This window comes from Streptomyces sp. NPDC007157 (genome assembly GCF_040634235.1).
Taxonomy (GTDB): domain Bacteria; phylum Actinomycetota; class Actinomycetes; order Streptomycetales; family Streptomycetaceae; genus Streptomyces.
In genome coordinates, this window is the sequence record NZ_JBEYFE010000030.1 from 55,694 (window position 1) to 112,401 (window position 56,708).

At 70.5% G+C, this 56,708-nt stretch carries 49 protein-coding genes and 1 pseudogene (1 of these 50 cut by a window edge); 18 read left to right on the plus strand and 32 right to left on the minus strand.

Annotation, left to right across the window (positions count from 1 at the left end; translation table 11 throughout):
* From ABZ642_RS38435 to ABZ642_RS38445, 3 genes are all read right to left on the minus strand, one after another.
* On the minus strand, positions 1-718 hold the start of the coding sequence (locus ABZ642_RS38435) for a S53 family peptidase (protein WP_360493723.1). Its footprint begins 1,202 nt before the window's first position; only the first 718 of its 1,920 coding nucleotides appear in the window; it begins with the start codon at positions 716-718; the stop codon falls past the left edge of the window.
* A gap of 324 nt (positions 719-1,042) precedes the next feature.
* Positions 1,043-1,669: a DUF305 domain-containing protein gene (locus ABZ642_RS38440; protein WP_360493562.1), complete on the minus strand. Its 627-nt coding sequence runs from the start codon at positions 1,667-1,669 to the stop codon at positions 1,043-1,045.
* Positions 1,669-2,331 carry a DUF3105 domain-containing protein gene (locus ABZ642_RS38445; protein ID WP_360493565.1) on the minus strand — a complete coding sequence of 221 codons (663 nt, stop codon included), beginning with the start codon at positions 2,329-2,331 and terminating at the stop codon, positions 1,669-1,671. The genes ABZ642_RS38440 and ABZ642_RS38445 overlap by 1 nt, the downstream gene beginning before the upstream one ends.
* Before the next feature lie 384 nt (positions 2,332-2,715).
* Between ABZ642_RS38445 and ABZ642_RS38450 the strand changes: the two genes are divergently transcribed.
* The 3 genes from ABZ642_RS38450 (at position 2,716) to ABZ642_RS38460 (ending at position 5,173) form a co-directional block, all read left to right on the plus strand.
* Positions 2,716-2,838 (plus strand): hypothetical protein, encoded by a 123-nt coding sequence (locus ABZ642_RS38450; protein ID WP_360493568.1) that lies wholly within the window; start codon positions 2,716-2,718, stop codon positions 2,836-2,838.
* 24 nt (positions 2,839-2,862) lie between these two features.
* On the plus strand, positions 2,863-4,224 hold the full coding sequence (locus ABZ642_RS38455) for a glutamine synthetase family protein (protein WP_360493570.1): 1,362 nt from the start codon (positions 2,863-2,865) through the stop codon (positions 4,222-4,224).
* Between the two features lie 181 nt (positions 4,225-4,405).
* Positions 4,406-5,173: a calcium-binding protein gene (locus ABZ642_RS38460; protein WP_360493573.1), complete on the plus strand. Its 768-nt coding sequence runs from the start codon at positions 4,406-4,408 to the stop codon at positions 5,171-5,173.
* A gap of 65 nt (positions 5,174-5,238) precedes the next feature.
* On the opposite strand, the gene ABZ642_RS38465 is transcribed toward ABZ642_RS38460, so the two are convergent.
* From ABZ642_RS38465 to ABZ642_RS38480, 4 genes are all read right to left on the minus strand, one after another.
* Positions 5,239-6,258: a TolB-like translocation protein gene (locus ABZ642_RS38465; RefSeq protein ID WP_360493726.1), complete on the minus strand. Its 1,020-nt coding sequence runs from the start codon at positions 6,256-6,258 to the stop codon at positions 5,239-5,241.
* A 32-nt stretch (positions 6,259-6,290) separates the two neighbouring features.
* Positions 6,291-7,565 carry an MFS transporter gene (locus tag ABZ642_RS38470; RefSeq protein WP_360493576.1) on the minus strand — a complete coding sequence of 425 codons (1,275 nt, stop codon included), beginning with the start codon at positions 7,563-7,565 and terminating at the stop codon, positions 6,291-6,293.
* Between the two features lies 1 nt (position 7,566).
* Positions 7,567-8,439 carry an alkaline phosphatase family protein gene (locus ABZ642_RS38475; protein ID WP_360493729.1) on the minus strand — a complete coding sequence of 291 codons (873 nt, stop codon included), beginning with the start codon at positions 8,437-8,439 and terminating at the stop codon, positions 7,567-7,569.
* Positions 8,440-8,626: 187 nt separating this feature from the next.
* The gene (locus ABZ642_RS38480; RefSeq protein WP_360493579.1) at positions 8,627-9,157 is read right to left on the minus strand and encodes a pyridoxamine 5'-phosphate oxidase family protein; all 531 of its coding nucleotides are present in this window, start codon (positions 9,155-9,157) and stop codon (positions 8,627-8,629) included.
* Positions 9,158-9,303: 146 nt separating this feature from the next.
* Between ABZ642_RS38480 and ABZ642_RS38485 the strand changes: the two genes are divergently transcribed.
* Complete coding sequence (locus tag ABZ642_RS38485; RefSeq protein ID WP_360493582.1) at positions 9,304-12,318, plus strand: bifunctional [glutamine synthetase] adenylyltransferase/[glutamine synthetase]-adenylyl-L-tyrosine phosphorylase; 3,015 nt, start codon at positions 9,304-9,306, stop codon at positions 12,316-12,318.
* Here the strand turns inward: ABZ642_RS38485 and ABZ642_RS38490 are convergent.
* Positions 12,306-13,286 (minus strand): DMT family transporter, encoded by a 981-nt coding sequence (locus ABZ642_RS38490; RefSeq protein ID WP_360493585.1) that lies wholly within the window; start codon positions 13,284-13,286, stop codon positions 12,306-12,308. The two genes, ABZ642_RS38485 and ABZ642_RS38490, sit on opposite strands and share 13 nt — an antisense overlap.
* A gap of 71 nt (positions 13,287-13,357) precedes the next feature.
* Between ABZ642_RS38490 and ABZ642_RS38495 the strand changes: the two genes are divergently transcribed.
* Entirely contained in the window at positions 13,358-14,251 is an 894-nt protein-coding gene (locus tag ABZ642_RS38495; RefSeq protein WP_360493588.1) for a LysR family transcriptional regulator, read from the plus strand.
* A gap of 211 nt (positions 14,252-14,462) precedes the next feature.
* Here the strand turns inward: ABZ642_RS38495 and ABZ642_RS38500 are convergent, their stop codons facing one another.
* Together ABZ642_RS38500 and ABZ642_RS38505 are read right to left on the minus strand one after the other, a co-directional pair.
* Positions 14,463-15,284, minus strand: coding sequence for a phosphatase PAP2 family protein (locus ABZ642_RS38500; protein WP_360493591.1), 822 nt, complete (start codon positions 15,282-15,284; stop codon positions 14,463-14,465).
* 82 nt (positions 15,285-15,366) lie between these two features.
* Positions 15,367-16,389, minus strand: a complete 1,023-nt coding sequence (locus tag ABZ642_RS38505; protein WP_360493594.1) for a LacI family DNA-binding transcriptional regulator — start codon at positions 16,387-16,389, stop codon at positions 15,367-15,369.
* A 393-nt stretch (positions 16,390-16,782) separates the two neighbouring features.
* Between ABZ642_RS38505 and ABZ642_RS38510 the strand changes: the two genes are divergently transcribed.
* From ABZ642_RS38510 to ABZ642_RS38530, 5 genes are all read left to right on the plus strand, one after another.
* A complete protein-coding gene (locus ABZ642_RS38510; protein WP_360493597.1) occupies positions 16,783-18,057 on the plus strand; it encodes an extracellular solute-binding protein in 1,275 nt (424 codons plus the stop codon).
* 103 nt (positions 18,058-18,160) lie between these two features.
* Positions 18,161-19,165: a sugar ABC transporter permease gene (locus tag ABZ642_RS38515; RefSeq protein WP_360493598.1), complete on the plus strand. Its 1,005-nt coding sequence runs from the start codon at positions 18,161-18,163 to the stop codon at positions 19,163-19,165.
* Between the two features lie 13 nt (positions 19,166-19,178).
* Complete coding sequence (locus ABZ642_RS38520) at positions 19,179-20,087, plus strand: carbohydrate ABC transporter permease (RefSeq protein WP_360493601.1); 909 nt, start codon at positions 19,179-19,181, stop codon at positions 20,085-20,087.
* 207 nt (positions 20,088-20,294) lie between these two features.
* Entirely contained in the window at positions 20,295-21,956 is a 1,662-nt protein-coding gene (locus ABZ642_RS38525) for a glycoside hydrolase family 13 protein (RefSeq protein WP_360493604.1), read from the plus strand.
* A 151-nt stretch (positions 21,957-22,107) separates the two neighbouring features.
* Positions 22,108-23,481 carry an alpha-amylase family protein gene (locus tag ABZ642_RS38530; RefSeq protein WP_360493607.1) on the plus strand — a complete coding sequence of 458 codons (1,374 nt, stop codon included), beginning with the start codon at positions 22,108-22,110 and terminating at the stop codon, positions 23,479-23,481.
* Here ABZ642_RS38530 and ABZ642_RS38535 read toward each other — a convergent pair.
* Positions 23,457-24,323, minus strand: coding sequence for a helix-turn-helix transcriptional regulator (locus ABZ642_RS38535; protein ID WP_360493610.1), 867 nt, complete (start codon positions 24,321-24,323; stop codon positions 23,457-23,459). The genes ABZ642_RS38530 and ABZ642_RS38535 overlap by 25 nt on opposite strands.
* Before the next feature lie 86 nt (positions 24,324-24,409).
* Between ABZ642_RS38535 and ABZ642_RS38540 the strand changes: the two genes are divergently transcribed.
* Entirely contained in the window at positions 24,410-25,186 is a 777-nt protein-coding gene (locus ABZ642_RS38540; RefSeq protein ID WP_360493613.1) for a glucose 1-dehydrogenase, read from the plus strand.
* Between the two features lies 1 nt (position 25,187).
* On the opposite strand, the gene ABZ642_RS38545 is transcribed toward ABZ642_RS38540, so the two are convergent.
* Positions 25,188-25,778, minus strand: coding sequence for a DUF4232 domain-containing protein (locus tag ABZ642_RS38545; RefSeq protein WP_360493616.1), 591 nt, complete (start codon positions 25,776-25,778; stop codon positions 25,188-25,190).
* A 201-nt stretch (positions 25,779-25,979) separates the two neighbouring features.
* Positions 25,980-28,052, minus strand: coding sequence for a carbohydrate-binding module family 20 domain-containing protein (locus tag ABZ642_RS38550; RefSeq protein ID WP_360493619.1), 2,073 nt, complete (start codon positions 28,050-28,052; stop codon positions 25,980-25,982).
* 229 nt (positions 28,053-28,281) lie between these two features.
* On the opposite strand from ABZ642_RS38550, the gene pulA reads away from it, so the two are divergent.
* From pulA to ABZ642_RS38565, 3 genes are all read left to right on the plus strand, one after another.
* On the plus strand, positions 28,282-33,648 hold the full coding sequence (gene pulA, locus ABZ642_RS38555; RefSeq protein WP_360493622.1) for a pullulanase-type alpha-1,6-glucosidase: 5,367 nt from the start codon (positions 28,282-28,284) through the stop codon (positions 33,646-33,648).
* Between the two features lie 72 nt (positions 33,649-33,720).
* Positions 33,721-35,343 (plus strand): fused response regulator/phosphatase, encoded by a 1,623-nt coding sequence (locus tag ABZ642_RS38560; RefSeq protein WP_360493625.1) that lies wholly within the window; start codon positions 33,721-33,723, stop codon positions 35,341-35,343.
* Positions 35,344-35,377: 34 nt separating this feature from the next.
* Positions 35,378-35,734, plus strand: coding sequence for an isomerase (locus ABZ642_RS38565; protein ID WP_360493628.1), 357 nt, complete (start codon positions 35,378-35,380; stop codon positions 35,732-35,734).
* Between the two features lie 113 nt (positions 35,735-35,847).
* Here ABZ642_RS38565 and ABZ642_RS38570 read toward each other — a convergent pair whose 3' ends face one another.
* The 4 genes from ABZ642_RS38570 to ABZ642_RS38585 form a co-directional block, all read right to left on the minus strand.
* On the minus strand, positions 35,848-36,537 hold the full coding sequence (locus ABZ642_RS38570; protein ID WP_360493631.1) for a TetR/AcrR family transcriptional regulator: 690 nt from the start codon (positions 36,535-36,537) through the stop codon (positions 35,848-35,850).
* Positions 36,538-36,593: 56 nt separating this feature from the next.
* Positions 36,594-37,622: a PDR/VanB family oxidoreductase gene (locus ABZ642_RS38575; protein WP_360493634.1), complete on the minus strand. Its 1,029-nt coding sequence runs from the start codon at positions 37,620-37,622 to the stop codon at positions 36,594-36,596.
* Complete coding sequence (locus ABZ642_RS38580) at positions 37,622-38,527, minus strand: metal-dependent hydrolase (RefSeq protein WP_360493637.1); 906 nt, start codon at positions 38,525-38,527, stop codon at positions 37,622-37,624. The genes ABZ642_RS38575 and ABZ642_RS38580 overlap by 1 nt, the downstream gene beginning before the upstream one ends.
* An 89-nt stretch (positions 38,528-38,616) precedes the next feature.
* A complete protein-coding gene (locus tag ABZ642_RS38585; protein ID WP_360493640.1) occupies positions 38,617-40,545 on the minus strand; it encodes a hypothetical protein in 1,929 nt (642 codons plus the stop codon).
* Between the two features lie 159 nt (positions 40,546-40,704).
* On the opposite strand from ABZ642_RS38585, the gene ABZ642_RS38590 reads away from it, so the two are divergent.
* Entirely contained in the window at positions 40,705-41,112 is a 408-nt protein-coding gene (locus ABZ642_RS38590; protein WP_360493642.1) for a hypothetical protein, read from the plus strand.
* Positions 41,113-41,200: 88 nt separating this feature from the next.
* Here the strand turns inward: ABZ642_RS38590 and ABZ642_RS38595 are convergent, their stop codons facing one another.
* The 9 genes from ABZ642_RS38595 to ABZ642_RS38635 form a co-directional block, all read right to left on the minus strand.
* Positions 41,201-42,730 (minus strand): DUF1996 domain-containing protein, encoded by a 1,530-nt coding sequence (locus tag ABZ642_RS38595; protein WP_360493645.1) that lies wholly within the window; start codon positions 42,728-42,730, stop codon positions 41,201-41,203.
* A 172-nt stretch (positions 42,731-42,902) separates the two neighbouring features.
* Positions 42,903-43,553 (minus strand): response regulator transcription factor, encoded by a 651-nt coding sequence (locus tag ABZ642_RS38600; protein ID WP_360493648.1) that lies wholly within the window; start codon positions 43,551-43,553, stop codon positions 42,903-42,905.
* Positions 43,538-44,833 (minus strand): sensor domain-containing protein, encoded by a 1,296-nt coding sequence (locus tag ABZ642_RS38605; RefSeq protein WP_360493651.1) that lies wholly within the window; start codon positions 44,831-44,833, stop codon positions 43,538-43,540. Before ABZ642_RS38605 ends, ABZ642_RS38600 begins: the two co-directional genes overlap by 16 nt.
* 146 nt (positions 44,834-44,979) lie before the next feature.
* Positions 44,980-45,990, minus strand: coding sequence for an NAD-dependent epimerase/dehydratase family protein (locus tag ABZ642_RS38610; RefSeq protein WP_360493654.1), 1,011 nt, complete (start codon positions 45,988-45,990; stop codon positions 44,980-44,982).
* Positions 45,991-46,055: 65 nt separating this feature from the next.
* A complete protein-coding gene (locus tag ABZ642_RS38615; RefSeq protein ID WP_360493656.1) occupies positions 46,056-46,664 on the minus strand; it encodes a winged helix-turn-helix domain-containing protein in 609 nt (202 codons plus the stop codon).
* A 284-nt stretch (positions 46,665-46,948) separates the two neighbouring features.
* Entirely contained in the window at positions 46,949-47,116 is a 168-nt protein-coding gene (locus tag ABZ642_RS38620) for a hypothetical protein (RefSeq protein ID WP_360493659.1), read from the minus strand.
* A gap of 82 nt (positions 47,117-47,198) precedes the next feature.
* On the minus strand, positions 47,199-48,230 hold the full coding sequence (gene glnII, locus ABZ642_RS38625) for a glutamine synthetase (RefSeq protein ID WP_360493662.1): 1,032 nt from the start codon (positions 48,228-48,230) through the stop codon (positions 47,199-47,201).
* A gap of 283 nt (positions 48,231-48,513) precedes the next feature.
* Positions 48,514-49,221: a hypothetical protein gene (locus ABZ642_RS38630; RefSeq protein WP_360493665.1), complete on the minus strand. Its 708-nt coding sequence runs from the start codon at positions 49,219-49,221 to the stop codon at positions 48,514-48,516.
* A 131-nt stretch (positions 49,222-49,352) separates the two neighbouring features.
* Positions 49,353-49,721 (minus strand): arsenate reductase family protein, encoded by a 369-nt coding sequence (locus tag ABZ642_RS38635; protein WP_360493668.1) that lies wholly within the window; start codon positions 49,719-49,721, stop codon positions 49,353-49,355.
* A 232-nt stretch (positions 49,722-49,953) separates the two neighbouring features.
* On the opposite strand from ABZ642_RS38635, the gene ABZ642_RS38640 reads away from it, so the two are divergent.
* Both ABZ642_RS38640 and ABZ642_RS38645 read left to right on the plus strand, forming a co-directional pair.
* A complete protein-coding gene (locus tag ABZ642_RS38640) occupies positions 49,954-50,268 on the plus strand; it encodes a hypothetical protein (RefSeq protein ID WP_360493671.1) in 315 nt (104 codons plus the stop codon).
* A gap of 538 nt (positions 50,269-50,806) precedes the next feature.
* Positions 50,807-51,091 carry a hypothetical protein gene (locus ABZ642_RS38645; protein WP_360493673.1) on the plus strand — a complete coding sequence of 95 codons (285 nt, stop codon included), beginning with the start codon at positions 50,807-50,809 and terminating at the stop codon, positions 51,089-51,091.
* Positions 51,092-51,172: 81 nt separating this feature from the next.
* Here ABZ642_RS38645 and ABZ642_RS38650 read toward each other — a convergent pair whose 3' ends face one another.
* From ABZ642_RS38650 to ABZ642_RS38665, 4 genes are all read right to left on the minus strand, one after another.
* Positions 51,173-51,757, minus strand: coding sequence for a hypothetical protein (locus ABZ642_RS38650; RefSeq protein WP_360493732.1), 585 nt, complete (start codon positions 51,755-51,757; stop codon positions 51,173-51,175).
* 2 nt (positions 51,758-51,759) lie between these two features.
* Positions 51,760-52,680 carry a zinc metalloprotease HtpX gene (gene htpX, locus ABZ642_RS38655; protein WP_360493676.1) on the minus strand — a complete coding sequence of 307 codons (921 nt, stop codon included), beginning with the start codon at positions 52,678-52,680 and terminating at the stop codon, positions 51,760-51,762.
* A gap of 186 nt (positions 52,681-52,866) precedes the next feature.
* Positions 52,867-53,124, minus strand: coding sequence for a hypothetical protein (locus ABZ642_RS38660; protein WP_360493679.1), 258 nt, complete (start codon positions 53,122-53,124; stop codon positions 52,867-52,869).
* Positions 53,125-53,270: 146 nt separating this feature from the next.
* The gene (locus ABZ642_RS38665; protein ID WP_360493682.1) at positions 53,271-53,852 is read right to left on the minus strand and encodes a TetR/AcrR family transcriptional regulator; all 582 of its coding nucleotides are present in this window, start codon (positions 53,850-53,852) and stop codon (positions 53,271-53,273) included.
* Positions 53,853-54,008: 156 nt separating this feature from the next.
* Between ABZ642_RS38665 and ABZ642_RS38670 the strand changes: the two genes are divergently transcribed.
* Positions 54,009-54,728: an SDR family oxidoreductase gene (locus ABZ642_RS38670; RefSeq protein WP_360493685.1), complete on the plus strand. Its 720-nt coding sequence runs from the start codon at positions 54,009-54,011 to the stop codon at positions 54,726-54,728.
* Between the two features lie 140 nt (positions 54,729-54,868).
* Here the strand turns inward: ABZ642_RS38670 and ABZ642_RS38675 are convergent.
* Together ABZ642_RS38675 and glnA are read right to left on the minus strand one after the other, a co-directional pair.
* Positions 54,869-54,937: pseudogene (locus tag ABZ642_RS38675) on the minus strand (YdcF family protein); the annotation flags it as partial.
* 204 nt (positions 54,938-55,141) lie between these two features.
* The gene (gene glnA / locus ABZ642_RS38680; protein WP_360493688.1) at positions 55,142-56,551 is read right to left on the minus strand and encodes a type I glutamate--ammonia ligase; all 1,410 of its coding nucleotides are present in this window, start codon (positions 56,549-56,551) and stop codon (positions 55,142-55,144) included.
* Between the last annotated feature and the right edge of the window lie 157 nt (positions 56,552-56,708).

Below are 56,708 nucleotides of genomic sequence, written 5' to 3' on the forward strand. Positions count from 1 at the left end.
TGCCGGCGCCGTAGGCGGCCCGCAGCTGCTTGCCGGTGTAGCCCTTGACGGCGTACGGGATCTTGGTGCCGTACGCGTCCGGCAGCGTGGTCGCGGTCTTCGAGCCGTAGTACGACGAGAACGGCCCGGAGTTCTTGAACACGCCGGCCGGGGGCGGCAGCGTGTCGTCGTGGGTCGCCTTGTGCGGCGCGTTGTCCAGACCGGTGACGGTCAGGATCGAGCTGCTCACGGCCGCCGGCACCGAAGCGGTCTTCTGCGGCGCGCGGTAGGTCTTCGAGCCCTTGGCGTAGTTGTGCAGCTGGGTGCCGAAGGCCTGCTCGACGGCGGACACGTCGCCGGAGACGGCTATGTAGTGCTGGGTGACCTCGGTGACCTTCAGGCCGGAGGCGGCCAGCCAGGACTTGACGGCCTTCACCTGGGCCGCGGTGGCGCCGAAGCGGGCCTGCGCCTGCTTGGCGCTGAGGTACTTGCCGTAGTACGGCGAGCTGGGGTCGGACACGGCCTTCGCGTAGGCCGCGAGGCCACTGGCGTTCCGGCCGGCCAGGTAGACGCGGGCCTTGACCTGCGCGCTGTTGGAGGTGGCGCCCTTGTCCGCCTTGGCCGTGGCCCAGGTGGGCTTGGTGCCCTTCAGGGTGTCACGGGCCGGGCTGTCCGCGGCGTGCGCCGCGGGTATGCCGAGTGCGAGCGCGCCGGCGATCATCGGCAGTGTCGCTGCCATGCTCACGCTGGCCCGCACCTTGGCACGGTTCGATCTCATACTGCCCCCTGCTATGCGGTTCGACGCATGGAGTGGTCGGTCAGGCGTGATCATCAGGAGGCCAGCGGCGGAACGGCCCGTGAATGGATCACACGATGGACGTCACTCTTACGGTGAACTGTTCATGCCAGGGGAATGAAAAGGCCAAGGAAACCCCAAGTGAGCGTTGGTTAGGGGCCTTTGACCGGATTTCGACGCCATGCCAAACGTTACGGATCGATTGCGATTGCCCGTAAGCCCTTGCGGTGCCGTTAAGTCGACAAATCGCCCACGGCGTACGCCTGTTCAGTCGCGCGGCTCGGCGCCCCGCTCCTTCAGCATCTGCGCCATCGTCGTCAACTCCGACTGCTGCGCGGCCACCATGCCCTGGGCGAGGCTCTTCTCCACCCCGACGGTGCACTTGGCCACACACCCCTCGGCCATGTGGATACCGCCCTTGTGGTGGTCCGTCATCAGCTGCAGGTAGAAGATCTCCGCCTGCTTGCCGTTCAGCTTCCCCAGCTTCTTCAGCTCGGTGTTGGTCGCCATGCCCGGCATCAGCGAACCGTCCTTGCCGGAGGCCATGTCGCCCATGCCCATCCAGGTCATCGGCGGATCGGCCGACACCTTCGGCAGCCCCCACAGGTCCAGCCAGCCAAGCAGCATGCCGCGCTGGTTGGCCTGCGTCTGCGCGATGTCGTAGGCGAGCCGCCGTACGTCGGCGTCTTTCGTGCGGTCGCGCACGATGTACGACATCTCGACGGCCTGCTGGTGATGGACCGCCATGTCCCGTGCGAACCCGGCGTCCGCCGAGTCGGCGCTCGGGACCGTGGCGCCGCCGCCGTCGCCGTCCTCGCCCGCGACCGCGTAGGTGATCGCGCCGGCCGCCACCAGTACCGCCACCGCGGAGCCCGCGATGAGAACCGACCGCATCACTGGCCCTTACCGCCCGTGCACGCGGCACCCGGCTCGGGCGTCTGCTTGCCCTGCACGAACTCCTCGAAGAACTTGCCCACGTTCGGGTCGGCGGCCCCGGTCACGGTGCGCTGGTGCGCCCACGCCGTCATCATGATCGGGTCCTTCTGCTCGTCGTCCGGGCTCATCAGCGTGTACGGCGTCTGCTTCACCTTCGCCGCGAGCGCGTCGACGTCGGCCTTCTTCGCCTTGCTGTTGTACGTCACCCAGACCGCGCCGTGCTCCAGCGAGTGCACGGCGTTCATGTTGTCGAGCGCCTTGGTGTAGACGTCGCCGTTGCAGTTCTGCCAGACCGGGTTGTGGTTGCCGCCCACCGGAGGCTCGGTCGGGTAGTGCACGGTCGTCGTCACGTGCGTCCGGCCCAGCGTGCCCTTCCAGGTGTTCACCCCGTCCTTGCCGGTCACGAAGTGCCCCGAGGTCTTCGCGTCGGCCGCCGTGGAGTCGTCACCGGACTGGTTCTTCACCAGCACCACACCGCCGACCACGAGGCCGGCGACGACCACCACGCTCGCGGCGATCGTGAGGATCCGGTTGCGACGCTCGCGCGCCTGCTCCGCGCGCCGCATCTGCTCTATGCGCGCCTTGCGTTCGGCGTTGCTGCTCTTCTTCGCGGAACCCATGGGGTGTGTCCTTCTGGGGGGTAAGGGGTGTGAAAGGTGGGCCAGCTGATCGTAATCGGGAGATGGGGTCAGCCGTAGGGAGGGCACAGGAAAGACCTGGAAATGCCGGTGGTTCGACAGGAAACCGATAGCCGGGGCGAGGGGTCGCGTCGCGGGTGGGTGCGGCCGGCGTCGGGTGCGGGGTGCGGCCGACGTCGGGTGCGGGGTGTGGTCGTCGTCGGGTGCGGGGCGAGGGGTGCCGGGTTTCGGATGTCGTGCGACCGATGGGTTTGCATCTGATATTCATGTTCATGGGCCTGGTGTGACGTGCGTCGGAATCGGATCGGCCATTACGGATGTCGGTGCGAGCAGGCAAGATGGGCGCCAGGGCGGTACACCTGCCGTATGGGAGCCGTTCAGGCCGAGGACGTCGGGGCGATCATGGTCCGCAACGCGCATGAAATGCTGTTGTGGTGTGATGCTCAGGTGCCCGACCGCCTCCTGTGGGACCGGGAACAGGCGGCCTGACCAGCAAGGATGGGGAAGCGGAAGATGGACAAGCAGCAGGAGTTCGTGCTCCGGACCTTGGAGGAGCGGGACATCCGGTTCGTACGCCTGTGGTTCACGGACGTACTGGGCTTCCTCAAGTCCGTCGCCGTGGCCCCGGCCGAGCTGGAACAGGCCTTCGACGAGGGCATCGGCTTCGACGGCTCCGCGATCGAGGGCTTCGCCCGGGTCTACGAGTCCGACATGATCGCCAAGCCGGACCCGTCCACCTTCCAGGTCCTTCCGTGGCGCGCGGAGACCCCCGGCACGGCCCGCATGTTCTGCGACATCCTGATGCCGGACGGCTCCCCGTCCTTCGCGGACCCGCGCTACGTCCTCAAGCGGGCCCTGGCCCGCACCTCCGACCTGGGCTTCACCTTCTACACCCACCCGGAGATCGAGTTCTTCCTCCTGAAGGACCGCCCGCTGGACGGCTCCCGCCCGATCCCGGCCGACAACTCGGGCTACTTCGACCACACCCCCACCAACGTCGGCATGGACTTCCGCCGCCAGGCGATCACCATGCTGGAGTCGATGGGCATCTCGGTCGAGTTCTCCCACCACGAGGGCGCCCCGGGCCAGCAGGAGATCGACCTCCGCTACGCCGACGCGCTCTCCACGGCGGACAACATCATGACGTTCCGCCTGGTCATGAAGCAGGTGGCGCTGGAGCAGGGCGTGCACGCGACCTTCATGCCGAAGCCGTTCTCCGAGCACCCCGGCTCGGGCATGCACACCCACCTCTCCCTCTTCGAGGGCGACCGGAACGCGTTCTACGAGTCGGGCGCGGAATTCCAGCTCTCCAAGGTCGGCCGTTCCTTCATCGCGGGCCTGCTGAAGCACGCGGCGGAGATCTCGGCGGTCACCAACCAGTGGGTGAACTCCTACAAGCGCATCTGGGGCGGCTCCGAGCGCACCGCGGGCGCCGGCGGCGAGGCTCCCTCCTACATCTGCTGGGGCCACAACAACCGCAGCGCGCTGGTCCGGGTCCCGATGTACAAGCCCGGCAAGACGGGCTCGGCCCGCGTCGAGGTCCGTTCCATCGACTCCGGATCCAACCCGTACCTGGCCTACGCCCTCCTGCTGGCGGCCGGCCTCAAGGGCATCGAGGAGGGCTACGAGCTCCCGCCGGGCGCCGAGGACGACGTCTGGGCCCTCTCCGACGCGGAGCGCCGCGCGATGGGCATCGAGCCCCTCCCGCAGAACCTCGGCGAGGCCCTCACCCTGATGGAACGCAGCGACCTGGTCGCCGACACCCTCGGCGAACACGTCTTCGACTTCTTCCTCCGCAACAAGCGCCAGGAGTGGTACGAGTACCGCTCCGAGGTCACCGCATTCGAACTGCGGAAGAACCTGCCGGTGCTGTAGGGGCAGGTCGGGGCGCGTTCTCGGGGCCTCGGTGCGAGGGTCGGCGGTCGTGGATCGTCGGCCCTTTCGCGTTCCGGGCGGACGTGTGGTGAACGGGGCGTGGCCGCCGTACAACCAACAACTCACCTCGCGTGTCTTCTGCACGCCCGGACGAAGATCCGGCTGATCGTGTGGGAGAGAGATGCACATCCGTACGGCCGCGGCCGCCACCGCGGGCACCCTGGTGGTGCTTGCCCTGTCCGCCCCCGCCGCGCAGGCGGACACCCACAAGGGCGACACCGCCTTCACGTCGGTGACCTTCAGCAAGTCCACCGTCCACCTCGGCGTCAGCGCGGCGCAGGGCCTGACGGTCACGGCGACCGCCAAGGACAACTCCGGCATCAAAGGTATCTACGGCGGCAAGCTGGTCAGCCCTGACCGCCGCATCGCCTTCGCCGAGAGCGCCTCCTGCACCACGCCCTCGTCCACGACGATGAAGTGCGTCTGGAAGTACGTGCTGGACCCGAACGGCGCCGACTACGAGAACCTCAAGAACGCCGACGCGGGCAGCTGGCACCTCGACGCCGAGGCCGCGGCCAAGGACGGCGACTTCTACGGGCTGGACACCAGCAAGTCGGTCAAGGTCAAGCGCCACGCCAGGCTCACAGCCACCCAGGCGGGCCCCGAGCCCGTGGCCAAGGGGCACTCGCTCACCGTGACCGGGACCCTGACCCGTGCCGACTGGAACACCGACGCCTACGCCGGCTTCGGCGCCCAGCACGTCGCCCTCCAGTTCAAGAAGGCCGGCACCTCGACGTACAGCACCGTCAGGACGGTGACCACGGACGGCAGCGGCAAGCTGAGGACGACCGTCACCGCGAACTCGGCCGGCACCTGGCGCTGGAAGTTCGCCGGCACCGGCACCACCGGCGCGGTCACCGCGACCGGGGACGGCGTGGCCCTGAAGTAACCCCCTCGGGCAACCCGTGGCGGACCGGCTCCCAGGCCTTCGGGAGCCGGTCCGTGCCGCGCGGGTCAGGGCACGTACGCCGGTGACACCGCCGCCGTGGCGATGCGGTGGGGGGCGCCGGTGCCGTCCGCCGGGAGCCGGTAGAGGTCGGCTCCGTAGTCGCCGGGAAGGGCGTAGACCAGGGTGTGGTCGTCCCTCCACACCGCCTGGTCGTCCACGCTGCGGGGCTCTGCGAGCGGGGTTTCGCGCATCGTCTTCAGGTTCAGGACGTACAGGTGCCAAGGGGCGTCCTTCGGGAGGCCCTTGACGCGCTTCTTGTAGGCGATGCGGGTGCCGTCGGGGGAGAGGGACGGGCATTCGACGTTGGTGTGGAGCGTGGTGACCGTGTGGGTGGAGAGGTCGCCGCGGACCAGGTAGGTCGTGCCCTTGGTCGCGAGGGTGGCGTAGAAGGTGCGGTCGTCGGACGCGAAGGTCACGCCCCAGAAGTTGACGTCCGCCGCGTGGTAGACGTGGCCGTCCTTCAGGACGCGGAACGCCTCCAGGGAGGGGATCAGCGTGCCCGTGCGGGTGTCGGCGATCGCCGTGCGCGTGGAGAAGTTCGTGCCCGCGTACGAGTCGCCGCCCACGAACGCCGTCCAGGCCGCGTAGTGGCCGGTGGGGGAGACCCTGGCGCGGGACGGGATGCCCGGGACGTCGTAGTGGGCGGTGGCGTGCAGCCTCGCGTCCAGGATCACGGCGCGATAAGTGTCGGAGACGGGGCCGTGGACGGCCTGGAGGCAGACGCCGGTGCCCGCGGCCGCGTAGAAACGCAGGCACTTGACGCCCGACGCGGTGCGCGGGGCGGACGGGTCCGACGCCGGGACCGTCGTCAGCTCGTCCCGGTGCGGGCCCCACGCCATGTTGCGGAAGACCATGCGGCCTGGGGTGGTCAGGGTGACCGTCCCCGCGGTGACCTTCGGGCCGCCCGCCTGGGCCTGGTCGCGGCGCTCCGCCCGTGCCGACGCGTGCAGGACGGCGGCCAGGGCGACGGCCGTCAGGACCGCCAGCGCGGAGAGGAGGATCAGGATGCGGGACCTCAGGGGCATCAGGGTCGTCGGGGGCGGCGGGGTCGTCGGGGTCATGCGGCGGCCTTCCGGACAGGGCGCAGGGACACGGCGTAGGCGGCGCAGGCGGCCAGCGCCGCCGTGGCCAGCAGCAGCGCCGTACGGTCGCCCCACAGCGTCCACGCCGCGCCGAACGCCAGTGAGCAGGCGAAACGTGCCCCCGCCTGGCCCGTCTGGACCAGCGCCAGGCCCGACGAGCGCAGCGCCTCCGGCACGCTGTCCGACGCGGCCGCCATCAGCACCCCGTCGGTCGCCGCGTAGAACGTGCCGTGCAGGGCGAGGACCGCGTAGGGCAGCGCCGAGCCGTGCCAGGACGTGAGCAGCAGGGCGTAGGCCAGGAGCAGGGCGCCGTGGCCGGTCAGGAAGATCCGCCAGCGGCCCCAGCGGTCCGCCAGACGGCCCAGGGGGACGGCCAGGAGGAGGAACGCGGCGGCCGTACCGAGAGGGAGAAGGGCGAACCAGCGGTCCGGCACGTCGAGCCGGCGTTGCAGCAGCAGGTAGACGAAGGAGTCGCTCACCGTCGCCAGGCCGAGGAGCAGCGCGCAGACCGTGATCCGGCGCAGGTCGCGGTGGGTGAGCAGGGCGAGCGCCGCACGGAGGGTGGGGCGGGTGAGGGGGGAGGAGGGAGCCGCTCTGCCGCGGCCTCCCGGTACGAACAGGACCAGGACCAGGACCCCGACCACCGCCACGCAGAAGCTCACCGTGAACACCGCGTCGTAGCCGTCCACCGTCGCCCGCAGGATCAGGAACGCCGCCAGGGGGCCGAGCAGGGCGCCCGCGGTGTCCATCGCCCGGTGCACGCCGAAGGCGCGGCCCCGGGTCTCCGGGGTGCTGGAGAGCGAGATCAGGGCGTCGCGCGGAGCCGTGCGCAGGCCCTTGCCCGTGCGGTCCGCCGCGAGGACCAGGCCGATGGGGGTGAGGGTGTGGGCGACGAGCAGCAGGGGCTTGCACAGTGCCGAGAGCGCGTAGCCCGCGCCCGCCACCCACTTGTGCCGGCCGCCGCCGCGGTCGGCGAGGTGGCCGCCGGCCAGGCGTACGACCGCCGAGAAGCCGTTGTAGACGCCGTCCAGGAGGCCGAAGCCCAGCGGCGACAGGCCCAGGCCCGCCACCAGGTACAGCGGGAGGACCGCCGTCACCATCTCGGAGGACACGTCCGTGATCAGGCTGACCGTGCCGAGGGCGAGGACGGTGGGAGCGACCGCGGTGCGGTACCGCCCGGCCGTTGACGGCCGGGCGGTACCTTCCGCGGACGCCGCCTGGGTGCTCGCGCGGCTGTCCGCTACATACACGTCAGGACGCCCAGATCCCGGTGATGTCGTCGGCCGAGGCCGCGTTGCCCGCGTGCGCGCTCAGGCCCTGGCCGTCCTCCAGGGTGCGCAGCAGGTCGTAGTGGTTGTAGGTGGTGGAGGAGGTCGACCCCGCCTTGACCGGCTGTCCGTACAGGACCGTCGGGATGCGGTTGCCGGCCAGGCGGTTGTCCTCGTCCATGGTGACGACGAGGAGGCTGTTGTGGGTCTTGGCCCAGGTCGCGTACGCGCCGAGCTTGTTCTTCAGCCAGGTGTCACCGGTGGACACCGAGCAGTCGTGCATGTCGCTGCACAGGTTGGGGGTCACGAAGGAGAGCTGGGGCAGGGTGGTGTAGTCGGTGGGGAACTGGGTGAACGTCTTCGCGGTCGACGTCGGTACGTTGCTGAAGCCGAACCACGGGTTGTGCTTGCGCGCGTAGTCGCCGCTGCTGCAGGTGGTCGAGCCCTGGCTGGGCAGGGTCTCGTTGTAGCTGGCCCAGGTGCGGCCGGCCGCGAGCTGCTCGGAGGCCAGGTTCGCCGCCGAGGAGAAGCCCGCGGTGTAGCAGCTGTCGTCGGTGATGCCCTGGGTGGCGCCGGAGAACAGGGCGAAGTAGTTGGGCTGGCTCGGGTGGGTCTCGGCGTACATCTGGGTCAGGTTGGCGCCGCCGGTCGCCAGCGAGTTGATGTAGGGGGCGCTGGAGGAGCCGATGACCTGGCTGTAGGCGTGGTTCTCGAAGACCACGACGATCACGTGGTCCGGGGTCGGTACGGCACTCGCGGCGTGCGCGGACGTGCCGCCGAGCCCGGTCCACAGGCCGATCGCGGCCGCGGTGAAAGCGGTGGCGGAGGCCACCGTCGTACGGGCTCGGCGCAGCATCGCCGAACGTGCGGAACTGCCGGACACATCAACCTCCGGTGCTGGGGAAGCGAGGGGGTGGTGGCGGTGCGGACAGAGCATGCACACGCCAATAATCCCCCGTCCCACCGCGCCCGACCAGACGGATGAAGACCGGGTGAACTGCTCCTGCCAGTGGGTCAGTCGGGCCCCCTTCTCCGAAAGCCGCTCACTGGTCCGCCCGGTCCGTGCGGTCCTCCCAGGTCCACTTCGTCTGGCTGAACGGCTCGCCCTTGCCGAAGCCCAGGACCTTGCGCGGCCGCACCGCGAAGACCAGGGCCCGGCCGGGCCCGTGGTGGAAGTGGCCGTCGGCCACCTCGTAGTGCCAGACGGGGCCGTACTTCGCCTCCCAGGCCGCCGCCAGCTCGCGCAGCCGGCCGTCGTCGGTGACCCGCACCGCCGCGCCCTCGACGGTCAGGTCGTACCCCTGGGCCCAGCTGTTGGTGCCGGTGGTCAGGACGACGTGCGGGTTCCCGTCGAGGTTGCGCTCCTTGCGTTCGCCGGGGCCGGTGCTGAAGTGCAGGGCGCCGTCGTGCCAGACCGCGAGCAGCGGAGTGACGTGCGGCCGCCCGTCCGGCCGTACCGTGGAGAGCCAGAACAGCTCGGCGCCGGTGAGCAGCTTCTCCGCCTCGGACCAGTCGTGGGCCCGGGTGCCGGGGCTGCTGTAACGGGCGTCCAGCACACCCTCGGGTTCGCGCATGATGCCTCCTTCGGTTCTCCTGCCGGTGCACACCCGGTACAGACCACGATCCCGGCGGAAACTCATCGGCGCCCGTGACCGGGTCTGCGGTTAGGCTCTGGCGTGGACGACCTTGATCCGGTTCTCGATCCCTGGGGAGGCCGCGGATGACGCCGGGGCGCAGGAGCAGCACCTTCACGCGACTGCTGCGGCACGGCTTCACGGATGCCTCGGCGGCCGAGCGCCTGCTGGACAGCCCCGAGCTGGCGGCCGTACGCGACGACCCGGTCCTCCTGGAGGCACTCGGTGCCACCGCCGACCCGGATCTCGCCCTGGACGGCCTGGTACGGCTGCTGGAGGCCCAGCCCGGCCCCACCGCCCACCGCGAACTGCTCGACACCCTGATAGCGGCCAAGCCGCTCCGGGACCGCCTGCTGGGCGTCCTCGGCGCCTCCGCGGCCCTCGCCGACCATCTGGCCCGGCACCCGCGGGACTGGGAGGCCCTGGTCACCTACGAGCCCCGGGACCTGCATCCCGGCGTGGCGGAGTTCGAGCGCGGCCTGGCCGAGGCCGGCGACCCGGTCGGCCTCCGGGTCGCCTACCGGCGCTGCCTGCTGTCCATCGCCGCCCGGGACGTGTGCGGCACCACCGACGTCGCCGAGACCGCCGCCGAGCTCGCCGACCTCGCCACCGCCACCCTGCGCGCCGCCCTCGCCCTCGCCGAGCGTGCCGCGCCCGAGGACGCCGCCGCCTGCCGGCTCGCGGTGATCGCCATGGGCAAGTGCGGCGGCCACGAGCTGAACTACGTCTCCGACGTCGACGTCATCTTCGTCGGCGAGGCCGCCACCGGCGCCGACGAGGCCAAGGCCCTGCGCTCCGCCACCAAGCTCGCCTCGCACATGATGCGGATCTGCTCCGAGACCACGGTGGAGGGCTCGATCTGGCCGGTCGACGCCAACCTCCGGCCCGAGGGCCGCAACGGTCCGCTCGTGCGCACGCTGAGCAGCCACCTCGCCTACTACCAGCGCTGGGCCAAGACCTGGGAGTTCCAGGCCCTGCTCAAGGCCCGCCCGGTCGCCGGCGACCGCGAGCTGGGGCAGGAGTACATCGACGCCCTCGAACCGCTGGTCTGGAAGGCCGCCGAGCGCGAGAACTTCGTCGCCGACGTGCAGAAGATGCGCCGCCGGGTGGTGGAGAACATCCCCGTCGCCGAGGTCGACCGCGAGCTGAAGCTCGGCCCCGGCGGCCTGCGCGATGTCGAATTCGCCGTGCAGCTGCTCCAGTTGGTGCACGGACGGGCCGACGCCACCGTCCGCTCCGGCACCACCCTCGTCGCCCTCCAGGCCCTCGCCGCCGGCGGCTACGTGGGCCGCGCCGACGCCACGCAGCTCGACGACGCCTACCGCTTCCTGCGCTCCATGGAGCACCGGATCCAGCTCTACCGGCTGCGCCGCACCCACCTGGTCCCCGAGGACCAGGCCGACCTGCGCCGCCTCGGCCGCTCGCTCGGCCTGCGCGCCGACCCGGAGACCGAGCTGATCCGCGAGTGGAAGCGGCACACCGGTGTCGTACGACGCCTGCACGAGAAGCTCTTCTACCGCCCGCTGCTCGACGCGGTCGCCCAACTCGGCCCCGGCGAGGCCAGGTTGAGCCCGAAGGCGGCCCGGGAACGCCTGGAGGCGCTCGGCTACGCGGACCCGGCGGCCGCCCTGCGTCATCTGGAGGCCCTCGCCTCGGGCGTCACCCGCAAGGCCGCGATCCAGCGCACCCTGCTGCCCGTCCTGCTGGGCTGGTTCGCCGACTCCGCCGACCCGGACGCGGGCCTGCTGAACTTCCGCAAGGTCTCCGACGCCCTCGGCAAGACCCCTTGGTACCTACGGCTGTTGCGGGACGAGGGCGCCGCCGCGGAGAACCTCGCCCGGGTGCTGTCGGCCGGCCGGCTCGCCCCCGACCTGCTGATGCGCGCCCCCGAGGCGGTCGCCCTGCTCGGCGACGGCGACAGTGCCCGCGAGGGCGCCGGCGCCGGTGGCCTCGAACCCCGCGAACGCGCCCAGCTGGAAAGGGAGATCCTCGCCGCCGTCGGCCGCGCGTACAACGCCGAGGACGGCGTGCGGGCCGCGCGTGGCGTGCGCCGCCGCGAGCTGTTCCGTACCGCCGCGGCGGACATCGTCGACTCCTACGGCACCGAGACCAATCCCGCCGAGGCCGACCAGGGCGCCCTGGTGGACCGGGTCGGCGGCGCGGTCTCCGACCTCACGGCGGCGACGCTGGCCGGCACACTGCGGGCGGTGGTCCGCGACGGCTGGGGCGACACCCTGCCGACCCGGTTCACGATCATCGGCATGGGCCGGTTCGGCGGCCACGAGCTGGGCTACGGCTCCGACGCGGACGTGGTGTTCGTGCACGAGCCGCAGGACGGCGTGGCCGAGCGGGAGGCCGCCGACGCGGCGAACAAGGTCGTCTCCGAGATGCGGCGGCTGCTCCAGATCCCCAGCGCCGACCCGCCGTTGCTGATCGACGCCGACCTGCGGCCCGAGGGCAAGTCCGGGCCGCTGGTGCGCACGCTCAAGGCCTACGAGGCGTACTACCGCCGGTGGTCGCTGGTGTGGGAGTCACAGGCCCTGCTGCGGGCCGAACCGGTCGCCGGGGACGAGGAGTTGGGGCGCCGGTTCATCGAGCTGATCGATCCGCTGCGGTATCCGGCGGAGGGGCTCGGCGAGGACGCGGTCCGCGAGATCCGGCGGCTGAAGGCCCGTATGGAGTCCGAGCGGCTGCCGCGCGGGGCCGACCCCAAGCTGCACACCAAGCTCGGGCCGGGCGGGCTGTCCGACGTCGAGTGGACCGTGCAGCTGCTGCAGCTGCGGCACGGGTGGGCCGAGCCGGGGCTGCGGACCACCCGGACCCGGCAGGCGCTGGCGGCGGCGTGCGCGGCGGGGCTGCTGGGGGCCGAGGAGGCCGCGATACTGGACGAGGCCTGGGTACTGGCCACGCGGGTGCGGAACGCGGTGATGCTGGTGCGGGGGCGGGCCGGCGACACGTTTCCGCCGGAGAGCCGGGAGTTGGCCGCGGTGGGCCGGTATCTGGGGTACGGGGACGGGCACGCGGGGGACATGCTGGACGCGTACCGGCGGACGGCGCGGCGGGCGCGGGTGGTGGTGGAGGAGCTTTTCTACGGGGCGTAGGTGGATGTGGGGGCGTTGGGCTGTGTGCCGGGTGCGGGTGGTTCGTGGTGGCTCGCGCCCCGCGGCGGAGCCGCTGATGTGTACAGCCCCGCGCCCTTGACGGGGCGCTCCAGCCGGCGGCGTGTCAAGGCCACCCCGGCCAGCACGACCACCATGCCCGCCACCACCCGCCGGCCGATGTGTTCGTCCAGGATCAGGGCGCCCAGGGCCACCGACACCACCGGTAGCAGGTAGCCGACCGTTGCCGCGCTGGTCGCGCCCTCGTCGGCTATCAGGCGGTAGTTGAGGTAGAAGGTGCCGCCCGTCGCCAGGACGCCGAGGGCGGTGACCGCCAGTACGCCGGTCAGGTCCGTGTCCACCGGGCCCGCCCACGGCAGCCCCAGCGTGCTCCACGCCGTCGCCGTCAGGAGTTGCGCCGCCGAGACCGCCAACGGGGCGCCCCGGCCGGTGAGATGACGGGCCATGTACGCGAACGCCACCGCGTAGCTCGCCGCCGCCCCGAGCAGGGAGAGCGCGCCCCAGCTCAGCAGGCCCGAGCGGTGCCAGGGGGCGAAGATCAGGACCGTACCGGCGAAGCCCAGCAGGAGGCCGGTCAGGCGGGTGCGGGACAGGCCGCGGTCGGTGCCGACGGCGAGGCCGATGAGCAGGGACCACAGTGGAGTCGTGGCGTTCAGGACGCCCGCGATGCCCGAGTCGACCGACCGCTCGCCCAGCGCGAACAGGGCGAAGGGGACGGCGTTGCAGAACAGGGCGGCCACCGCCAAGTGGCCCCAGAGGGCGCGGGAGTGCGGGATGCGCTGGGCGGCTCTGCGGGCCGGCAGGGCCAGGACGGCGGCGCCCAGGGCGCAGCGGACGATCGTGATCTGGGCGGGGGACAGGCCGTGGTTCAGGGCGAGTTTGATCCAGAGGAAACCGGAGCCCCAGAGCAGGGCCAGGGCGGTCATCCGGACGGTCGAGGCGAGCGGCATGGCTCCACCGTGCCCGCACCGACTCATCAGGACAAGTGAAAGGTTGTGCATGGACCGTTAAGCTGTGCTGCATGCTGGATGTGCGAAGGATGCAGGTGCTCCGGGCCGTGGTGGCCGACGGATCGGTGACCGGTGCGGCGGCCACCCTCGGCTACACACCCTCCGCGGTGAGCCAGCAGATCGCCGCGCTGGAGAAGGAGGCCGGGGCCGCGCTCCTGGAGCGGGTCGGGCGCGGGGTGCGGCCCACCGCCGCCGGGCTGCTGCTCACCGGGTACGCCGACACGGTGGCCCGGCAGGTCGCCGAGGCCGAGACCGCCCTGGCCGACCTGCTCGCGGGGCGCACCGGGCGGCTGTCGGTGCGGTACTTCGCCACGGCGGGGGCGGCCCTGGTCGCTCCGGCGGTCGCCCGGCTGCGCGCGGAGCACCCCGGCGTGCGGATCGAACTGCGGCTGTCCCGCGACGCGGAGGAGCCGCTGGCCGACGTGAAGGAGGGCCGGGCGGATCTGGCGCTCCTGGTGCGGGCCGAGGGACGGCAGGAGACCGGCGTACGGCTGGTGCGGCTGCTCGACGACCCCTATCTCGCCGTGCTGCCGCGCGGGCACCGGCTCGCCGGGCGGCGCAGCGTGCGGCTGACCGAGCTGGCGGACGAGGCGTTCGTCGGCAGCGAGTGGCCCGGACCCTGTCTGGACGCACAGCTCGACGCCTGCGAGGCCGCCGGGTTCCGGCCCCGGTTCGTCGTGGAGAGCGAGGACTACGTCACCGCGCAGGGGTTCGTCGCCGCCGGGCTCGGGGTGAGCCTGGTGCCCCGGCTGGGGCTCGGCAGCCGGCATCCGGGGGTGGTCGTACGGGAGGTGCGCGACCCCGTGCCGGTGCGGGCGATCCACGCGGCGCTGCGGGAGACCGCGCCGCCGCAGCCCGCACGGGAGGCGTTCCTCGACGCGCTGCGGGCGGCGGCCGCCAGGTGATGAGCATGGCCGCGCGTGGTTCATGAGCCCTGCCGGACCCACCTCGAAGGCCCGGTCCGCGCGGCGGTCCGCCACCGCCGCCAGGGCTTCGGCCGGCCGCGGGAACCAGCCCCCGGAGGGCGGCGACCGGCCGTGCGGTCACAGCGGGGAGCCGGCGTGCCCGGCACCCGACGGGCTGCCCCGGCCGAGTCGGCCCCGGCCGCCCGCAGGGCTACGTCTGTCTCGGCAGTGTGTACGGCAGCGTGCCGTACCACACGCGGGCCAGTGTCAAGCCGAACGCCAGGCACAGCATGCCGCCCACCGCGTCCAGCCAGAAGTGGTTGGCCGTGGCGACGATGACCAGCAAAGTCGCCGTCGGATACAGCAGCCCCAGCACCCGTACCCAGGGCACCGACGCCAGGGCGAAGATCGTCAGGCCGCACCACAGGGACCATCCGATGTGCATGGACGGCATCGCGGCGTACTGGTTGGACATGTGCTTGAGGTCGCCGGAGGCCATCGAACCCCAGGTGTGGTGGATCGTCACCGTGTCGATGAAGCCGCCGCCGTTCATCAGCCGCGGCGGGGCGAGCGGGAACAGGTAGTAGCCGAGGAGGGCCACGCCCGTCGTGGCGAAGAGGGCGAGGCGGGCCGCCGCGTAGCGGCCGGGATGGCTGCGGTAGAGCCACACCAGCACACCCAGCGTCACCACGAAGTGCAGAGTCGCGTAGTAGTAGTTCATCCCGACGATCAGCCAAGCCGCCGAGTTCACGGCGTGGTTGACCGACTCCTCGACGGCGATCCCCAGCTGGTGCTCGGTCCGCCAGATCCAGTCCGCGTTGCGCAGCGCCTGCGCCTTCTGTTCCGGGACCGCGTTGCGGATGAGTGAGTAGGTCCAGTAACTCACCGCGATCAGCAGGATCTCGAACCAGAGCCGGGGCCGGCGCGGCGTGCGCAGCCGCCGCAGGAATCCCTGTTCTCCCTCGCCCGTGACGGCCCGCGGAAGGGTCTGTTGTGCGCGACCTTCCGGCTCTGTCACGGTCGAGTCACTCATAGGCACAGAGTCTGCCAGAAAAGAAGTCTCCGACAGATCATCCCAAGGTTGGGTTCACGGGGCATGTTCTACGGCGCGGCGACTACTTCCCGGGTACTGCCGCCGTAGAACCGCGTACCACCAACTCCGGCATGAAAACGAACTCACTGTGCGGAGCCGGCGTACCGCCGATCTCCTCCAGCAGGGTGCGCACCGCGGCCTGCCCCATCGCCGGGACCGGCTTGCGGATCGTGGTGAGCGGCGGATCGGTGAACGCGATCAGCGGGGAGTCGTCGAAACCGACCACCGAGATGTCCTTGGGGACGTCCAGCCCCCGCTGCCGGGCCGCCCGTATCGCGCCGAGGGCCATCATGTCGCTGGCGCAGACGACCGCCGTGCAGTTGCGGTCGATGAGCGCCGTGGTCGCCGCCTGACCGCCCTCCAGGGTGTAGAGGGAGTGCTGGACCAGCTCGGTCTCGATCGCCTCGGCCGCCAGTCCCAACTGGTCCTGCACGGCCCGCACGAAGCCCTCGATCTTGCGCTGCACGGGGACGAAGCGCTTCGGGCCGAGGGCGAGTCCGATCCTGGTGTGCCCCAGGGACACCAGATGCGTGACCGCCAGGGTCATCGCCGCCCGGTCGTCGGGGGAGATGAACGGCGCCTGCACCTTGGGCGAGAAGCCGTCCACGAGGACGTACGGCACGTCCTGCGCCCGTAGCCGCTCGTAGCGCTGCATGTCGGCCGTCGTGTCCGCGTGCAGTCCGGAGACGTAGATGATGCCCGCGACCCCGCGGTCCACCAGCATCTCGGTCAGCTCGTCCTCCGTGGAACCGCCGGGGGTCTGGGTGGCGAGCACGGGGGTGTAACCCTGCCGGGTCAGAGCCTGGCCGATGACCTGGGCCAGCGCGGGGAATATCGGGTTCTCCAGCTCGGGGGTGATCAGCCCCACCAGCCCCTCGCTGCGCTGCCGCAGCCGTACCGGACGCTCGTAGCCGAGCACGTCCAGCGCGGCGAGCACGGACTGGCGGGTGGTGGCGGCGACGCCCGGCTTCCCGTTGAGGACCCTGCTGACGGTCGCCTCGCTCACCCCCGCCTGCGCTGCGATGTCGGCAAGCCGTGTGGTCACGGCACTGGACTGTACCGGCCGTATGTCCCCTTGCACACCGATCGGGCGCCTGATGCGGCCTGGGGGGCGGCCCGGTGCGGGCTGCTGCGTCATCGCACTCCCTCGTGAAACGTGATGGCAAGAGCTTGCAGAGTCTTGCACAACTGGCCGTCGTAGCGCTCTACCCCTGTAAACAAGCAGCAAGCAAGCGTCTCACCGCGGTCGCCGACAGGTCACGCCCGGATAACTTCGGAGATCTCTTGCACTTTTTTGCTGCAAGGTCTTTCGTCGCGCTTACATCGCTGTTACGTTCCCTGACGCCCGGCCGCCGCAACGGCGCTGTCGGCACGACGGCGAGGACGGCGGACGGGGCCGCCTCGCATCACTCGGGCTTTTCACCCTCAAGGAGAACTCATGCGGCGTGGCATAGCGGCCTCCGCGCTGGTGGCGTCCCTCGCCCTCACGGCGACGGCGTGCGGCGGGAGCGACAGCGACAGCAAGTCGGACGGCCCGGTCACCATCACCTGGTGGGACACCTCCAACGCCACCAATGAGGCACCGACGTACAAGGCCTTGGTCAAGGAGTTCGAAGCCGCGAACAAGGGCATCAAGGTCAACTACGTCGACGTCCAGTTCGACCAGGCGCAGAACAAGTTCGACACGGCGGCCCAGTCCGGCAAGGGCGCCCCTGACGTGCTGCGCTCCGAGGTCGGCTGGACCCCCGCCTTCGCCAAGGCCGGCTACTTCCTGCCGCTGGACGGCACCAGCGCGCTCGCGGACAAGGACAAGTTCCAGTCCAGCCTGATCACGCAGGCCCAGTACGAGGGCAAGACCTACGGTGTCCCGCTGGTCACGGACACCCTCGCGCTCGTCTACAACAAGGCCCTGCTGAAGAAGGCCGGCATCGCCGACGCTCCCAAGACCTGGGACGAGGTGAGGACCGACGCCGCCAAGATCCAGGCCAAGGCCAAGGTCACCGGCTACTGGGGCCCCGAGGCCGCGTACTACACGCAGCCCTTCCTCTACGGCGAGGGCACCGACATGGTCGACGCCTCCGCCAAGAAGATCACCATCACCTCGGCGGCGGCCAAGAAGGGCTACCAGACCTGGCTGGACCTCTACTCCGGCAAGGGTCTGCAGAAGGCGGACACCACTGCCGACGCCTACGCCCACCGCCAGGACGCCTTCGTCAACGGCAAGGTCGCCATGACCATCGAGGGCCCCTGGGAGATCACCAACTTCTACAAGGGCTCCGCGTTCAGCGACAAGTCCAACCTCGGCATCACCACCGTCCCGGCCGGCTCCACCGGCAAGGCGGGCGCCCCGACCGGCGGCCACAACCTCTCCATCTACGCCGGCATCGACAAGGCCCACCAGGAGGCCGCCGAGAAGTTCGTCGCCTTCATGACCTCCGCGAAGACCCAGACGGAGATCGCCCTGAAGAACTCCACCCTGCCGACCCGCTCCGACGCCTACACCGCCGAGGTCAAGGCCGACCCGGGCATCGCCGGCTACCAGGCCGTCCTCTCCTCCGCGCAGCCGCGCCCGGCGCTCGCCGAGTACTCCTCCCTGTGGGGTCCGGTCGGCACCGAGCTGACCAAGATCGCCGGCGGCAAGGAGTCCCTCGACAAGGGCCTCGGCAACGCCGAACTCGGGATCGAGAAGCTCGTCCCCGACTTCAGCAAGTAAGCCCCGAGTGGCCGTCGGATCCCCCTGAGACATGGGGGGAGGGATCCGGCGGCCACCGGCCTGTGCCCAGCCCGATCCCGGAAAACCCAGAAGGTGTCGAACCATGACAGTCGCCATCGACCGCGCGACCGGCAAGCGCCACGGCGACCGCGCGCCCCGCCCCGGGCTGGGCCAGCGGCTCCGCAACAACTACCAGAAGTACTGGTACGCCTACGCGATGGTCGCCCCCGTGGCCGTCGTGCTCGGGGCGCTCGTCATCTACCCCTTGGTGTACGGCTTCTACCTGACGCTGACGGACGCCAACAGCCTGAACACCGCCCGCACCATCGGCGTCAACCACATCGACGCCACCTACAAGTTCATCGGCCTGGACAACTACAAGGACATCCTGTTCGGTCCGACGTCCTACGACCGCTTCTGGTCGCACTTCGTCTGGACGATCGTCTGGACCGCGCTCTGCGTCACCCTGCACTACACCATCGGTCTCGGCCTCGCCCTGCTGCTCAACGAGAAGTTCCGCGGCCGCACCTTCTACCGCATGGTCCTGGTGCTGCCCTGGGCGGTGCCGACCTTCGTCACCGTGTTCGGCTGGCGTTTCATGCTCGCCGACGGCGGCATCATCAACGCGACGCTCCACTTCCTCCATCTGCCGCAACCCGGCTGGCTGGAGGACACCTTCTGGCAGCGGGCCGCCGCCATCCTCGTCAACACCTGGTGCGGTGTGCCGTTCATGATGCTCTCGCTGCTCGGTGGCCTGCAGGCCATCGACGGCACGCTCTACGAGGCCGCCGAGATGGACGGCGCGAGCGCCTGGCAGCGCTTCCGGTACGTCACCCTGCCGGGGCTGCGGGCGGTCAGCTCCACGGTCGTCCTGCTCGGCATCATCTGGACGTTCAACCAGTTCGCCGTCATCTTCCTGCTCTTCGGCAACACCGCCCCCGACGCGCAGATCCTGGTCACCTGGGCCTACTACCTCGGCTTCGGACAGCAGCCGCGTGACTTCGCCCAGTCCGCCGCCTACGGCATGCTGCTGCTGGCCGTTCTGATCGTCTTCACCTCCTTCTACCGCCGCTGGCTCAACCGCAACGACCAGCAGCTCGCGATCTGAGGCAGGAGTTTCCATGAGTACGACCACTGTCGAGACCTCCGCCCAGGTCGCCGAGGAGGCCCCCGTGACCAGCAGTCCCCGTGTCCGCCGCCGGGGCGAGCGCGGCCCCCTCGGTACCGCCGTCACCCACGGCCTCCTGGGTGTCGCGAGCCTGATCGCGTTCTTCCCGGTCGGCTGGCTGATCTTCCTGTCCCTCGGCCCGGACAAGGACGACTACCTCCATCCGGGCGGCATCTGGCACAAGATGACGCTGGACAACTACTCCTTCGTCCTCCAGCACACCGGATTCTGGGACTGGTTCAAGACGACGATGATCGTCGTCGGCGGTACGACGGTCATCGGACTGATCCTCGCCTCCACCACCGGCTACGCGGTCTCCCGCATGCGCTTCCCCGGCTACCGGAAGTTCATGTGGCTGCTGCTGGTCACCCAGATGTTCCCGATCGCCGTCCTGATCGTGCCGATGTACCAGATCCTGTCGCGGCTCGGCCTCATCGACAGCTACCTCGGCCTGATCCTGGTCTACTGCACCACCGTCGTCCCCTACACGGCCTGGCTGCTCAAGGGCTACTTCGACACGATCCCGTTCGAGATCGACGAGGCCGGCCGGGTCGACGGGCTCTCGCCGTTCGGCACCTTCTTCCGGCTGATCCTGCCGCTCGCCAAGCCGGGGCTCGCGGTCGCCGCGTTCTACAACTTCCTGACCGCCTTCGGTGAGGTGGCGTTCGCGTCCACGTTCATGCTCAGCGACGACAAGTACACGTTCGCGGTGGGGCTGCAGAGCTTCATCAGCGAGCACGACGCGCAGCGCAACCTGATGACCGCGACGGCCGTGCTGATCGCGATACCGGTGGCCGTGTTCTTCTACCTCGTGCAGAAGAACCTGGTGACCGGGCTCACCACCGGCGGCACGAAGGGCTGACGCCGGTCGCCGGAAAAAGCCGCTTCGGTCGTCGTTCGGGTGCGGCGATGTCGTGGCTGGTCGCGCAGTTCCCCGCGCCCCTTTCGGGGCGCGGGGTCGGCGGCCGCGGTGTTCATCCGACCCCGCTTTCACCGCGGCCGCCTCGTCACCCCACCCGCCGTATCCACCTCTGACCCGATGACCCAGTTACGACGCATCAAGGACGCCATGAGCCAGCAGCAATCCGCCGCACCGGCCACCGCCACGACCACCGTCGCCCGTCGCCCCGACTGGTGGCGGGACGCGGTGATCTACCAGGTCTATCCGCGCAGCTTCGCCGACAGCAACGGCGACGGGATGGGGGACCTTGAGGGCGTACGGTCCAGACTCCCGTATCTGCGCGACCTCGGCGTCGACGCCGTGTGGCTCAGCCCGTTCTACGCCTCCCCGCAGGCCGACGCCGGCTACGACGTCGCCGACTACCGGGCCGTGGACCCGATGTTCGGCAACCTGCTCGACGCGGACGCGCTGATCCGGGACGCCCATGGGCTGGGCCTCAGGATCATCGTCGACCTGGTCCCGAACCACTCCTCCGACCAGCACGAGTGGTTCAAGCGGGCGCTGGCGGAGGGCCCCGGCTCGCCGCTGCGGGAGCGGTATCACTTCCGTCCGGGCAAGGGTGCGAACGGCGAACTGCCGCCCAACGACTGGGAGTCCATCTTCGGCGGCCCGGCCTGGACGAGGGTCGCGGACGGGGAGTGGTACCTGCATCTCTTCGCCCCGGAGCAGCCCGACTTCAACTGGGAGCACCCGGCCGTCGGCGACGAGTTCCGTTCCATCCTGCGCTTCTGGCTGGACATGGGCGTGGACGGCTTCCGTATCGACGTGGCGCACGGCCTGGTGAAGGCGGCGGGCCTCCCGGACCTCGGCGGCGCCGACCAGCTGAAGCTGCTGGGCAACGATGTCATGCCGTTCTTCGACCAGGACGGTGTGCACGAGATCTACCGGCAGTGGCGGCACGTCCTCGACGAGTACGCCGGCGAGCGCATCTTCGTGGCCGAGGCCTGGACCCCGACCGTGGAGCGCACCGCCCACTACGTCCGCCCGGACGAGCTGCACCAGGCCTTCAACTTCCAGTACCTGAGCACCGACTGGGACGCGACGGAACTGCGCACCGTCATCGACCGCACCCTGGAGGCGATGCGCCCGGTCGGCGCCCCCGCCACCTGGGTCCTCTCCAACCACGACGTCACCCGGCACGCCACCCGGTTCGCCAACCCGCCCGGTCTCGGCACCCAGATCCGCACGGCCGGAGACCGGGAGCTGGGCCTGCGCAGGGCCCGCGCGGCGACGCTGCTGATGCTGGCGCTGCCCGGATCGGCGTACATCTACCAGGGCGAGGAGCTGGGTCTCCCCGATGTCGTCGACCTGCCCGACGAGGTCCGGCAGGACCCCGCGTACTTCCGCGGCGCGGGACAGGACGGTTTCCGGGACGGCTGCCGGGTACCGATCCCCTGGACGCGGGAGGGCTCGTCGTTCGGCTTCGGCGGCGGGGGCAGCTGGCTTCCGCAGCCCGCGAACTGGGGCGAGCTGAGCATCGAGGCGCAGACCGGGATGGCCGGTTCCACCCTGGAGCTGTACCGCGCCGCGCTGCACGTCCGTCGTACACAACCCGACCTGGGCGCGGGCGAGGCGGTGGAGTGGCTGCGCGCCCCCGAGGGCGTACTCGCCTTCCGGCGCGGGGAGTTCGTGTGCGTGGCGAACACCGGCGGGGAGTCGGTGACCACTCCGGCGTACGGCCGCGTGCTCCTCACCAGCGGTGAGGTGACCGAGGCGGACGGCGAGGCGAAGCTGCCGGCCGACACCACCGTGTGGTGGACGACCGCCTGACGGACCGTCATTCGGTAATTTCTTGCGGCAACTTCTAAGGGCCCGCTACCCATCCGGGGAGCGGGCCCTTAACATCTGCGCAACCGCAAGGTTTCAGCAACCTTTCAGCAAGAGCCTTCCATGGCGCCTTCAATGTCGAAGGAACCCCCACATGGCACCCAAGATCCTCTCCGCCGCGCTGGCGCTCGCCGCCTGTAGCGTTGTCATGACCCCGTCCGTCGCGGCCGCCTCCCCGCCCGGCACCAAGGACGTCACCGCCGTCCTCTTCGAGTGGAAGTACGCCTCGGTCGCCAAGGAGTGCACCGCCACCCTGGGCCCCGCCGGCTACGGGTACGTCCAGGTCTCCCCGCCCGCCGAGCACATACAGGGCTCGCAGTGGTGGACGTCGTACCAGCCGGTGTCGTACAAGATCGCGGGCCGGCTCGGCGACCGCACGGCCTTCCAGAGCATGGTGAACACCTGCCACACGGCTGGTGTGAAGGTGGTCGTCGACACCGTCATCAACCACATGTCGGCGGGCAGCGGCACCGGCACCGGCGGCTCGTCGTACACGAAGTACGACTACCCCGGCCTCTACTCCTCCTACGACTTCGACGACTGCACCGCGCAGGTCTCGAACTACGCCGACCGCTGGAACGTCCAGCACTGCGAACTCGTCGGCCTCGCCGACCTGGACACCGGCGAGGAGTACGTCCGCAAGACCATCGCCGGCTATATGAACGACCTGCTCAGCCTCGGCGTCGACGGCTTCCGGATCGACGCGGCCAAGCACATCCCGGCCGAGGACCTGGCCAACATCAAGACCCGGCTCACCAACCCGTCGGTCTACTGGAAGCAGGAGGTCATCTACGGCGCCGGCGAGGCCGTCCAGCCGACCGAGTACACCGGCAACGGGGACGTCCAGGAGTTCCGCTACGCCTACGACCTCAAGCGCGTCTTCAACAACGAGAACCTCGCCTACCTGAAGAACTACGGTGAGGGCTGGGGGTACATGAGCAGCTCGGTCGCCGGAGTCTTCGTCGACAACCACGACACCGAGCGCAACGGCAGCACCCTCAACTACAAAGACGGCGCCAACTACACCCTCGCCAACGTCTTCATGCTCGCCTACCCCTACGGCGCACCGGACATCAACTCCGGCTACGAGTGGACCGACGCCGACGCGGGGCCGCCCAACGGCGGTACCGTCAACGCCTGCTGGCAGGACGGCTGGAAGTGCCAGCACGCCTGGCCGGAGATCCTCCGCATGGTCGCCTTCCGCAACGCGGTACGCGGCGAGTCGGTGACCAACTGGTGGGACGACGGCGCCGACGCGATCGCCTTCGGGCGGGGCGCCAAGGGCTACGTCGCCATCAACCACGAGACGGGATCGCTGACCCGCACGTACCAGACCTCGCTGCCGGCCGGGACGTACTGCAACGTGCAGGCGAACACCTCGGTGACGGTCGATTCGAGCGGCCAGTTCACGGTCACCCTGGCCTCGAACACCGCCCTCGCGATCTACGCCGGGAAGTCCACCTGCTGAGGGGCCATCCGCTCGGTCCCGATCACCGACAGCAGCCGCAGCGCCTCCTCGGACGGTGAGCCCGGGGTCGCGGTGTAGATCACGACCTGCTGGTCCCGGTCGGTGATGTCGAGGGCGTCGCAGTTGACGGTGACCGGGCCCACCACCGGGTGTCGGAAGGTCTTGACCAGGGTGGGTTCGGCGGACACGTCGTGCGACTCCCACAGCCGCCCGAACTCCTCGCTCCCGGCGAGGAGTTCGGCCACCAGGCCGGTCACCTCGGGCGAGTCGGGGTACCGGCCCGCCGTGGCCCGCAGGCGCTGCGCCGAGTGCTGGGCGAAGGCGTCCACGTCCGACACCCCGTACAGTCTGCTGCCTGCCGGGCGCGAGGTGAGGAAGGCGCGGCGCATGAGGTTGCGGTCGCGCGGGGGCAGCGCGGAGAAGTCCTCCATGAGGGCGGCCGCCAGATCGTTCCAGGCCAGTACCTCGAAGGTCGCGGAGGTCACGAAGGCGGCGGCCTGCGGAAGCCGGTGCAACAGGTCGAGCAGGCTCTGCCGTACCTCGCGGGAGGGTCCGGGCGGCGGCCCCGGCGGCGCCCCGGCGAGATGGTGGAGATGCCCGCGCTCGGCGTCGGACAGCCGCAGCGCCCGCGCCAGCCCGCCCAGCACCTCCCGCGACGGCCGCGGCCCCCGGGCCTGCTCGAGGCGCGTGTAGTACTCCGTCGAGATGAACGCCAGCTGCGCCACCTCCTCGCGCCGCAGCCCCGGCGTCCGGCGGCGTGGACCGCGCGGCAGCCCCACCTCGGCGGGGGAGATCCGCTCACGTCGGCTGCGCAGGAAAGCCGCGAGTTCTTGCCTGTCCACGCGTCCAGTGTGCGCCGGGCGCCCGACCCCATCCAGGTACCGCCGGTGCCTGGATGGGCCCCGCGCGCGGTCGCAGGCTCGAAGCCATGGACAACACAGTGAACACAGGCCTGCTGGCCGGCAAGGTCGCCTTCATCAGCGGAGCCGGGCGCGGGATCGGCGCGGCGGCTGCCCGGCTCTTCGCCCGCGAGGGCGCCCGGGTGCTGCTGGCGGCCCGCACGGAGGACCAGCTCAAGGCGGTGACCGAGGAGATCCGCGCGGCCGGTGGCACCGCGGACCACACGGTGTGCGACCTGGCCGACACGGCGAGCGTCCGCGCCGCCGTCGACCGCACGGTGGAGGTCTACGGCCGCCTGGACCTGGCCTTCAACAACGGCGCCACCATCCAGCACCCCGGCCCCATGGACGAACTCCCCGAGGCCGACTTCGACCACATCACCGACGTCAACCTCAAGAGCGTCTGGCTCGCCATGACCGCGGAGATCGCCGCCATCCGGGCCACCGCCGGCACCGGCGCCATCGTCAACAACTCGTCCGTCGGCAGCCTGGCCGCCAACCCCGTCCTGCCGGTCTACGGCGCCCTGAAACGGGCCGTCAACAGCCTCACCGAGTCGGCCGCCGTCACCTACGGCCCCGAAGGCATCCGCGTCAACGCGATCGCCCCCGGCGGCACGCTCACCGAGATGGTCCGGGCCTGGGAGGAGGCCACTCCCGGGGTCATCGACCGCATGCGGTCCACGACCCCGCTGGGCCGCACGGCCGACCCCGACGAGATCGCCCAGGCCGCCGCCTGGCTGCTCAGCGACCGCGCCTCCTATGTGACGGGCACGGTCCTGAGGGTGGACGGCGGGGCGCGGGCCTAGATCACGGCGTGACGTTGATGTGCCTGGCCAGCGCGGTGACGGAGAGGTCGGCGTGGTCGACCCACTGGGGGAAGGCAAGCGTCTTGTGCTTGGTCGAGGCGGGCGGCGTGATCTCCAGGTAGGAGGCGTGCACCGCGCCCGAGGTGCCGGTGTTGGCGTGCGTCCAGGCGACGACGGCCTCGGCGCTCTGACCGTCCTTGAGGACCAAGGTCTTCTTGCCGGGGTCCTTGGCGTACCAGGTGCTGCCCCAGTGCGTGTGGGTCGTGAGCGTATGGTGCGCGGAGTTCTCCAGCCCCAGCCCGGGGTAGCCGCGCAGGGCGCAGGTCTTGCCGCTGAGGTTGCGCAGCCTGATGACGACGCCCTGGTGGTTCATGCCGCCGGCGAGCTGCTGGCCGAAGGTGGCCTTGAGCGCGGCGGCGGAGCAGGTCGGCGTCGACTTCGCGGCGCTCGGGCTCGCTGCCTCGGCGGTGCCCGCCCAGGCGAGCCCCAGGCCGGCGACGGCGGCCACGGCGAGCACCGTGCGGCCGGTCCTGCGGTGGGTGCGGTGCCCGGCAGTGCCGGTCCGGTCGATGGTGTTCCGGTGATCGTTCACGGTGACGGTGCTCCACTCGTGCTCCGCGGCGCGGTCGGCGGCGGTGTCCGTACCCGCTCTCCGCGCCGTCCTCTGGTGACCTACACCAGGTTCGATGCGGGATGCGGTCGCTTTGTTCACCGGAACGCGGAAAAAATCTCCCGTCGGTCGGTCCGGAGCCCCGCCCGTCGGCGACGAGCGGGGTTCCGGGGCGCGGTCCTTCTACTTCCAGGTGTCACTGGTCGTGTAGCCGGAGGAGCTGCCCGTGGTGTACGAGCGGTTCGTGCCCGACTCCCACGTCACGTTCCCGAAGCTGTCCTTCTTGATGTACTTGTACGTGAAGGCCGTGCTCTTCGGGACGATCACCAGCCTGCTCCAGGTCGGGTACGACTCCGACGACAGCGGGATCGCGTCGCCGGTGTTCCAGGAGCCGAGGGACGCGATGGAGCCGACGACGTAGACGTCGGTGCCCCAGTCCGTCGTCGCGTACTCGTCGAAGGTGACGTCGGTGGCCGAGTCGCCCGCCACGTTCCAGGAGTTGTTCAGCGAGATCGCCGAACTCGTCGTGGCCGCCGCTCTGTCGGCGTTCGACTCCCAGGTGACGTTCCCGGAGCTGTCCTTCTTCACGTACTTGTAGGTGAAGGACGTGCTGATCGGCACGTTCACCGCACCCGACCAGACCGGGTACCCGGAGGACGACAGCTGGACCGCCTTCGAGGTGTCCCAGCCGCCCAGGGCGTCGAGGGAGCCGACGACGTAGACGCCGGTGCCCGAGGGGGTGGCGGCGTACTCGTCGAAGGTGGCCGTCACCGTGGAGGTGGAGCCGCCGCCGCCGGAGTCGTCGCAGCCGACCGTGCAGGTGTAGTCGGCGTCGTAGAAGGCGACCGCGTCCTTCGCGGGGATGGTGATCGACGCGTCGCCACCGGAGACGGTGACCTTGGTGGCGCCACCGTCGACGACGTTGGAGTAGGTGCCGTCGGCCATTCCCGTGGCGAAAGTGTAGGTGGCGGGCGCGGAACCGTTGTTGACGGCGAAGAAGCCGGCGCCGCTGCGGCCGAAGCCGATGACGGAGGACGACTTCGTCGACCAGTTGGAGACGGCCGCACTGCCGGCCGCGTTGTGCCAGGCCACCATGCCGACGACGGCCGTGTCCCGGTCGAGGCAGTTCCAGCCGTTGGAGCAGTCGGTGTCCGTCACGAACCCGGCCGAGTTCGGCGGCGCCTGGTCGCTCTGGGTCCACTGCCAGCTGGAGTAGATGGTCGGCGTCGACCATTTGTAGGCGAGTTCGAAGAGGTTGGCGAGCTTGTAGCTGTCGCCGTCCTTGTAGCTCATGTGCAGGCCGTTGCGCTCGGTGTCGTGGTTGGTCACGAAGGACACCGAGTCGGCGGCGGGCAGGATGCCGCTGCTCTCCAGCGAGGACAGGTCGCTGACGTTGCCCTCGAACGCCGACTTCATCTTGCTCGCGTAGGTGAAGTCGAGGACGTCACCCGAGCCGTAGTAGTCGCTGGGCTGCGGCGTCGAGCCCGGGTAGACCTCGTCGAAGACGTACGGCGCCGCACCGGACGTCGTGGTGTTCAGCTTGGCGACGATGGCCGCCAGGTCGGTGGCCGGGATGTGCTTGGCCGAGTCCACCCGGAAGCCGTCGACGCCCAGCGCGATCTGCTTGTTGAGGAAGGCGGCGAGACCCGAACGGACGTCGTCCGCGCTGGTCTTGAGGTCCGGCAGGCCGAGCAGTTCGCAGTTCTGGACCTGGGTGAGGTTGGAGTAGTCCTGGATGGTCAGGTCGGAGGTGGGGCAGTCGGCGGAGGTGTGGTAGTCGCTCGGGTCCCAGTCGGGAGTGTCGTACTTGCTGGTGAGCGTGGTGCCGTCGTAGCCGGTGCCGGTCTGCGCGGCGGTGTGGTTGATCACCGCGTCCGTGTAGACCTTCACGCCCGCCGCGTGACAGGCGCCGACCATCGACGCGAACTGGGTCGCCGTACCGAAACGGCTGTTCAGGGTGTACGAGTACGGCTGGTAGACGTCCCACCAGTAGTAGCTGGACTGCTTGAGGGACTCGGAGGGCGGGGCGACCTGGACCGCGCCGTAGCCGGCCGGGCCGAGGACGTCGGTGCATTCGGACGCGATCGAGTTCCAGTTCCACTCCCACAGGTTGGCGATCACGTCGCCCTTGGCGGTGGTGTCCGCCTGTGCGGGCGCGGCCGGGAGGGCGATCGCGCCGGCCAGTGCGAGGGCGCCCGCGGCCAGCGCGCCCGCCGTGCGGCGGAGGACACCCGGGGGTCGGTGTCTGGTGGTCATGTGCGGCTCCGAAAAGGGTTCGGGGGGTTCAGAGGGTTCAGAGGGCTCCGGAAGGAACGAGACGGGGTTCAACAACCCGTGAGCGTGCGGCAGTTGAGAAGGGCACGTCAATACGGTTGTTGAAAGTTCTTTCTGTGAATTGCAAGCCTCTTGCTGTAAGCCTTTCGGCGGCGGTACGGTCGCGCGGGGTCGGACCCAACAGAGCCGCCATCGCTAGGAGTTCACACCGGTGATACATGTCAGACGGGTCGCGGCCGTCGCCGTCGCCGCCCTCGCCGCCGCGCTCGTGCAGCCCCTCGCCGCACACGCCGCCGCGCCTCCCGCACCGCCCTCCGACGCGAAGCTCGCCGCCGAGCCCGCCCGGCACGACGACACCCGCGAGCAGTTCTACTTCGTCATGCCGGACCGTTTCGCCAACGGCGACACCGGCAACGACAAGGGCGGCCTCACCGGCTCCCGCCTCTCCACCGGCTACGACCCCACCGACAAGGGCTTCTACCAGGGCGGTGACCTCAAGGGCCTGACCAAGCGGCTCGACTACATCAAGGGGCTCGGCACCACCGCCCTCTGGATGGCCCCGATCTTCAAGAACAAGCCCGTGCAGGGCACGGGCAGCAACGCCTCGGCCGGCTACCACGGTTACTGGATCACCGACTTCACCCAGGTCGACCCGCACTTCGGGACCAACAAGGACCTGGAGACCCTGATCTCCAAGGCGCACGCCAAGGGGATGAAGGTCTTCTTCGACGTCATCACCAACCACACCGCCGACGTCGTCGACTACGAGGAGAAGTCGTACGACTACCTCTCCAAGGGTGCCTTCCCCTACCTGACCAAGGACGGGCAGCCCTTCGACGACGCGGACTACGCGGACGGGAAGAAGAAGTTCCCGGCCGTCTCCGCCGCCTCCTTCCCGCGCACGCCCACCGTGACCAGCCGGTCGAAGGTGCCGTCCTGGCTCAACGACCCGACGATGTACCACAACCGGGGCGACTCCACGTTCGCCGGCGAGTCCGCCACCTCCGGCGACTTCTCCGGCCTCGACGACCTGTGGACCGAGCGTCCCGAGGTCGTCAGCGGGATGGAGAAGATCTACGAACGGTGGGTGCGGGACTACGACATCGACGGCTTCCGGATCGACACCGTGAAGAACGTCAACATGGAGTTCTGGACCCAGTGGGCGACCGCGCTCGACAAGTACGCGGCCCGGCACGGCCGCAAGAACTTCTTCATGTTCGGCGAGACCTACTCCGCCGACACCTCGGTCACCTCCCCGTACGTCACCCAGGGGCGGTTGGACGCGACCCTCGACTTCCCCTTCCAGGACGCGGCCCGCGCCTACGCCTCCCAGGGCGGCAGCGCGCAGAAGCTCGCCTCGCTCTTCGGCGACGACTACAAGTACACGACCGACAAGGCCAACGCCTACGAGCAGGTCACCTTCCTCGGCAACCACGACATGGGCCGGATCGGGTACTTCCTGGAGCAGGACAACCCGAAGGCCACCGACGCCCAACTGCTGGCCAAGGACCGGCTCGCCAACGAGCTGATGTTCCTCAGCCGGGGCAACCCGGTCGTCTACTACGGCGACGAGCAGGGCTTCACCGGCTCGGGCGGGGACAAGGACGCCCGGCAGACGATGTTCGCGTCGAAGGTCGCCGACTACCTCGACGACGACGAGATCGGCACCGACCGGACCGCCGCGAGCGACGCCTATGACACCAGTGCGCCGCTCTACCGGCAGATCAGTGCTCTCTCCAAGCTGCGCGCGGCCAACCCGGCCCTCGCCGACGGCGTGCAGACCGAGCGCTACGCGGCCGACGGCGCCGGCGTCTACGCGTTCACCCGGACGGACGCGAAGACCGGCCAGGAGTACGTCGTCGCCTTCAACAACGCCGAGGCGCCGAAGACCGCTGCCTTCACCACCGGCTCCGCCGACCAGCGCTACCGCGCGATCTACGGCACGGACAGCACCCTGACCTCCGACGGCGCGGACCGGCTGACCGTCACCGTCCCGGCCGGATCCGCCGTCGTCTACAAGGCCACCGGCCCCCTCGCCAAGCCCGCCACCGGCCCGGAGATCACCCTCGCCGCCCCGGCCGCCGGCGCCACCGGCACCGTCGACCTCACCGCGAACGTCACCGGCGGTCAGCTCGACCGGGTCGTCTTCGCCGCCCAGGTCGGCAACGGCAGGTGGACCACCCTCGGCTCCGCCGACCACGCCCCCTACAAGGTCACCCAGACCCTCGCCGAGGACGTCCCGGCCGGCACCGCCCTGCGCTACAAGGCGGTCGTCGTCGACTCGGCGGGCCACCGCGCCGCCGCCACGGCCGAGAGCACCTCCGGCACCCCGCCCGCCCCCGAGACCCCCACCGCCTCCTCCCGCGACTACGCGATCGTCCACTACCAGCGCACCGACGGCGACTACGCCGACTGGGGCCTGTACGCCTGGGGCGACATCGCCGACGGCGAGGCGACCACCTGGCCCGCCGGTCACCCGTTCGTCGGCCGCGACGCGTACGGCGCCTTCGCCTACGTCAAACTGAAATCCGGTGCCTCGAACGTCGGCTTCCTCGTCGTCGACAAGGACGGCAACAAGGACGTCTCCGCCGACCGCTCCATCGACGTCACCAGGACGGGCGAGGTCTGGATCGAGCAGGGGAAGGCGGACGTCCTGACGAAGCGACCCGAGTACCCCGCCCAGGACACCACCAAGGCGGTCATCCACTACCACCGCGCCGACGGGAACTACGACGGCTGGGGTCTGCACGTCTGGACGGGCGCCGCGAACCCCACCGACTGGTCGAGCCCCCTGAAGCCGGTGCGGACCGACGCCTATGGCGCGGTCTTCGAGGTACCGCTCACCGAGGGTGCCACCAGCCTCAGCTACATCATCCACAACGGTGACGAGAAGGATCTCCCCACCGACCAGTCCCTGGACCTCAAGGCCGGCGGCTACGAGGTGTGGCTGTTGAACGGCCAGGAGAAGTACCTGCTCCCGCAGCCCGCCGGGAGCGCGGCCGCCCTCGACCTGACCACCTCCAAGGCGATCTGGATCGACCGGGACACCGTCGCCTGGGACGGCGTCGACGGTGCCGCCTCCACCCAGCTCCTCTACTCCCACGACGGTTCGATCGCCGTCGCGGACGGGACGCTGACGAGCGACGACGAGCGGTGGCTGCGGCTGACGAAGACCACGCTCACCGACGCCCAGAAGGCCAGGTTCCCGTACCTGAAGGACTACACGGCCTGGTCGGTCGATCCACGCGACCGGGGCCGGGTTCGCGACGCACTGGACGGGCAGCTCGTCGCCTCCCAGCGGGCCGCGAACGGCGCGGTGCTGGCCGCGACCGGCGTCCAGATCGCCGGGGTCCTCGACGACGTGTACGCCAAGGCGACCACGGCGGGTCTCGGTCCGGTCTTCCACGACGGGAAGCCGACCCTCTCCGTCTGGGCGCCGACCGCACAGAGCGTGGGCCTCGAACTCGGCGGCTCCACCGTGGCCATGAAGCGGAACCCCGCCACCGGCGTCTGGTCCGTCACCGGACCCGGGTCCTGGAAGAACAAGCCCTACCGGTACGTCGTGAAGGTCTGGGCGCCCAGCGTCCGGAAGCTGGTCACCAACAAGGTCACCGACCCCTACTCGGTCGCCCTGACCGCGAACTCCGAGCGCAGTCTCGTCGTCGACCTGGACGACAGGTCGCTGGCCCCGGGCGGCTGGTCGACCTACACCAAGCCCAAGGCCGTGCCGCTGAAGGACGCCCAGATCCAGGAACTGCACGTCCGGGACTACTCGGTGGCGGACTCCACGGTCCCGGCCGCCGACCGGGGCACGTACCTGGCCTTCACCGACAAGGGCAGCGACGGCTCGAAGCACCTGCGCGAACTCGCCAAGTCCGGGACGTCGTACGTCCATCTCCTGCCGGCCTTCGACTTCGCCACCGTGCCCGAGAAGAAGGCCGACCAGGCCGGCCCCGGCTGCGACCTCGCCTCCTACCCGGCCGACTCCGACCAGCAGCAGGAGTGCGTGGCCGCGACCGCCGCCAAGGACGCCTACAACTGGGGTTACGACCCCTACCACTTCACGGTCCCCGAGGGGTCGTACGCCACCGATCCCGACGGCACCGCCCGCACGGTCCAGTTCCGGCGGATGGTCAAGTCGCTGAACCAGGACGGCCTGCGGGTCGTCATGGACGTCGTCTACAACCACACCGCGGCGAGCGGACAGGCGGACACGTCCGTCCTCGACAAGATCGTGCCCGGCTACTACCAGCGGCTGCTCGCCGACGGCTCGGTCGCGAACAGCACCTGCTGCGCCAACACCGCGCCCGAGAACGCCATGATGGGCAAGCTGGTGGTCGACTCGATCGTCACCTGGGCCAAGGAGTACAAGGTCGACGGCTTCCGCTTCGACCTGATGGGCCACCACCCGAAGGCCAACATCCTGGCGGTCAGGAAGGCCCTGGACGCGCTGACCCCGAAGAAGGACGGCGTCGACGGCAAGAAGATCATCCTCTACGGCGAGGGCTGGAACTTCGGCGAGGTCGCCGACGACGCCCGGTTCGTGCAGGCCACCCAGGCCAACATGGCCGGCACCGGCATCGCCACCTTCTCCGACCGCGCCCGGGACGCCGTACGCGGCGGCAGCCCCTTCGACGAGGACCCCGGCGTCCAGGGCTTCGCGTCCGGGCTGTACACCGACCCCAACGCGTCCACGGCCAACGGCACTCCGGCCGAGCAGAAGGCCCGGCTGCTGCACTACCAGGACCTGATCAAGGTCGGCCTGAGCGGCAACCTCGCCAGGTACCGGTTCACCGACACCGACGGCAAGGAGGTCACCGGCGCCGAGGTCGACTACAACGGCTCGCCCGCCGGATACGCGGACGCGCCCGGCGACGCCCTCGCCTATGTCGACGCGCACGACAACGAGTCGCTGTTCGACGCGCTGACGTACAAGCTGCCGGCCACCACCAGCGCCGCCGACCGGGCCCGGATGCAGGTCCTGGCGATGGCCACGGCCGCCCTGTCACAGGGCCCGTCGCTCTCCCAGGCGGGCACGGACCTGCTCCGCTCCAAGTCCCTGGACCGCAACTCCTTCGACAGCGGCGACTGGTTCAACGCCATCCACTGGAACTGCTCCGACGGCAACGGCTTCGGGCGCGGGCTGCCCCCGGCCGCCGACAACGCGTCCAAGTGGCCCTACGCCAAGCCGTTGCTGAGTTCGGTGCGGGTCGGCTGCGCGGAGATCGACGGGACCTCGGCCGCCTACCGCGATCTGCTGAGAATCCGTACGACCGACAGCGTGTTCTCGCTGGACACAGCTGGACAGGTGCAGTCGAAGCTCTCGTTCCCACTGTCCGGGAAGGACGAGACGCCTGGCGTGATCACGATGGAACTCGGTGACCTCGTCGTCGTGTTCAACGCGACGCCGCTGCGGCAGGAGCAGCGGGTGGACGCGCTGGCCGGCACCGGTTACCGGCTGCACCCGGTACAGGCGGCGGGCGCCGATTCCGTCGTCAAGTCCGCATCGTACGACCGGGAAGCGGGTACGTTCATCGTTCCGGGACGCACCGTGGCGGTGTTCTCCCGAACCGCATGACATTCGCACTACTTTGGTGGGGCAGGCCCGGAACCGGGTGCTGCCCCACCGGCGTTGTCCAGGGGCTGGTAAATGGACGTCAACGGCAACCTCACCGACACCACCGTGCTGATCGTGGACGACGAGGCCGCGAGCCGGTACGCGATGGGCACCGTGCTGCGCCGGGCCGGTCACGAGGTCGTCGCGGTCGGCCGCGGCCAGGAGGCGCTCAGCGAACTCGACGTACGGCTGCGCAAGGGCCGGCTGCCCGACGTGGCCCTCGTCGACGTGCACCTGCCGGACATGAGCGGCTTCGAGCTGTGCCGCCGGCTCAAGGAGCGGCCGCACATGGCCGGCCTGCCCGTGGTGCACTTCTCGGCGCTCTCCGCCGTCCCGGCGGACCGCTGCCCGGGACTGGAGACGGGCGCCGAGGCCTATCTGACGGTGCCCGCCGAACCGGAGGACATCGAGGCCGCGGTCCGGGCCGCGGTCCGCGCCGCCCGGCTGCGCGCCGACGACCAGGCGCTGGTGCGACGGCTCAGGCAGCTGTCGGAGACGATCGTCACCATCCAGTCGGCGCGCTCGCTGCAGGAACTGACCGATGCCACGGCGGACGGCGCCGCCCGGCTGCTCGGCTGCCCGGCCGCCGTCTTCGTCCTCGACCGGGACGGCGAGCTGTACCGCGGCCTGAGCCGGGAGCGCACCTCCCTGGCCCTGCCCGACGAGGGCGCCCACCGGGACGTCGCCGGGCTGCTGCGGCGGCTCACCCGGGGGCAGTGCGGGGTCCAGATCACCACCGTGCCGGCGCCGCTGTGGCCCACCGGGTTCTTCCGGCCCGGGGTGCAGCACGACGCCCGGCTGACGCTGGTCCTCACCCAGGACGGCAACGTGCCGGTCTGCCTGGCCACCCCAACCCGCGGCCGGCGCCGGGTCAGCCCCGAGAACGAGGCGCTGCTGGCCCAGCTGGCCCAGGCCACCGCGCTCGCCGCCGAGCCGCTGCTCATGTACCAGGTGGAGCGGCATGTCGCGCTCACCCTCCAGCACAGCTTCCTGCCCCGCCCGCACCAACTGCCCGAGCTGCCGGGCGTCGACATAGCGGTCCGTTACGAGCCCGCCTCCCAGGAGACCGAGATCGGCGGCGACTTCTACGCGGCCCTGCGGGTCGGCGACGGAGTGCTCACCGCGGTGGGGGACGTCGTCGGGCACTCGCTGGACGCGGCCACCGTCATGGTCGAACTGCGGCACGCGCTGCGCGCCTACTGCCTCGCGGAGAGCGACCCGGCCGTGCTCGCCGAACGGCTCGACCGGCTGCTCCAGCACTACCACGCCGAGGTCACGGCCACCGTCTGCCTGGCCCTGATCGATCCGCGGACCGGGCGCACCCGCATCGCCAACGCCGGTCACATCCCGCCGCTGATACTGGGTGACGACGGCAGCGCCGAGTACGTCAAGGCCTCCGGTCCGCTGCTCGGCGTGGGCCTGCCGCACCCGCCGCCCACCGAGCTGGTCCTCGAACCCACCGACCGGCTCCTCATGGTCACCGACGGCCTGATCGAGACCCGGGGCACCGACCTCACGGTCTCGATGGAACAACTCCGTGCCGCCGCCGTCGGCGCCCTGCCCGGCCTGGAGGCCCTCTGCGACACCCTCCTGGCCTGTTTCGGCCGGGATCGCGAGGACGACGTCGCCCTGCTGGCACTGAGCCTGGCGAACTAGGCTGGACCCCAGTTCCAGCCGACCAGGAGGGCCCATGCCGCAGATCACCGTCGACTACTCCGCCGCCGCGGACACCGTCTTCGACCGGGAGGGCTTCGCCAGGGCTCTGCACACCGCCGTCGTCGAGATCGCGGCCGCCAAGCCCGAGGCCTGCAAGACGCTGTTCCGCGCCGCCGACGACACCGCCTTCGGCCATGACGCCGAGGGTGCGCACGTCATCGTGCACGTGACCTTCGGCCTGCTGGCCGGCCGCACCGACGAGACGAAGGCGAAGCTGACCGAGACGACACTGGAACTGCTGCGGGAGCATCTGAAGCCGGAGGGGTTCGTGCTGCACGCGTCGGCTGAGGTCCGTGACCTGGACCCGTCGTACCGGAAGTACGAGGGCTGAACGCTTCGCTGTAAGCGCCGTGGTGTGCGGTCGTTCGGCTGCGGCGCCGTCGTGGCTGGTCGCGCAGTTCCCCGCGCCCCTCTGGGGCGCCACCGAACCGCACCCGACTTCGCTCAGCCCGCCAGCGCGAGCAGCCGGACGGCCAGGTCCGCGAACGGGCCGTCGCCCGGCTCGTCCTTGACCATCCGCTTCAGCAGCGCGCTCATCTCCTCGTCGTGGGCGGCACCGACGGCGGCCAGCGCCGCGAAGTCGTGGACGAGCTGGACCTCCAGCTCGGCGCGGGGGATGCGCCGGCCGTCCAGCCAGATCAGCGCGGTCGACTCGGCGAGGGAGATCCAGGAGCGGACGACCAGTTCCAGGCGGGCCGGCGCCTCGGTGACGTCGAGGTGCGCGAGGATCTGCTCGTAGGCGGCCTGCCGCACGGAGTCGATGAGCGCGTTGGTCGCGGACGAGCCAACCGCCGGGCCGCCGCGCATCAGCGCGGAGAAACCGGGCCCGTGTTCGTCGACGAAGTCGAAGAAGCGCCGCATCACCCGCAGCAGCCGCGCCCCGAGCGGGCCTTCCCGCGGCTCGGCGAAGCGCCCCGCGAGATCCTCCGAGGCACGCTTCAACGCGGCCTCGTACAGGCTGAGCTTGCCGGGGAAGTAGTGGTAGACGAGCGGCCGCGAGATGCCCGCGGCCGACGCTATCTCGTCTATCGAGACCTCGTCGGGCGATCGACGGCTGAACAGTTCGAGGGCGACGCCGATCAACTGCTGCCGCCGCTCCTCGACTCCCAATCTGCGGCGTACCCCGGTACTCATACGAACACCTTACCGATCGGATCCGGCCTCCAACGGACCTGACCCGGCGTGGGCGTTCACAGATCCAGCACAAGTCTCCCCCCGCGCGCCCGGGATACGCAGATCAGCATCGAGTCGGCACGCTCCGCGTCCGTCAGCAGCTCGTCCCGGTGCTCCACCTCCCCGGCCAGCACCCGCTGCCGGCAGGTCCCGCAGAACCCCTGGGCGCAGGAGTACGCGGTGTCGGGGAGTTCCGCCCGCACCGCGGCCAGCACGGTCGAGTCGGCCGGCACCGTCACCGTCCGCCCGCTGCGCCGCAGTTCCAGCTCGAACTCCTGGTTGCCCGCGCCACCGGTGTGCGGCGCGAAGCGTTCCAGCCGGACGGCGGGGAACCGCTCCTCCACGGCCGCCATCAGCCCCTGCGGACCGCAGCAGTACACCAGCGCGCCCTCGGGGACCGTCAGCGCGTCGAGGTCCGGCCGGCCGGCCTCGTCCTCCGCGACGACCGTGACCCGGTCGTCCCCGGCCAGTTCCGCCACGAACGGCATCGACGCCCGGCTCCGCCCGCAGTACAGCAGCCGCCACTCCACCCCCGCCGGCACGGCCCGCACCATCGACAGGATCGGGGTGATGCCGATGCCCCCGGCGACGAAGACATAGGCGTCGGCCCCGACGAGCGGGAAGCGGTTGCGCGGCCCGCGCACCTCCAGCTCCACGCCCGCGGCCAGCTGCTCGTGGACCTCCCGGGAACCGCCCCGCCCGTCCGTGACCAGCCGCGTGGCGATCGTGTACGACGAGGTGTCCGCCGGGTCCCCGCAGAGCGAGTACTGCCGGACCAGTCCCGACGGCAGCACCACGTCGAGATGCGCCCCCGGCTCCCAGCCCGGCAACCGCTCGCCTTCCAGGCGCAGTTGGACGACCCTGTCCGCGACCGTCTCGCGCGAGGCGACCCGCAGCCGCAGCGCCCGGGAGCGCGGCTGTCCGGAGGTCGGCGGGTCCAGGGCCGGCATCGGCCACAGCGGGGAGACCTCGATACGGCGTCTCATGGCCCGCTTGACGAGCAGCGCGGCGCCCGCGAGGGCGACGACGGTCCGCAGCCTCGGCATCACGCGGCCCCCTTCTCGGCGTGCTCCGCGGCCAGCGCGGCGGGGGAGGAGGCGAGGTAGGCGACCGCCTGGGCGGTGGAGCCCTCCTGGGAGGGGTGGTAGCCGCGGCTCAGGTACCTCGGTATGGACCGGAGCATGTCGCCGGTGGCGGGCAGGGTGCCGCGCCGGCCGGCGAGATAGAAGTCCTTCAGCCGGGCCCGGCCTTCGAGGAGCGTCGGGTCGTTCGCCATGAAGAAGCGGGCGCCGCGCTGCCACAGGAACACGATCGCCGTGAACGCCGTCGCCCAGGTCCGCACCCGCCGCCGGTAGCCGCCGTCGACGTGCTGGAACAGATCGAAGGCGACCGACCGGTGCTCGACCTCCTCGGCGCCGTGCCAGCGCAGCAGGTCCAGCATGGTCGGGTCGGCGCCGCGCCGGTCCAGTTCGTCGGCGTTGAGCACCCAGTCGCCGAGGAAGGCGGTGTAGTGCTCGATGGCCGCGATCAGCGCGACCCGTTCGAGCAGCCACCAGCGCCGCGCCCGGCCCGGCGGCAGCGTGCGGTCGCCGAGCAGCTTCTCGAAGAACCAGTCCACCTGCGCGGTGTACGGCGTCGGGTCGAGTCCCAGCTCCTTGAGGTGGGGCAGCACCTCGTCATGGGCCTGGGAGTGCATCGCCTCCTGCCCGATGAACCCGACGACGTCGGCACGCAGCCGCTCGTCGCGGATCAGGGGCAGCACCTGCTTGTAGACGTGCACGAACCAGCGCTCGCCGGCGGGCAGCAGCAGATGCAGCACGTTGATGGTGTGCGTGGCGAGCGGGTCGCCGGGCACCCAGTGCAGCGGGGTGTCCTGCCAGGCGAAGGACACGTTGCGGGCCGTGAGCGCGATGTGCTCGGACGCCACCGGTTGCGGCTGCTTGTTGGACATGGCGTCAATGTACTGACGGGTAGCCAGTGTGAGAAGACCTGCGGCGGAGCTTGTTTACGGAAGTGTCAGCAAGGCTCGGTGAGGGGGCCTCACCGCAGCCCGCTGATCCCGCTCCCGTCCTCCAGCGTCCCCGTCAGGTAGGCCTGCGCGCCCTGCTTCGCCCTGGCCGCCAGCAGCGTCCCCCGAGCCGACGCGGTGACCCCGCCGGTCGCCCGGATCGACGCCGTGTCACGGCTGCCCGCGGCCAGCAGGTACCACTGCCCGGCCCCGGACTTCCACAACACCCCGGCCAGCACGTGCGGATCACGCGGACCGCACGCCGTCACGTCGGACCCCTTCGCCGCCACCGCCCCGTACTGACTGCCCGGCGTCCGGAACTGGGCCAGCGACATCGTGCCGTCGCCCCGCCAGGTCTCCGCGCGCGTGCACACCCACGCCCCGGCGCCACCGGCGTCCGGCAGCGGCTGCTCGGCGAACGCCCAGGCGTTGACGCTGCGCACTCCGGCGGACCGTTCGGCGGACAGCGAGCAGGCGAACGGCGCCCAGTCGCGCAGCGCCTTCGCACCCGAGGCCTCGTCGGTGTACCCGGGCCGGCCCGAGGTGAGGCGGGCCGGCACCAGCTCGCCCAGGTCGGTCGAGAGGTGCACGCCCTGCGCGTCGGTCAGCTGGAGCGCGTTCCAGGACGTGCAGGCCCCCTGCTGGAGGGCGGGGCTGGCCAGCGGACCGGTCACCCCGTCGGTCAGGCCGAGGTCCATCGCCCCCGCGGTCGGCTTCACCAGGTCCCGCTCCGCCGCCCTGGTCACCCAGGGAGCCGTCAGATAGCGGACGTTGCCGTCGGAGCGGCCCAGCACCATCGCCTCCGCCTCGACGCCGGTCGCGCCGTCGACGCGGGCGAGGTCCAGGGCCGCGCCCTGGGTGCCGTCCTTCGGCTCGGCGTAACGGACGATGCGCAGACCGTCGTAGAAGATCACCACCCGGGCGCTGTCGACGACGCCCGCGTACAGCAGCTGGGGCGGGCCGGCCGGGCCGCCGGTCTGGGTGCCGGGGGTCGCCGAGACGCGGACGGTCTCGCCGGGCCGGGCCCAGACGGCGAGGGCGCGGCGCAGCAGCGCGGTGTCGCCGGTGAGGGCGCCACGTGCGGGCCAGGCGGAGAAGTCGGTGCGGGCGGCGGTCTTCCAGGCGGTGGACGGCGCCTTCGTCAGCTGGGCCGGGTCCAGGGCGGCCTGGGCGGCCGGGTTCTGCGCGTACACCGGCGCCGCCGCGCCGTCGGCGCCCCAGCCGCCGCCCGGCAGCGCGACCAGCGCCCCGCACACCGCGAGCGCCGCCGCGGCGGCCAGCGCGGCCTTGGTGTGCTGGCGGCGCCGCATCAGATCGGTGGGCCGGGCCTGCAGGGAACAGGGGTCGAACTCGGGGGAGTCGAGCAGCGGGTACTCGGCCGGCACGCCGTTCGCCTCGGCGAGCGCGTCGTCCGGGTGCTCCACCCCGGCGGTCCGGAGGACCTTGCGGACCTCGCCGTCGGGGAGCTGTTCGAGACCGCGCAGGGCATAGGCGGCGCGGGCCGGGCCGGACAGGGTGGCGAGGCGCTGGTCCAGGGCGAGTTCGTCGGCGCCGCCGGAGCGCGGGAAGAGCCTGAGGCCCCACACCTGGGGGAGCAGCGGCGGCAGCTGGGCCCGCTTGGGCCACGCGGTCAGCCTGAGCGGCAGGCCGGCCTCCAGCGCCGTACGCACCACTTCGAGGCGGACCAGGGCGTACCCGGGGTCGGTGTCCCGGCCGGTGGACTGGGCCGGGATCACCGGCGCCTGCTTACGGCCGCGCGGCAGCGCCCGCTGGACCAGGGAGTGCGCGGTCAGGACGCGGCGGCCCCGGGCCAGGCCCGGCGGCAGCACCAGGTAGGCGAGCCGGACCAGTCGTGGGTAGTGCTCGACGAGCGCGGCCTCGGCCTGCTCGACATCGACGGCCGGACCCAGGGCTCCGGCGGAGGCGGCTGCGTGACGCTGGGCTACATCCTGTGACTGCACGTCCTGGAGAACGAGCGAACCGTTGGTAGGTCACCGCCACCCGGGTGACCACGGCATCCTGGACCCCTGCTCGATTTGAGCGCCCCGCGCCCCACAGCCGTATCGAAGGGGAGGGCCCCGAAGGCATTCCCGGGGCCGGCAACGCGACCGGAGGAACAGATGAGGTTGACCCGACCGATGCTCGCCGTGGCCGGCGCGGCGGCCGTACTGGCGCTGGCGGGCTGTGGATCCGGTGACAGCAGCGCGGAGGCGAAGATCCCGGTGACCGCCACCGGCAGCCTGGAGAGCCTGGCCGCCAAGGTGAAGTGCACCCCGGACATGCAGATCGACTCCGACGAGGTCCGCCAGGCCATCTGCAAGACCGCGGCCGGCAAGTTCGTCTTCGCCACCTTCGCCACCGACCGCGGCCAGCGCGAGTGGATCAACGACGCCAAGGACTACGGCGGTTTCTACCTCGTCGGCCGCAAGTGGGTCGCCGTCGGCGACGACGTGGTGGTCAAGACGCTGCAGACCACGCTGGGCGGCGAGGAGGAGATCGGGACCGACCACAGCAAGCACACCGGCTGACGTCGTACGGACCCGCACACACACGAAGGCGGGCGGTGGGAGATTCCCACCGCCCGCCTTCGTGCTACCGGCTAGCCAGGGGTGTTGCTCACTGGCACCTGCGGCCGGAGTTGATGCAGTTGGCGATCTTCGCCGCCAGGTTGTTCTTGGTGACGCTGATGAAGTCGTCGTGGTCGGTCGACGGCTTGTGCAGCTGCTCCGGGAAACCGTCCACGGCGTAGGCGTTCTTGACCTGGCCGTTCTGGACGGTCGGCGGGGTGATCTTGTAGACCAGGCGCATCGTCAGCTGCGGAATGGCCTTGAAGCCGTTCCCGCAGACACCGCTCGCCGGGTCCGCGAAGGCCACGTGCGTACGGTGGTTGGCGCTGTCGATGTTGACGCCGTCCCAGCAGCTCTGGAAGGCGAACGTCCGGACCACGTTGCTGCCCTGCGGGCAGATCGGGTACTGCTCGGTCAGCTGGACCTTGTTCTCGAAGCCGGTGCAGCTCCAGTGCGCGTTGGCGTTGGCCAGACCGTTGGTCGTGGTCTTGGCGTCACCGGTGATGATGCGCAGGAACTGCGGCATCGCGACGACCTTGGCGGCCGGGCTGCCGACGTACTTGATCTCCGCCGACTGCGGGGTCAGGATCTTGCCGACGTTGCCTTCCTTGCCACCGCCGTCCGCGTTCTGGTCGAAGTCCTGCGAACCGTCCTGGACACGCACGACCGGCCAGTAGTACGACGACAGGTCGCTCTGGTTCTGGCAGGAGCTCGGCGCGGCCAGCATCGAGTCGTTGGTGGCGAACGCGTTGACCTTCTGGTTGCCGACGTAGTCGTGCAGGTGGTGCGCGCCGTTGGTCACGCCGGGCGCCACGATGACGTTGTCGGTGTTGTGGTTCTTGTTCGCGTTCACACCGCAGCGGGTGGTGAAGGTACCGGTCGAGGCGGTGCGCTGCTTCTGCGGCTTGGCCAGGACGTTCGGCGCGACCTTCGTGATGTCCACGAAGTCGGCCGCGACCGGGCCGTTGCCCGCCTGCCCGCCGATGTTGGCCGGGGCGCTGGCGCTGGCACTCGGGGCGGCCGTGGCCTGGCCGTTCCCGTTGTTCTGGCCGCCGTTGTTGTTGTTCTGACCACCGTTGTTGTTGCCCCCGCCGGCGGTGGTCTGGTTGGCGGTCTGCGTGGTGCAGGCGGCGAGCTGGGCCAGCGAGCTGTCGAACTGCCCGCCGACCCGGGTGATGTCGATCCGGATCCGGTCGATCGTGGCCGCCCGCTTCTCCTTCAGGGGGCCGACGATCGCGTTCTGTACGAAGTTCGCGTCGTTCGCCTGGGCCTGGCGCGTGGAGGCGAGACGGGCGTAGGCCTCGGTGATCTGCTTGTCGAGCTTCGCCAGTTCCGCCGCCACCCCCCACTTGGCCTTGGCGGGCACGTTCGTCAGCTTCTGGCCGACGTCCGGGCAGGAGATCGTCGCGACCGAGGCAGCGGCAGCCTTCGTGTAGTTCTGGGCTGAGTTGTTCGACTCGTGCGCCGAAGCGTTCATCTGTGCCCAGAGCAGCCCGCCCCCGCCGAGCGCTATGGCCGCCGATGCGGCTATGGCCTTGACGGCCAATGGCGAACGGCGCTTGCGTGTGTTGCGTCCCATGGAACTCCTCTGACTTCCTTGCGGGGCAGCATCGAGGCGCCCGACAGGAGTGAAGCGGCGTCCTTTCATACGCACCCCGCCTCAGACGTGTTCAGCTGCCTCACAAATTCATCAGAGATTTGTTACGCACTTGGGCCACAACTGCCGTTTGAGCAGGGCGATTTCTGGAAAATCAGCGGTCGCGGTCCAGATACGCGAGCACCGCCAGGACGCGCCGATTGTCATCGTCCGACACCTCGAGTCCCAGTTTGGTGAAGATGTTGGAGGTGTGTTTGGCGATGGCCCGTTCCGTGACGACGAGCTGAGCCGCGATCGCCGCGTTCGAACGGCCCTGCGCCATCAGCTCCAGCACCTCCAGCTCCCGCCGTGTCAAGCCCTCCAGGGGCCGGTCGCCGGCCCGCCGGGACAGCAACTGCTGGATCACCTGCGGATCCATGGCCGTACCGCCCGCCGCGACCCGCCGTACGGCGTCCACGAACTGCTCGGCGTCGAACACCCGGTCCTTCAGCAGATACCCCACCCCGCCGGTGCCGTCGGCCAGCAGCTCCCGCGCGTAGAGCTGCTCCACGTGCTGGGAGAGGACCAGCACCGGCAGCCCGGGCCGGTCCCGCCGCGCCCTGAGCGCGCACTGCAGCCCCTCGTCGGTGTGCGTGGGCGGCAGCCGTACGTCCACCACCGCCACGTCCGGCTCCGACTCGGCCAGCGCCCGGGTGAGTTCGGGACCGGTCTCGACGGCGGCCGCGATCTCGAAGCCGTAGGCCTCCAGCAGCCGGACCAGCCCGTCGCGGAGCAGGAACAGGTCTTCGGCTAGGACAACACGCACGGAATCTCCATGGTGACCATGGTGGGACCGCCCGCGGGGCTGCTGACGGCCAGGACGCCGTCGAATGTACCCAGCCGCCGCTCGACCCCGGCGAGTCCCGACCCGGCGCCGATCACCGCGCCGCCCCGGCCGTGGTCGGTGACCGAGATCCGCAGCATGCCGACGCCCTCCGGCACGTGATGCAGGTCCACCCAGATCCGGTCGGCGCCGGAGTGCTTGACCGCGTTGGTCAGCACCTCGCTCACCGCAAAGTACGCGGCCGACTCCACCGGCGCGTCCGCCCGGCCCGGCAGGTCCACGGTCACCTCCGTGGGCACCGGCAGCCGCAGCGCCAACGCCCTTACGGCATCGCCGAGTCCGCGCTCGGCCAGCACCGGCGGATGGATGCCCCGCACCAGGTCGCGCAGCTCGCCCAGGGCCTCCACGGACGCCTGCCGGGCCTGCGCGAGCAGTCGCTTCGCCTGCTCCGGATCCTTGTCGAGGAGCATCTCGATGGTGCCGAGGTCCATGCCCATGGCCACCAGCCGGGCCTGCGCCCCGTCGTGCAGATCCCGCTCGATCCGCCGCAGCTCGGCCGCCGAGGTGTCCACCGCGTCCTTCCGGGTCTCGGTCAACACCCGCACCCGCTCGAGGAGTTCACCCTGCCCCGGTTCGAGGACGGCACGGGTGAGCTTGAAGTGGACGGTCAGCGCGGCGGGGGCGTAGCGGGAGGCGGCGACGAGGATGACGGCGCCGAGTCCGGCGGCGGCGAACGCGGTGGCCTGGCCGGTGACCGGCACGAAGCCGTACCAGTACGGGCCGTACTTCCCGTACGGGCCGCCCGTCATGGTCCGCCACAGTCCCGCCGCCAGCGCGAACCCCTCGAAGGGATAGAACACGAGCACCGCCGGCAGCAGCGCGGTCACGAACCCGGCCGTCATGTCCACCAGCAGCCACAGCACGTCCCGCCGCACCTGCGGGTCCCGCAGCATGCCGATGGTGCGCGTCCAGGGGTTGGCGTCCGGCGGCAGAGGCCGGTACGCCGACGGGATCCGCACCCCGCACCACTCGTACGCGAGCCGCCGCCGCACGTCCGCCACCTCCCGGACAGCGCCCAGGATCCGGGGCGTGGTGACGATACCGACGCCGATCGGGATCAGCGCTACGGAGACCGCCGTCAGGACAAAGCAGAGGATCGAGATCGCCGGCATCACCAGCGCCAGCACCAGCCCCCGCACGGCGGCCAGCAGCACCTCACGCGCCCTGCCGCGGAAGCCACCGCTGTACGTGTTCGTCGTCATGCGGCCAGTCTCTCCGACCACCTCTGCACGGGTCACTGGCCCGAACCCCCGTGTGAGGAGGTGGTGCTGAGTACACCCCGGGACCGCGGCGCCCCGACAGGGGCGCGGGGAACCGCGCGATCAACCGCCGCCGGCCCGCAGACCGATCACGCCCCTCCGGTCGAAAGGCCAAGCACCCTCGCCTCGACAGCCGGGTCCAGCCCCACCGCCGTACGGTCCGGCCTCATCGGCGCCTCCCCATCGATCCCCCGGAGCCACCCCCACGTATCCGCCACCGTCTCCGAGGCCGAACGGCACACCAGCCCCGTACCCACCGCCCTCGCCGCATCCATCCGATGCACCGCGTCGTGCAACTCGCTCCCCGGCGGTACCCACACCGGCAGCTGCACCCACGGCTCGATCCCGGCGGCGAGGATCACCTCGGGGTCGGTCCAGCGGAGCTCCGCGGCCGAGCCCGTGACCCGGCGGCAAGCCTCCAGCAGCTCGCCCATCGTGGTGTGCCCGGGCGGCCCGACCAGGTTGTACGGCCCGGACAGCCCCCGCTCGACCGCGCCCAGGGTCCACTCGGCGAGATCACGGGCGTCCACGAACTGGACGGCCAGGTCGTGCGGGCCCGGTGCCAGCACCGGGCCGCCCCGGGCGATCCGGCGCAGCCACCACGGCAGCCGGCCGACGTTCTCGTACGGCCCGAGGATCAGCCCGGCCCGCACCAGCACCGAGCCGTCCGCGCCGAAGGACTCCACGGCGGCCAGCTCACCGCCCCGCTTGTCCTGCGGGTACGCGGTCCGGTCGGCGTCGGCCGCGGCCCCCGTCACCAGCGCCGTGTCCTCGGTGAAACCGGCCGGGCGCGGCCAGTCGTACACCGAGCAGCTCGACACGTACGCGTACCGTCCGGCGCGGTCCCGCAGCAGCCGTGCCGTCTCCCGGACGGCGCGGGGCGCGGCCGACCAGGTGTCGACGACCGCGTCCCATTCGGTGCCGTCGGCGAGCGCGGCGAGGCCGTCGGGCGCGGTGCGGTCGCCGTGCAGCGACCGTACGCCCGCCGGGGGCCGGTGCCGTCCCCGGTGGAAGACGGTCACCTCCCAGCCGCGTCCCAGCGCCGCCGCCACGACGGCCCGCCCCACGAACTCCGTACCACCCAGCACGAGAAGTCTCATGCAGGTGATCGTGCCCGGAAGGGGCGCCGGACGGAACGGGACTCTGCCGAGGGCAGAGCGGCTCGTCAGCGGCCGGTCGGCGGGGTGTACTTGTAGCCGACCCGGCGGACCGTCTGGATCGCCTTGCGGTGCTCCGCGCCGAGCTTGCGGCGCAGCCGGGCGACATGGACGTCGACCGTGCGGCCGTCGCCGACGTGGCCGTAGCCCCAGACCGTGGTGACCAGCTGGTCGCGGGTGTGCACCCGGTTGGGGTGCGCGACCAGATGGGCGAGGAGCTCGAACTCCAGGTAGGTGAGGTCGAGTTCACGTCCGTCGACCTGGGCGGTGCGCTGCACGGAGTCGACGGTGACGAGCGGCCGGGTACCGGACGCGGCGCTCGCGGCGGTCGCCGTGGTCGCCCCCGGTTCGTCGGCCGGCTGCTGCGGGTCCGGCACCGCGACCGGCAGGAACGGCGGCCGCTGGTCCGCCGGGACCAGCACCAGGTAGCCGATCATCGGCGGCTGGCCCGGCAGGGTGGGCACGGTGTGCTGCGGGGCGGGCAGCCAAGTGGCCCCCGGCGGCAGGAAGTCCGCCATGTCCACCACCTCGTCCCGGTCGACGGCACGCAGCCGGTGCCGGGAGGCCGAGGAGGCGGCGAGGGCGGAGGCGGGGGAGAGAGAACGAGTGGTCGCCATGAGACGTCAGCTCTTTCGCGCGAGGAGTTCGTCGGTCGGGACGACGGCCGCGATTCGTGGTCGGGCGCGCCGGGGACGTACTGCGTTCCGCGCTGGCCGAAGGCCGGGGTGTACGGCTTTAGAGGGCCCGCGCGTTCATCGCGCGGCAACACACCCGGTCGAAGTCGTGGTGCTGACGGGAAGGCCAGAAGGGCTCGAGGTCATGGCGACCCGTCGCGCTGCACTTCTGGTAGCTGGCCATGCGCCCATTGAAGCAGACACAGCCCGGAAACAGGACCCTTCTCTCACTGCTTGGACGCCTCCCTGGCGGGATCCTGACGCTGCCCGCCTTGTCCCACCAGGCATTTGTGCCAGGTCAACGAGGTGAGCTCGATCGCCCTGTCCGGATTGCCGTCCCACACTGCGGACAGCCCGTCGGCGGTGAGGACGGCGACCACCTCGTCGATGTCCACGCGCCCGCCCTGACACGCGCCACCGACAACGCCGCAGGGGCGTCCACCGTGACGGTGGACGCCCCTGCGGGGAGTGCGCGGATCAGACCTGGCCGGCCTTGTCCAGGGCGGTGCAGCAGGTGTCGACGATCAGCCGGGTCACCAGGTACGGGTCGACGTTGGCGTTCGGGCGGCGGTCCTCGATGTAGCCCTTGCCGTCCTTCTCGACCTGCCAGGGGATACGGACCGAGGCACCGCGGTTGGAGACGCCGTAGGAGTACTCGTTCCACGGGGCGGTCTCGTGCAGACCCGTCAGACGGTCGTCGATGCCGGCGCCGTAGTTCTTGACGTGGTCGAGCGGCTTGGAGCCCTCGCCGAGCGACTCGCACGCGGTGATGATCGCGTCGTAGCCCTCGCGCATCGCCTTGGTGGAGAAGTTGGTGTGCGCACCGGCGCCGTTCCAGTCGCCCTTGACCGGCTTGGGGTCGAGGGTGGCGGAGACGCCGAAGTCCTCGGCGGTGCGGTAGAGCAGCCAGCGGGCCACCCACAGGTGGTCGGAGACCTCCAGCGGGGAGACCGGGCCGACCTGGAACTCCCACTGGCCGGGCATGACCTCGGCGTTGATGCCGGAGATCGCCAGACCCGCCTTCAGGCAGTTGTCCAGGTGCGCCTCGACGATCTCGCGGCCGAAGATCTCGTCGGCGCCGACACCGCAGTAGTAGCCGCCCTGCGGGGCCGGGAAGCCGCCCTCGGGGAAGCCCAGCGGACGGGCGCCGTCGAAGAAGGTGTACTCCTGCTCGATGCCGAAGATGGGCTCCTGCGCGGCGAACTTCTCCGCGACCTCGGCCAGCGCGGCACGCGTGTTGGAGGAGTGCGGGGTGAAGTCGATGTCCAGGACCTCGCACAGGACGAGTACGTCGTCGCCGCCGCGGATCGGGTCCGGGCAGGTGAAGACCGGCTTCAGCACACGGTCCGAGGAGTGCCCCTCGGCCTGGTTCGTGGAGGACCCGTCGAAGCCCCAGATCGGCAGCGCGTCGAGACCGGCGGGGGCGCCCGCGATGATCTTCGTCTTCGAACGCAGCTTGGCCGTCGGCTCGGTGCCGTCGATCCAGATGTACTCAGCCTTGAAGGTCACGGGCCACATCCTTCGGGGTGGGTCGGGCGCACTTGCGGGTGCAGCGGCGCTACGGCACTGGGGCGCCTCGGTGTTGCCCGGCAGCCTGTCAACAGGCGATTTCCCGATCATTGCTCGAATGTGAACCCGGTGTTACCTGGCGGTTCTGTGGTGCGACTCACGTTGTGAGGCACGGGCGGGCGGGGTACGGAGCCCATTTCGGGCGCCGTACGCGGCCCTGCGCGGCGGCCGCCGGCTTTCCCTCCGTGAAAGCCGGCGGCCGAGCCACGGCCCGTCTCGTCGGTCAGCCGACCTTCTGGATCAGGGCCCGGCGGATCAGGAACTTGCCGGGTTCCCGGACCTGTTCGAAGGCGGCGTTGTTGAGCAGCACGCAACTGCCGGAGACCGAGGTGACCTTCACCGTCGTGGACTTGTTGTTGTCCAGGTTGGTGACCTTCAGCGTGGTTCCCGCCGGGAACTGGTTGCTGGAGGCGGCCGGGGCGCCGGCCTCGCCGGACAGCGTGACGGTCGAGCCGTTGCAGACCTGCTGGCCCGCGGTGGCGCCGCCTCCGGTGTTCCCGGTGGCCGCGCTCTTCGACGGCGCCGGCGTGGCGGCCTGCTGGCCGGTCTGGCCCGTCTGACCGGTCTGGCCCGTCTGCGCACCGCCCGCCGCCTGGGAGCCCTGAGCCGACTCCCCAACGACGCAACCGGACGCCTTCTGCTGGACCTTGATCTGCGCGATGACCGCTTCGCGGTTGGCGATCCGGGCCGACGACTGGGCGTCCGGGTTCGCCTTCTGGTCCGCGATGAACTTCTGGTTGTTGCCGAGGGCGGTGGCCAGCCCCGAGCAGACGGTCGAGTCCGCGGCCGAGGACAGCGTCTTCGCGTTCTGCGGGGTCTGCGCGGCGTTCGAGGTGGACGCCAGGACGAAGGCCCCGCCGCCGGCGACGGCTGCGGCGCCGACCAGCAGTGCGATCGACTTCTTGGCGCCGAGAGTTCTCCTACGCGACATGCGCGCCTCCTGAAGAGGGGTGGGGGAGCGTACGCCGCTATGTACGAGATGCCGAACGGAGTTACTCAGTGGTTACGGGAGCCACCTAAGTAACCTGCGTCACAATGGAGTTGAGGCCGGTTCACCTCTCGTCACCTCGTGCTCCTGGTCAGCGCTTCCTGTACGGCCTCGTCGGTGCGGGCGACGAGCGCGGTCCCGTCGTCCGCGGTGATGATCGGCCGCTGGATGAGCTTCGGGTGCTCGGCGAGCGCCGTGATCCAGCGGTCGCGCGCCGCCTCGTCCCGCGCCCACTCCCTCAGTCCCAGCTCCTTCGCCACGGCTTCCTGGGTGCGGGTGATGTCCCAGGGTTCGAGCCCGAGCCGTTCCAGTACGGCCCTGATCTCGTCCGCGCTCGGCACGTCCTCCAGATAGCGGCGGACGGTGTAGTCGGCCCCCTCGGCGTCGAGCAGGCCGATCGCGGTACGGCACTTCGAGCAGGCCGGGTTGATCCAGATCTCCATGCCGGACACGGTAGCCGCCGACTCTGCGGCGACCGGCGTTGTTCGAATTCATGCGACCCCATCCGCCCCATCCGGAACCCCTGAAACGGAACCCCAATTCCCTTCGCCACCTGCTGTTTTGACGGTCCGTTCCGGGCCCCCGATTGTCAGTGGGGGCCGGTACACTGGAAGCAGTGTTCGAGAGAGTCGCCGGGGTGTCCGGAGGCTCTCTGACCGCGACAGGAGGATGCCTGTGCCCGCTGCCGCACTGAAGCCGAAGCCGTTGCCGACCCAGTCCACCGCGAAGCGTGCCGTGCTGCTCGACTCGCCCTACGCGCCGGCGGAGAAGCGCCCGCTGCCGGCCGGGCGGCCACGCGAGTGGTACGTCACGCACAACCGCCGCCTCAAGGCCATGCGCCTCGCCATCGCCCTGCTCGACTCCGGCGTCTACGTGCCCAACCAGGCGCGTGACGAGACGATCCGGAGCACGGCGCAGAGCATCGGCGTCCATCCGCCGTCGGCCACCACGTGCCACATGGTGCGGGCCCTGATGCGGTATTCGCGGTGAACCGGTGGCGCCGGGTGCCGTGTGTCCGACACGGCACCCGGCGCCTTCGTCGCCGGGCCTCCCGCCCGCGCCCCGCGCCTTCCACCGGCGCCGGCCGCGCGACATGAAGGGCTCCGCCGAGATCGCCGCCATGGGCCCGAGGGGCCTGCGCGTCCACGCCGCCTGTGCGGCAGGACCCTGGCACGCGCCCACGCCCACGCCCACGCCGACCGGGCCACCACCGACCACGCGGTCCTCGGCACCGCCGACCACGCCGTCCTCGGCACCGCCGTCACCGCGGGCCTTGTGACGGCGGCACCGGGGGGCTGAGCCGGACCTGTCACTCATGCGGTCGCCCCCGAAAACGGGATGCACGCCGAGTGACCGGATCCCTACGCTGGAGACGCGTTCCGGAGCCGTCCACCACCGCTTTCCGAAGGGCCGACCGCGCCCTGGGGACTCGGGGCTACTCTGCTACGCACCGACGGACGGCCGCCGTCCCCCGCGTGCCGTCGGATCCGTCGACCGCTCACACACGCCCACGCCACGGAGGCCCGTCATGGGCACCATCGTCCTATCCGGAACTGTCGTCCTGGTCATCCTCGGATTCGGAAACCACAACTGGTGGCTCGCCGCAGTCGCCGTGCTCTTCCTGTACGTCCACTACGGGCGCGGCTCGTCGTCGGCATCCTCGTCGGGCGGTCCGTCCGGCGGGGGCGGGGGCACGCCGAACGACTACAAGACGTACCGCGACCGCCGTGACCGTCAGGCCAAGTGGGAGCGCCGCTACCGGCGCGAGCGCCCCCTGGAGTTCCGGCGTCAGGAGCGGAACAAGGGCCAGTAGGGGCCCGCGGGTGGGTGTCCACTGGCCGGTCCCGCGGGTGGGTGTCCCCGGCCGGTCCCGCGGGTGGGTGTCCCCGGCCGGTCAGAGGCCGGGGGCACCCCACACCGGGAACCAGCGGCTGAGGTCCTGCTCGATCCGCAGGTCGTTCGCGAGGGTCGCCTTCATCTGCAACTCCAGCGCGCTGTCGCGCCGTTCACCGGAGCCGGGCAGCGGCGCGAAGGGGTAGAACGTCGCCCGCTTGTAGAGATAGACGAGCGCGAGCCTGCGCCCGCGCTCGTCTTCGAAGGAGGCCAGGGAACAGAGCAGTTGCGGGCCGAAGCCGTTGACCTCCATCGAACTGTTCACCGCGTGCAGGTCGTTGACCAGCTGCGGAAGCTGGTCGGGGGTGCGCCGCGAGACCAGCCAGGAGTACCCGTAGTGGTCCTGGCTCAGCTCCACCGGGGAGCCGTTGCGTTCGGTGTCCGCGTCGAGGAGCGCCTGCACCTCGCGGTGGGTCTGCTCGAAGGCCGCGCCCTCCACGGTGGCGAAACACACCGCGCCCAGGCCGGTGGGCCGGAACCCGGCGGCCGCCTCCAGGGTCACCGCCGCCGACGGCAGTGCGAACAACTGGTCGAGGTCGGGGGCGACGGGCTTGGTGCGGCCGAGCAGGATGTCCAGGAACCCCATGCTCACCCGGCCTTCCCGGGCGTCGCCGCCTCACCCAGCTCCGCCGAGATCCGCCCCAGCTGCTCGAGCCGCTGCTCCAGGGGCGGGTGGGTGGAGAAGAAGCGCTCGATGCCGGGCTCCTTGCCGGTCGCCGGGGTGAAGTAGAACGCGTTGAAGGCCTGGGCGGTACGGAGGTCCTTGGTCGGAATCCGGGCGATGTCGCCGGAGACCTTGGTGAGCGCCGACGCCAGCGCGGAGGGGCGCCCGGTGAGCTGGGCCGCGGCCCGGTCGGCCGCCAGCTCCCGGTACCGGCTCAGCGCCCTGATCAGCAGGAAACTGATCGCGTACACGGCGGCGGAGACCCCGATGATGGCGGCGAAGACCGCGGCCGTGTTCTGGTCACGCCTGCCCCCGCCGAAGATCTGCGAGTAGAAGGCGAACCGCACGACCAGGCCCGCGATCACACCCAGGAAGGACGCGACCGTGATCACGGCGACGTCCTTGTGCGCGACGTGCGACAGCTCGTGTGCGAGGACCCCCTCCAGCTCGGCGGGTTCCAGCCGCCGCAGCAGGCCCGTGGTCACACAGACGACGGCGTGATCGGGATTCCGCCCGGTGGCGAACGCGTTCGGCATGTCCATCGCGGACACGGCGACCACGGGTTTCGGCATGTCGGCGATGGCACACAGCCGGTCCACCACCGCGTGCAGCTCGGGATACTCCTCGCGTTCCACGACCCGCCCGTGCATGGCGAACATCGCGATCCGGTCGGAGAACCAGAACTGTGCCACGAACATCGCGCCCACCAGTACGACGACCAGCAGCCACGACTTCAGCAACACGATCAACGCGGCAACGAAGCCGACGTACAACAATCCGAGCAGGAACAGCGTGACCGTCATCCGCACGGTCAGTCGCCGGTCGCTCCGGAAGCGGCTCTGCATCTGCCATCACCCCGCAGTCAGGCACTCGTCCCGCTGTCCAGTGTGCACCTGCCGGGGCCCATGGAAAGGTTCCGAACGTCCCTAGTAGCGGCAAAAGGTCCCTGTGAAGGCGCGGCGCCGTGGCGGCCGGGCGCGCCCACGCGGCGGAGCCGCACATCGATACGGCCCCGCGCCCCTTGCCGGGCGCTAGTACGGCGAACGCGTCTGTATGTAACCCAGCAGCACGATCACCGCTGCCACGCACCCCAGTACCACCGCCGTCGACACCCACGACGACCGTCGCGGTCCCACCGGTCCCGGCTCCGGCCGGAACGGTACCGGGTCCGGCGGGTTCTCCCGCCACCGGGCGGCCAGCATGCGCGCCCGCGCGGACGGCTCCTTGTGCTCCGCCTCGGCGGCCCACCTGAAGTCGAACTCGTGCTGGTCGTCGTCCTGTTGGGACATCCCGATTCCCCCGTCTCGAACATGAGTACACCCGCACGATACGACGGTGCCCCCGCCCTGAGAAACCAGGAGCGGGGGCGCCGAGAGCCGCGAACGGCGTCTGTCACACGTCGAAGGAAAGGACCGCCGGGCGCCGACCAGGGCCGTCAGCCGGCGTGGATGATCATGTCGACCAGGGTCTTGGCCGCGGCCCGCAGCCGGGACGGATCCCGGTACACGCTTTCGATGACGACGTTGCCGCGCGTCATGGTGACCAGGACCCGCGCTGCCTCGACCGGCGGGACCGTCAGCAGACCGGCGGCGTCGTCCTGGGAGAGCCGCTCGGCGAGGACGCATTCCAGGCCGTCCAGTAGGCCTTGCAGCGCGGCCCGGATGGGTTCCGTTCCGGCCCGGGTGTCGGTGGCCGTCTTGGTCGACAGACAGCCCCGGGCGGGGGTGCCCGCAGTGAGGGACTCGATGGTGAAGTCGAAGAAGTCCAGCAGCGCTTGCCGCAGGTCAGGGTGCGCGAGCCGCGCTGCGGCGTCGGCGAGGAAGGCGTCTTTGTAGTCCTTGAAGACGCGTAGGAACAGCGCCTCCTTGTCGTGATACGCGTTGTAGAGCGAACCGCGCTGAACGCCGGTTGCGATCGCCAGGTCTGCCATCGAGGTGGCGCCGTAGCCCTGATGCCAGAAGACGTTCAGGACCTGCTCCAGCACCTGCTTTTCGTCGAACTGACGTCGCCCTGCCATGCCCTCATGCTAGCCATTTTTGACGCAGTCGTCAAAGTTTGCAACACTGTCAAACATGACGGGGCTGTCAAAGATGGCAGCCCATTGATCGGGGGCAAGGCCCCCCGCCCCCACATGGAATTGATGCGCGGATCAGCGCAGCAAAGGAGTGAACCCATGACCCGCAGGCGAGTACTCATCACGGGCGCGTCCAAAGGCATCGGCCGCGCCCTCGTCGAGCAGTTGGCAGGAGAAGGTCATACCCCCGTGGGTATCGCCCGCAGCGCACCGCAGTCCTTTCCCGGCGAGTTCTACGAAGCCGATCTTTCCGACCGTGCGGCCACCGATCAGGTCCTGGACGAAGTGCTGGCCGCGGGACCGGTCGACGCCGTGGTGAACAATGTGGGCGTGGTGCGACCCGCGCCCCTCGGGCGGGTCGATCTTTCCGACCTCGACACGGTGCTCGACATGAACGTGCGCACCGCGGTCCAGATCGTCCAGGCCGTCCTGCCCGGCATGCTCGAACGGTCCTGGGGCCGCGTCGTGAACGTCACCAGCCTGGTCACCCTGGGCTTGCCCGATCGAACGTCCTACGGTGCGGCCAAAGCCGCCAAGGAGTTCTTGACGCGAGGCTGGGCCGGAGAGCTCGCTGCACACGGAATCACCGTCAACGCCGTCGCCCCGGGCCCCACCGAGACCGAGTTGTTCACGAAGACCAACCCGCCTGGGTCGGACTCCGCCGCCCGCTACCTGGCGGGCGTTCCCATGGGAAGGTTCGGGCGCCCGGACGAGCTCGCTGCCGCCATCGCCTTCCTGCTCTCCGAGAAGGCGGGTTTCATCACCGGCCAGACCCTGCGCGTCGACGGCGGTGCGAGCCTCGGCCGCAACAGCGCCTGAGAGCGGCTGAGGCGATGGGGTGTATTGGCGCTGCAGGCCGTGACCGTGTGGCGAGTTGAGCGTCGCCGAGATCCTCACCGGCAAGATGACCGACTGCGCTACCGGCCCCGAGCACCGGCATCTGGTCTGGCAGAAAGGTCCTCACCACGCGGCATGCGCTCCCGGGTCGTAGGGCTGGCGGACCCCGTGAACACGATGACAGGCGCCATGCGGCGTACCTGGCGCGGACACAGGGACCCGGTAAGGCCGCTGAACCGACCTGAGCGACGGTGCGGCCGGAAGCTCTCGACACCGGCCCGCGGTGCTGGGCCCGAAACAGGCCGTGGGCCGTGCCCTTCCGGCGAAGGAAGAGCACGGCCCACGGCCCACAGACGGCCCAGGGGAGCGGATACCCACTCTGACCTGGGGCGATATCACACGTCGAAGTACAGCTCGAACTCGTGCGGGTGCGGACGCAGCTGCAGCGGGGCGATCTCGTTGGTGCGCTTGAAGTCGATCCACGTCTCGATCAGGTCGGACGTGAAGACGTCACCGGCGAGCAGGAACTCGTGGTCGCGCTCCAGGGAGTCGAGGACGGCCGGCAGGGAGGTCGGGACCTGCGGGACGCCCGCGTGCTCCTCGGGGGCCAGCTCGTAGAGGTCCTTGTCGATCGGCTCGGCCGGCTCGATCTTGTTCTTGATGCCGTCCAGGCCCGCGAGCAGCAGCGCCGAGAAGGCGAGGTACGGGTTGCCGGAGGAGTCGGGCGCGCGGAACTCGACGCGCTTGGCCTTCGGGTTCGAACCCGTGATCGGGATACGCATCGCGGCCGAGCGATTGCGCTGCGAGTACACCAGGTTCACCGGGGCCTCGAAGCCGGGCACGAGGCGGTGGTACGAGTTCACCGTGGGGTTGGTGAAGGCGAGCAGCGACGGGGCGTGCCTGAGGATGCCGCCGATGTAGTAGCGGGCGGTGTCCGACAGGCCCGCGTAGCCGGCCTCGTCGTAGAACAGCGGGTCGCCGTTGGCCCACAGCGACTGGTGCACGTGCATGCCCGAGCCGTTGTCGCCGAAGATCGGCTTCGGCATGAAGGTCGCGGTCTTGCCGTTGCGCCAGGCCACGTTCTTCACGATGTACTTGAAGAGCTGGAGGTCGTCGGCGGCCGCGAGCAGCGTGTTGAACTTGTAGTTGATCTCCGCCTGGCCGGCGGTGCCGACCTCGTGGTGCTGGCGCTCGACCTTCAGGCCGTTCTTCTCCAGCTCCAGGGAGATCTCGGCGCGCAGGTCGGCGAAGTGGTCGACCGGCGGGACCGGGAAGTAGCCGCCCTTGTAGCGGACCTTGTAACCACGGTTGTCCTCCAGGGCACCGGTGTTCCAGGCACCCGCCTCGGAGTCGATGTGGTAGAAGGACTCGTTCGCGGTGGTCGCGAAGCGGACGGAGTCGAAGACGTAGAACTCGGCCTCCGGGCCGAAGTACGCGGTGTCGGCGATACCGGTCGACGCCAGGTACGCCTCCGCCTTCTTCGCCACGTTGCGCGGGTCACGGGAGTACTGCTCGCCCGTGATCGGGTCGTGGATGAAGAAGTTGATGTTGAGCGTCTTGTCGCGGCGGAAGGGGTCGATCCGCGCCGTCGACAGGTCCGCGCGCAGCGCCATGTCGGACTCGTGGATCGCCTGGAAACCGCGGATCGAGGAACCGTCGAAGGCGAGCTCCTCGTCCGGGTCGAACGCATCGACGGGCACCGTGAAGTGCTGCATGACGCCCGGCAGGTCGCAGAACCGGACGTCGACGAACTTGACGTCCTCGTCAGCGATGAACTTCTTGGTCTCGTCGGCGTTCTGGAACATCCAGCTCCTCCTACTTCCGGGCGTTCCCGCGCCGGGGTGGTAGTTCGTTCGTGCGGCCAGTGCGGTGGCACACGTTGTCCTCGACCCTAGGGACGGGTGATTTCTCGGGCGTGACCCATTTGTTTCGCTGAAGTTAACCGGCCTTGTTCCACCGTAG

Excerpts from the sequence above, each read along its gene's own strand:
- ABZ642_RS38610 (WP_360493654.1), bottom strand. The coding sequence starts at position 45,990 with ATGAGACTTCTCGTGCTGGGTGGTACGGAGTTCGTGGGGCGGGCCGTC.
- ABZ642_RS38460 (WP_360493573.1), top strand. The coding sequence starts at position 4,406 with ATGCACATCCGTACGGCCGCGGCCGCCACCGCGGGCACCCTGGTGGTG.
- ABZ642_RS38590 (WP_360493642.1), top strand. The coding sequence starts at position 40,705 with ATGAGGTTGACCCGACCGATGCTCGCCGTGGCCGGCGCGGCGGCCGTA.
- ABZ642_RS38520 (WP_360493601.1), top strand. The coding sequence starts at position 19,179 with ATGAGTACGACCACTGTCGAGACCTCCGCCCAGGTCGCCGAGGAGGCC.
- ABZ642_RS38530 (WP_360493607.1), top strand. The coding sequence starts at position 22,108 with ATGGCACCCAAGATCCTCTCCGCCGCGCTGGCGCTCGCCGCCTGTAGC.
- ABZ642_RS38630 (WP_360493665.1), bottom strand. The coding sequence starts at position 49,221 with ATGTCGCGTAGGAGAACTCTCGGCGCCAAGAAGTCGATCGCACTGCTG.
- ABZ642_RS38515 (WP_360493598.1), top strand. The coding sequence starts at position 18,161 with ATGACAGTCGCCATCGACCGCGCGACCGGCAAGCGCCACGGCGACCGC.
- ABZ642_RS38450 (WP_360493568.1), top strand. The coding sequence starts at position 2,716 with ATGGGAGCCGTTCAGGCCGAGGACGTCGGGGCGATCATGGTCCGCAAC.
- htpX (WP_360493676.1), bottom strand. The coding sequence starts at position 52,680 with ATGCAGAGCCGCTTCCGGAGCGACCGGCGACTGACCGTGCGGATGACG.
- ABZ642_RS38475 (WP_360493729.1), bottom strand. The coding sequence starts at position 8,439 with ATGCTGCGCCGAGCCCGTACGACGGTGGCCTCCGCCACCGCTTTCACC.
- ABZ642_RS38500 (WP_360493591.1), bottom strand. The coding sequence starts at position 15,284 with ATGAGTGACTCGACCGTGACAGAGCCGGAAGGTCGCGCACAACAGACC.
- ABZ642_RS38595 (WP_360493645.1), bottom strand. The coding sequence starts at position 42,730 with ATGGGACGCAACACACGCAAGCGCCGTTCGCCATTGGCCGTCAAGGCC.
- ABZ642_RS38635 (WP_360493668.1), bottom strand. The coding sequence starts at position 49,721 with ATGGAGATCTGGATCAACCCGGCCTGCTCGAAGTGCCGTACCGCGATC.
- glnA (WP_360493688.1), bottom strand. The coding sequence starts at position 56,551 with ATGTTCCAGAACGCCGACGAGACCAAGAAGTTCATCGCTGACGAGGAC.
- ABZ642_RS38440 (WP_360493562.1), bottom strand. The coding sequence starts at position 1,669 with ATGCGGTCGGTTCTCATCGCGGGCTCCGCGGTGGCGGTACTGGTGGCG.
- ABZ642_RS38480 (WP_360493579.1), bottom strand. The coding sequence starts at position 9,157 with ATGCGCGAACCCGAGGGTGTGCTGGACGCCCGTTACAGCAGCCCCGGC.
- ABZ642_RS38445 (WP_360493565.1), bottom strand. The coding sequence starts at position 2,331 with ATGGGTTCCGCGAAGAAGAGCAGCAACGCCGAACGCAAGGCGCGCATA.
- ABZ642_RS38465 (WP_360493726.1), bottom strand. The coding sequence starts at position 6,258 with ATGCCCCTGAGGTCCCGCATCCTGATCCTCCTCTCCGCGCTGGCGGTC.
- ABZ642_RS38490 (WP_360493585.1), bottom strand. The coding sequence starts at position 13,286 with ATGCCGCTCGCCTCGACCGTCCGGATGACCGCCCTGGCCCTGCTCTGG.
- ABZ642_RS38525 (WP_360493604.1), top strand. The coding sequence starts at position 20,295 with ATGAGCCAGCAGCAATCCGCCGCACCGGCCACCGCCACGACCACCGTC.
- ABZ642_RS38550 (WP_360493619.1), bottom strand. The coding sequence starts at position 28,052 with ATGACCACCAGACACCGACCCCCGGGTGTCCTCCGCCGCACGGCGGGC.
- ABZ642_RS38650 (WP_360493732.1), bottom strand. The coding sequence starts at position 51,757 with ATGGGGTTCCTGGACATCCTGCTCGGCCGCACCAAGCCCGTCGCCCCC.
- ABZ642_RS38455 (WP_360493570.1), top strand. The coding sequence starts at position 2,863 with ATGGACAAGCAGCAGGAGTTCGTGCTCCGGACCTTGGAGGAGCGGGAC.
- ABZ642_RS38580 (WP_360493637.1), bottom strand. The coding sequence starts at position 38,527 with ATGTCCAACAAGCAGCCGCAACCGGTGGCGTCCGAGCACATCGCGCTC.
- ABZ642_RS38560 (WP_360493625.1), top strand. The coding sequence starts at position 33,721 with ATGGACGTCAACGGCAACCTCACCGACACCACCGTGCTGATCGTGGAC.
- ABZ642_RS38645 (WP_360493673.1), top strand. The coding sequence starts at position 50,807 with ATGGGCACCATCGTCCTATCCGGAACTGTCGTCCTGGTCATCCTCGGA.
- ABZ642_RS38570 (WP_360493631.1), bottom strand. The coding sequence starts at position 36,537 with ATGAGTACCGGGGTACGCCGCAGATTGGGAGTCGAGGAGCGGCGGCAG.
- ABZ642_RS38540 (WP_360493613.1), top strand. The coding sequence starts at position 24,410 with ATGGACAACACAGTGAACACAGGCCTGCTGGCCGGCAAGGTCGCCTTC.
- ABZ642_RS38575 (WP_360493634.1), bottom strand. The coding sequence starts at position 37,622 with ATGCCGAGGCTGCGGACCGTCGTCGCCCTCGCGGGCGCCGCGCTGCTC.
- ABZ642_RS38605 (WP_360493651.1), bottom strand. The coding sequence starts at position 44,833 with ATGACGACGAACACGTACAGCGGTGGCTTCCGCGGCAGGGCGCGTGAG.
- ABZ642_RS38615 (WP_360493656.1), bottom strand. The coding sequence starts at position 46,664 with ATGGCGACCACTCGTTCTCTCTCCCCCGCCTCCGCCCTCGCCGCCTCC.
- ABZ642_RS38665 (WP_360493682.1), bottom strand. The coding sequence starts at position 53,852 with ATGGCAGGGCGACGTCAGTTCGACGAAAAGCAGGTGCTGGAGCAGGTC.
- ABZ642_RS38670 (WP_360493685.1), top strand. The coding sequence starts at position 54,009 with ATGACCCGCAGGCGAGTACTCATCACGGGCGCGTCCAAAGGCATCGGC.
- ABZ642_RS38660 (WP_360493679.1), bottom strand. The coding sequence starts at position 53,124 with ATGTCCCAACAGGACGACGACCAGCACGAGTTCGACTTCAGGTGGGCC.
- ABZ642_RS38495 (WP_360493588.1), top strand. The coding sequence starts at position 13,358 with ATGCTGGATGTGCGAAGGATGCAGGTGCTCCGGGCCGTGGTGGCCGAC.
- ABZ642_RS38485 (WP_360493582.1), top strand. The coding sequence starts at position 9,304 with ATGACGCCGGGGCGCAGGAGCAGCACCTTCACGCGACTGCTGCGGCAC.
- ABZ642_RS38565 (WP_360493628.1), top strand. The coding sequence starts at position 35,378 with ATGCCGCAGATCACCGTCGACTACTCCGCCGCCGCGGACACCGTCTTC.
- ABZ642_RS38510 (WP_360493597.1), top strand. The coding sequence starts at position 16,783 with ATGCGGCGTGGCATAGCGGCCTCCGCGCTGGTGGCGTCCCTCGCCCTC.